Source organism: Methyloceanibacter superfactus (assembly GCF_001723305.1).
GTDB classification, from domain to species: Bacteria; Pseudomonadota; Alphaproteobacteria; order Rhizobiales; family Methyloligellaceae; genus Methyloceanibacter; species Methyloceanibacter superfactus.
In genome coordinates this window covers 1-56,446 of the sequence record NZ_LPWF01000034.1, presented here as the reverse complement: position 1 = coordinate 56,446, position 56,446 = coordinate 1, and the positions used below count along the sequence as shown (strand labels likewise).

55 protein-coding genes and 3 pseudogenes (1 of these 58 cut by a window edge) are annotated in these 56,446 nt (G+C 64.2%); 40 read left to right on the top strand and 18 right to left on the bottom strand.

The features are described 5' to 3' along the window. From nuoG to AUC69_RS13670, 32 genes and pseudogenes are all read left to right on the top strand, one after another. Positions 1-1,469: the 3' portion of an NADH-quinone oxidoreductase subunit NuoG gene (gene nuoG, locus AUC69_RS13810; RefSeq protein WP_069442671.1), read on the top strand. Its footprint begins 634 nt before the window's first position; 1,469 of the gene's 2,103 nt are visible here — the last part of the coding sequence; the start codon falls outside the window, past its left edge; it ends in the stop codon at positions 1,467-1,469. Continuing rightward, positions 1,462-2,484, top strand: coding sequence for an NADH-quinone oxidoreductase subunit NuoH (gene nuoH / locus AUC69_RS13805; protein ID WP_069442670.1), 1,023 nt, complete (start codon positions 1,462-1,464; stop codon positions 2,482-2,484). Before nuoG ends, nuoH begins: the two co-directional genes overlap by 8 nt. A 12-nt stretch (positions 2,485-2,496) precedes the next feature. Further along, entirely contained in the window at positions 2,497-2,988 is a 492-nt protein-coding gene (gene nuoI / locus AUC69_RS13800) for an NADH-quinone oxidoreductase subunit NuoI (protein ID WP_083239462.1), read from the top strand. A 97-nt stretch (positions 2,989-3,085) separates the two neighbouring features. Further along, positions 3,086-3,697: an NADH-quinone oxidoreductase subunit J gene (locus tag AUC69_RS13795; RefSeq protein ID WP_069442669.1), complete on the top strand. Its 612-nt coding sequence runs from the start codon at positions 3,086-3,088 to the stop codon at positions 3,695-3,697. Further along, entirely contained in the window at positions 3,694-4,002 is a 309-nt protein-coding gene (nuoK, locus tag AUC69_RS13790) for an NADH-quinone oxidoreductase subunit NuoK (RefSeq protein WP_069442668.1), read from the top strand. Before AUC69_RS13795 ends, nuoK begins: the two co-directional genes overlap by 4 nt. Before the next feature lie 13 nt (positions 4,003-4,015). After that, positions 4,016-5,941, top strand: coding sequence for an NADH-quinone oxidoreductase subunit L (gene nuoL, locus AUC69_RS13785; protein ID WP_069442667.1), 1,926 nt, complete (start codon positions 4,016-4,018; stop codon positions 5,939-5,941). Beyond that, positions 5,938-7,452 (top strand): NADH-quinone oxidoreductase subunit M, encoded by a 1,515-nt coding sequence (locus AUC69_RS13780; protein ID WP_069442666.1) that lies wholly within the window; start codon positions 5,938-5,940, stop codon positions 7,450-7,452. The genes nuoL and AUC69_RS13780 overlap by 4 nt, the downstream gene beginning before the upstream one ends. Before the next feature lie 12 nt (positions 7,453-7,464). Beyond that, the gene (gene nuoN / locus AUC69_RS13775) at positions 7,465-8,892 is read left to right on the top strand and encodes an NADH-quinone oxidoreductase subunit NuoN (protein ID WP_069442665.1); all 1,428 of its coding nucleotides are present in this window, start codon (positions 7,465-7,467) and stop codon (positions 8,890-8,892) included. Positions 8,893-8,921: 29 nt separating this feature from the next. Further along, positions 8,922-9,665 carry a biotin--[acetyl-CoA-carboxylase] ligase gene (locus AUC69_RS13770; RefSeq protein ID WP_158008125.1) on the top strand — a complete coding sequence of 248 codons (744 nt, stop codon included), beginning with the start codon at positions 8,922-8,924 and terminating at the stop codon, positions 9,663-9,665. A 53-nt stretch (positions 9,666-9,718) separates the two neighbouring features. After that, on the top strand, positions 9,719-11,368 hold the full coding sequence (locus AUC69_RS13765; protein WP_342018606.1) for a ribonuclease J: 1,650 nt from the start codon (positions 9,719-9,721) through the stop codon (positions 11,366-11,368). 110 nt (positions 11,369-11,478) lie between these two features. Continuing rightward, entirely contained in the window at positions 11,479-11,877 is a 399-nt protein-coding gene (gene mce, locus AUC69_RS13760; RefSeq protein ID WP_069442663.1) for a methylmalonyl-CoA epimerase, read from the top strand. 3 nt (positions 11,878-11,880) lie between these two features. Further along, positions 11,881-12,159, top strand: coding sequence for a DUF1467 family protein (locus AUC69_RS13755; protein WP_069442662.1), 279 nt, complete (start codon positions 11,881-11,883; stop codon positions 12,157-12,159). A gap of 678 nt (positions 12,160-12,837) precedes the next feature. Beyond that, positions 12,838-14,186 (top strand): annotated as a pseudogene (gene proS / locus AUC69_RS13750) (proline--tRNA ligase). Beyond that, positions 14,183-15,448, top strand: coding sequence for a lipoprotein-releasing ABC transporter permease subunit (locus tag AUC69_RS13745; protein ID WP_069442661.1), 1,266 nt, complete (start codon positions 14,183-14,185; stop codon positions 15,446-15,448). The pseudogene proS and the gene AUC69_RS13745 overlap by 4 nt, the downstream one beginning before the upstream one ends. 54 nt (positions 15,449-15,502) lie before the next feature. Next, positions 15,503-16,177, top strand: a complete 675-nt coding sequence (locus tag AUC69_RS13740) for an ABC transporter ATP-binding protein (protein ID WP_069442660.1) — start codon at positions 15,503-15,505, stop codon at positions 16,175-16,177. Positions 16,178-16,333: 156 nt separating this feature from the next. Continuing rightward, entirely contained in the window at positions 16,334-19,801 is a 3,468-nt protein-coding gene (dnaE, locus tag AUC69_RS13735; protein WP_083239467.1) for a DNA polymerase III subunit alpha, read from the top strand. Between the two features lie 200 nt (positions 19,802-20,001). Next, the gene (gene rpsB / locus AUC69_RS13730) at positions 20,002-20,733 is read left to right on the top strand and encodes a 30S ribosomal protein S2 (protein ID WP_069442659.1); all 732 of its coding nucleotides are present in this window, start codon (positions 20,002-20,004) and stop codon (positions 20,731-20,733) included. Further along, positions 20,730-20,864 carry a hypothetical protein gene (locus tag AUC69_RS19115; protein WP_280136655.1) on the top strand — a complete coding sequence of 45 codons (135 nt, stop codon included), beginning with the start codon at positions 20,730-20,732 and terminating at the stop codon, positions 20,862-20,864. The genes rpsB and AUC69_RS19115 overlap by 4 nt, the downstream gene beginning before the upstream one ends. Positions 20,865-20,908: 44 nt before the next feature. Continuing rightward, the gene (gene tsf / locus AUC69_RS13725) at positions 20,909-21,838 is read left to right on the top strand and encodes a translation elongation factor Ts (protein ID WP_069442658.1); all 930 of its coding nucleotides are present in this window, start codon (positions 20,909-20,911) and stop codon (positions 21,836-21,838) included. A 78-nt stretch (positions 21,839-21,916) separates the two neighbouring features. Continuing rightward, positions 21,917-22,663, top strand: coding sequence for a UMP kinase (gene pyrH / locus AUC69_RS13720; protein WP_069442657.1), 747 nt, complete (start codon positions 21,917-21,919; stop codon positions 22,661-22,663). A gap of 91 nt (positions 22,664-22,754) precedes the next feature. Beyond that, positions 22,755-23,312 carry a ribosome recycling factor gene (gene frr, locus AUC69_RS13715; protein WP_069442656.1) on the top strand — a complete coding sequence of 186 codons (558 nt, stop codon included), beginning with the start codon at positions 22,755-22,757 and terminating at the stop codon, positions 23,310-23,312. Between the two features lie 73 nt (positions 23,313-23,385). Further along, positions 23,386-24,117, top strand: coding sequence for an isoprenyl transferase (locus AUC69_RS13710; RefSeq protein ID WP_069442655.1), 732 nt, complete (start codon positions 23,386-23,388; stop codon positions 24,115-24,117). Next, the gene (locus AUC69_RS16620; protein ID WP_193427423.1) at positions 24,114-24,626 is read left to right on the top strand and encodes a hypothetical protein; all 513 of its coding nucleotides are present in this window, start codon (positions 24,114-24,116) and stop codon (positions 24,624-24,626) included. Before AUC69_RS13710 ends, AUC69_RS16620 begins: the two co-directional genes overlap by 4 nt. Next, complete coding sequence (locus AUC69_RS19825; protein WP_425283552.1) at positions 24,518-24,766, top strand: phosphatidate cytidylyltransferase; 249 nt, start codon at positions 24,518-24,520, stop codon at positions 24,764-24,766. Before AUC69_RS16620 ends, AUC69_RS19825 begins: the two co-directional genes overlap by 109 nt. Beyond that, complete coding sequence (locus AUC69_RS19445; RefSeq protein WP_425283551.1) at positions 24,667-24,975, top strand: phosphatidate cytidylyltransferase; 309 nt, start codon at positions 24,667-24,669, stop codon at positions 24,973-24,975. The genes AUC69_RS19825 and AUC69_RS19445 overlap by 100 nt, the downstream gene beginning before the upstream one ends. 13 nt (positions 24,976-24,988) lie before the next feature. After that, positions 24,989-26,202, top strand: a pseudogene (gene dxr, locus AUC69_RS13700) (1-deoxy-D-xylulose-5-phosphate reductoisomerase). A gap of 49 nt (positions 26,203-26,251) precedes the next feature. After that, positions 26,252-27,397: an RIP metalloprotease RseP gene (gene rseP, locus AUC69_RS13695; protein WP_069442654.1), complete on the top strand. Its 1,146-nt coding sequence runs from the start codon at positions 26,252-26,254 to the stop codon at positions 27,395-27,397. 194 nt (positions 27,398-27,591) lie between these two features. Further along, a complete protein-coding gene (bamA, locus tag AUC69_RS13690; protein ID WP_342018603.1) occupies positions 27,592-29,946 on the top strand; it encodes an outer membrane protein assembly factor BamA in 2,355 nt (784 codons plus the stop codon). A 31-nt stretch (positions 29,947-29,977) separates the two neighbouring features. Continuing rightward, positions 29,978-31,042 carry a UDP-3-O-(3-hydroxymyristoyl)glucosamine N-acyltransferase gene (lpxD, locus tag AUC69_RS13685; RefSeq protein WP_244500269.1) on the top strand — a complete coding sequence of 355 codons (1,065 nt, stop codon included), beginning with the start codon at positions 29,978-29,980 and terminating at the stop codon, positions 31,040-31,042. Positions 31,043-31,097: 55 nt separating this feature from the next. Next, positions 31,098-31,565 carry a 3-hydroxyacyl-ACP dehydratase FabZ gene (gene fabZ / locus AUC69_RS13680; protein ID WP_069442652.1) on the top strand — a complete coding sequence of 156 codons (468 nt, stop codon included), beginning with the start codon at positions 31,098-31,100 and terminating at the stop codon, positions 31,563-31,565. A gap of 11 nt (positions 31,566-31,576) precedes the next feature. Further along, positions 31,577-32,380 carry an acyl-ACP--UDP-N-acetylglucosamine O-acyltransferase gene (gene lpxA / locus AUC69_RS13675; RefSeq protein WP_069442651.1) on the top strand — a complete coding sequence of 268 codons (804 nt, stop codon included), beginning with the start codon at positions 31,577-31,579 and terminating at the stop codon, positions 32,378-32,380. 16 nt (positions 32,381-32,396) lie between these two features. Continuing rightward, positions 32,397-33,263 (top strand): LpxI family protein, encoded by an 867-nt coding sequence (locus AUC69_RS13670; RefSeq protein ID WP_069442708.1) that lies wholly within the window; start codon positions 32,397-32,399, stop codon positions 33,261-33,263. A gap of 37 nt (positions 33,264-33,300) precedes the next feature. On the opposite strand, the gene gltA is transcribed toward AUC69_RS13670, so the two are convergent. Together gltA and gltX are read right to left on the bottom strand one after the other, a co-directional pair. Further along, entirely contained in the window at positions 33,301-34,617 is a 1,317-nt protein-coding gene (gltA, locus tag AUC69_RS13665) for a citrate synthase (RefSeq protein ID WP_069442650.1), read from the bottom strand. Between the two features lie 154 nt (positions 34,618-34,771). Continuing rightward, positions 34,772-36,205: a glutamate--tRNA ligase gene (gene gltX / locus AUC69_RS13660; protein ID WP_069442649.1), complete on the bottom strand. Its 1,434-nt coding sequence runs from the start codon at positions 36,203-36,205 to the stop codon at positions 34,772-34,774. Between the two features lie 95 nt (positions 36,206-36,300). Between gltX and AUC69_RS13655 the strand changes: the two genes are divergently transcribed. Together AUC69_RS13655 and AUC69_RS13650 are read left to right on the top strand one after the other, a co-directional pair. Further along, positions 36,301-36,543 carry a hypothetical protein gene (locus tag AUC69_RS13655; RefSeq protein ID WP_069442648.1) on the top strand — a complete coding sequence of 81 codons (243 nt, stop codon included), beginning with the start codon at positions 36,301-36,303 and terminating at the stop codon, positions 36,541-36,543. Beyond that, positions 36,536-38,125 (top strand): ComEC/Rec2 family competence protein, encoded by a 1,590-nt coding sequence (locus AUC69_RS13650; protein WP_069442647.1) that lies wholly within the window; start codon positions 36,536-36,538, stop codon positions 38,123-38,125. Before AUC69_RS13655 ends, AUC69_RS13650 begins: the two co-directional genes overlap by 8 nt. On the opposite strand, the gene AUC69_RS13645 is transcribed toward AUC69_RS13650, so the two are convergent. The 10 genes from AUC69_RS13645 to AUC69_RS13600 all read right to left on the bottom strand — a co-directional run bounded on the left by AUC69_RS13645 (position 38,122) and on the right by AUC69_RS13600 (position 47,633). Beyond that, positions 38,122-38,322, bottom strand: coding sequence for a hypothetical protein (locus AUC69_RS13645; RefSeq protein WP_069442646.1), 201 nt, complete (start codon positions 38,320-38,322; stop codon positions 38,122-38,124). The two genes, AUC69_RS13650 and AUC69_RS13645, sit on opposite strands and share 4 nt — an antisense overlap. Positions 38,323-38,496: 174 nt before the next feature. Further along, complete coding sequence (lexA, locus tag AUC69_RS13640) at positions 38,497-39,198, bottom strand: transcriptional repressor LexA (protein ID WP_069442645.1); 702 nt, start codon at positions 39,196-39,198, stop codon at positions 38,497-38,499. Positions 39,199-39,382: 184 nt separating this feature from the next. Then, the gene (locus AUC69_RS13635; RefSeq protein WP_069442644.1) at positions 39,383-40,579 is read right to left on the bottom strand and encodes a molybdopterin molybdotransferase MoeA; all 1,197 of its coding nucleotides are present in this window, start codon (positions 40,577-40,579) and stop codon (positions 39,383-39,385) included. 4 nt (positions 40,580-40,583) lie between these two features. Further along, positions 40,584-41,063 carry a cyclic pyranopterin monophosphate synthase MoaC gene (gene moaC / locus AUC69_RS13630; RefSeq protein WP_069442643.1) on the bottom strand — a complete coding sequence of 160 codons (480 nt, stop codon included), beginning with the start codon at positions 41,061-41,063 and terminating at the stop codon, positions 40,584-40,586. Beyond that, positions 41,060-41,878, bottom strand: a complete 819-nt coding sequence (gene trpC / locus AUC69_RS13625) for an indole-3-glycerol phosphate synthase TrpC (RefSeq protein ID WP_069442642.1) — start codon at positions 41,876-41,878, stop codon at positions 41,060-41,062. The genes moaC and trpC overlap by 4 nt, the downstream gene beginning before the upstream one ends. Before the next feature lie 2 nt (positions 41,879-41,880). Continuing rightward, on the bottom strand, positions 41,881-42,948 hold the full coding sequence (gene trpD / locus AUC69_RS13620; protein WP_193427422.1) for an anthranilate phosphoribosyltransferase: 1,068 nt from the start codon (positions 42,946-42,948) through the stop codon (positions 41,881-41,883). After that, positions 42,938-43,558, bottom strand: coding sequence for an anthranilate synthase component II (locus AUC69_RS13615; protein WP_069442641.1), 621 nt, complete (start codon positions 43,556-43,558; stop codon positions 42,938-42,940). Before AUC69_RS13615 ends, trpD begins: the two co-directional genes overlap by 11 nt. A gap of 71 nt (positions 43,559-43,629) precedes the next feature. Next, the gene (locus AUC69_RS13610; RefSeq protein ID WP_069442640.1) at positions 43,630-44,151 is read right to left on the bottom strand and encodes a SixA phosphatase family protein; all 522 of its coding nucleotides are present in this window, start codon (positions 44,149-44,151) and stop codon (positions 43,630-43,632) included. A gap of 18 nt (positions 44,152-44,169) precedes the next feature. After that, complete coding sequence (gene trpE / locus AUC69_RS13605; RefSeq protein WP_069442639.1) at positions 44,170-45,735, bottom strand: anthranilate synthase component I; 1,566 nt, start codon at positions 45,733-45,735, stop codon at positions 44,170-44,172. Continuing rightward, positions 45,732-47,633, bottom strand: coding sequence for a peptidylprolyl isomerase (locus AUC69_RS13600; RefSeq protein WP_069442638.1), 1,902 nt, complete (start codon positions 47,631-47,633; stop codon positions 45,732-45,734). The genes trpE and AUC69_RS13600 overlap by 4 nt, the downstream gene beginning before the upstream one ends. A gap of 194 nt (positions 47,634-47,827) precedes the next feature. Here AUC69_RS13600 and tpiA point away from each other — a divergent pair, with 194 nt between their 5' ends. The 5 genes from tpiA (at position 47,828) to AUC69_RS13575 (ending at position 52,019) form a co-directional block, all read left to right on the top strand. Beyond that, positions 47,828-48,601 carry a triose-phosphate isomerase gene (gene tpiA / locus AUC69_RS13595; protein WP_069442637.1) on the top strand — a complete coding sequence of 258 codons (774 nt, stop codon included), beginning with the start codon at positions 47,828-47,830 and terminating at the stop codon, positions 48,599-48,601. Positions 48,602-48,702: 101 nt separating this feature from the next. Next, entirely contained in the window at positions 48,703-49,392 is a 690-nt protein-coding gene (locus AUC69_RS13590) for a hypothetical protein (protein ID WP_069442636.1), read from the top strand. Beyond that, positions 49,389-49,751: a preprotein translocase subunit SecG gene (secG, locus tag AUC69_RS13585; RefSeq protein ID WP_069442635.1), complete on the top strand. Its 363-nt coding sequence runs from the start codon at positions 49,389-49,391 to the stop codon at positions 49,749-49,751. Before AUC69_RS13590 ends, secG begins: the two co-directional genes overlap by 4 nt. 87 nt (positions 49,752-49,838) lie before the next feature. Beyond that, a complete protein-coding gene (locus AUC69_RS13580; RefSeq protein WP_069442634.1) occupies positions 49,839-51,467 on the top strand; it encodes a CTP synthase in 1,629 nt (542 codons plus the stop codon). 6 nt (positions 51,468-51,473) lie between these two features. Beyond that, positions 51,474-52,019: a GFA family protein gene (locus AUC69_RS13575; RefSeq protein ID WP_083239456.1), complete on the top strand. Its 546-nt coding sequence runs from the start codon at positions 51,474-51,476 to the stop codon at positions 52,017-52,019. Here AUC69_RS13575 and AUC69_RS13570 read toward each other — a convergent pair. After that, positions 51,919-52,688: pseudogene (locus tag AUC69_RS13570) on the bottom strand (aquaporin). The gene AUC69_RS13575 and the pseudogene AUC69_RS13570 sit on opposite strands and share 101 nt — an antisense overlap. Before the next feature lie 131 nt (positions 52,689-52,819). Here AUC69_RS13570 and kdsA point away from each other — a divergent pair. Next, the gene (gene kdsA / locus AUC69_RS13565) at positions 52,820-53,668 is read left to right on the top strand and encodes a 3-deoxy-8-phosphooctulonate synthase (RefSeq protein WP_425283546.1); all 849 of its coding nucleotides are present in this window, start codon (positions 52,820-52,822) and stop codon (positions 53,666-53,668) included. A 23-nt stretch (positions 53,669-53,691) separates the two neighbouring features. Here kdsA and AUC69_RS13560 read toward each other — a convergent pair whose 3' ends face one another. The 5 genes from AUC69_RS13560 to queE form a co-directional block, all read right to left on the bottom strand. Further along, positions 53,692-54,444: a hypothetical protein gene (locus AUC69_RS13560; protein ID WP_069442631.1), complete on the bottom strand. Its 753-nt coding sequence runs from the start codon at positions 54,442-54,444 to the stop codon at positions 53,692-53,694. Further along, entirely contained in the window at positions 54,441-54,584 is a 144-nt protein-coding gene (locus AUC69_RS17560; RefSeq protein ID WP_158008124.1) for a hypothetical protein, read from the bottom strand. Before AUC69_RS17560 ends, AUC69_RS13560 begins: the two co-directional genes overlap by 4 nt. A gap of 89 nt (positions 54,585-54,673) precedes the next feature. Beyond that, a complete protein-coding gene (queF, locus tag AUC69_RS13555; RefSeq protein WP_069442630.1) occupies positions 54,674-55,135 on the bottom strand; it encodes a preQ(1) synthase in 462 nt (153 codons plus the stop codon). 4 nt (positions 55,136-55,139) lie between these two features. After that, positions 55,140-55,520 carry a 6-pyruvoyl trahydropterin synthase family protein gene (locus tag AUC69_RS13550; protein ID WP_069442629.1) on the bottom strand — a complete coding sequence of 127 codons (381 nt, stop codon included), beginning with the start codon at positions 55,518-55,520 and terminating at the stop codon, positions 55,140-55,142. Between the two features lie 59 nt (positions 55,521-55,579). Next, positions 55,580-56,215 (bottom strand): 7-carboxy-7-deazaguanine synthase, encoded by a 636-nt coding sequence (queE, locus tag AUC69_RS13545; RefSeq protein ID WP_069442628.1) that lies wholly within the window; start codon positions 56,213-56,215, stop codon positions 55,580-55,582. Between the last annotated feature and the right edge of the window lie 231 nt (positions 56,216-56,446).

Sequence of the window (56,446 nt, the reverse complement as noted above, 5' to 3'; positions counted from 1 at the left end):
AGCCTTATGCCTTCGTGGCGCGCCCCTGGGAGCTGACCAAGACGCCGTCCATCGACGTTATGGACGCGCTCGGTTCATCGATCCGCGTCGATGCCCGTGGGCGCGAGGTGCTGCGGATCCTGCCGCGCATCTATGAAGCCGTGAACGAGGAGTGGATTTCCGATAAGGCGCGCCATGTCTGGGACGGACTGCGCACGCAACGCCTCGACCGGCCCTATATACGTCGCGACGGTAAGCTCGAACCCGCTACGTGGGACGAAGCGTTCGGCGTTATCGCCGAGAGGCTGAAAGCCTTGACGGCACGAAGGTCGGCCGCCATCGCCGGGGATCTCGCCGCCGCGGAGGAGATGTTCGCCCTGAAGCTGCTCGCCGAGCAGCTCGGTTCGCCGAATATCGACTGCCGCCAGGACGGCGCCAAGCTCGACCCCGCCCTTGGGCGTGCGACTTATCTCTTCAACACAACTGTTGCCGGTATCGACGGCGCCGACGCGGTTCTCCTCGTCGGGACCGATCCAAGGGTCGAAGCGCCGGTCCTCAACGCACGCATTCGCCGGCGTTGGCGGCAGGCCGAGGAGCGTCTGCCGATCGGCCTGATCGGCACTGAAGCCGATCTCACCTATGGCTACGATTATCTCGGCGCCGGCCCCGAAACGCTGGCCAAAATCGCCGACGGTTCACATCCGTTCCTCAAGCGGCTCGAGGGCGTGGAGCGTCCCATGGTCATCGTCGGCCAGGCGGCTCTGGCACGGCCCGACGGTGCCGCCGTGCTTGCGCTTGCCGCCAAGGCCGCCATGAAGATCGGCGCGGTCAAGCAGGACTGGAACGGCTTCAACGTGCTGCACAGCGCGGCCGGCCGTGTTGCGGGGCTCGATCTCGGCTTGGTCCCGGGCAAGAGCGGTCGCGACGTGGAAGCGATCCTCGATGCCGCCGGCAAAGGGCACATTGAGGTCTCTATCTCCTCGCGCCGAGATCGACATGGAGCGGCTGGGGCGATGCTTCGTCATCTATCAGGCAGCCATGGCGACGCTGGTGCGCACCGCGCCGACGTGATCCTTCCCGGTGCCGCCTATACGGAGAAGGACGGGACCTATGTGAACACGGAAGGTCGCGCACAGATGACCAGCCGTGCCATCTTCCCGCCCGGCGAAGCGCGTGAGGACTGGAAGATCCTGCGAGCGCTATCGGCCGTTCTTGGCCAGCCATTACCCTTCGATAGCCTCCAGGCCCTCCGGGCCCAGATGTACGCGGCGTGCCCCAACCTGGCGCTGCTCGATCTCGTCGAGCCCGCCGACAGCGGCGCAATCGAAAAACTGGCCGCGCAGACCGCCAAGCCCGGCAAGGAGCGCTTCGGCCTCACCGTGGACGACTACTACCTGTCGAATCCGGTGGCGCGTGCCTCGTCCATCATGGCTGCCTTGAGCGCGATGCACGCCGGCGGCAGCGAGAAAGCGACCGGCACGGATGGCTGAGTTCTGGACCAATTACGGGCTGCCGACCTTCCTCATCGTGGCGCATAGCGTGGCGTTGATCGTCATCCTTTTGGTCGTCATCGCATTCACCCTCTATGCCGACCGGAAGGTCTGGGCCGCGGTCCAGATGCGGCGCGGACCCAACGTCGTGGGACCGTTCGGTCTCTGGCAGTCCTTCGCCGATCTGCTGAAGTTCGTGTTCAAAGAGGTCATCATTCCGGCCGGATCCAACAAGGGCCTTTTCCTGATGGCGCCTGTGGTCACCGCGGGGCTGGCCATCTCCGCCTGGGCCGTCATGCCGGTCGACAAAGGCTGGGCCGTCGCCGACATCCATGTGGGCGTGCTCTACATCTTCGCCATCTCGAGCCTCCAGGTCTACGGCGTGATCATGGCGGGTTGGGCCTCCAACTCGAAATACGCCTTTCTCGCTTGCCTCCGCTCAGCCGCGCAGATGGTCTCCTACGAGGTCTCCATCGGCTTCGTCATCATCACCGTGCTGCTGTGCGCCGGCTCGCTCAACCTCACGGACATCGTCATGTCCCAGGACCGGGGCCTCGGCCTGTTCGGCTGGTACTGGCTGCCGCTCCTGCCGATGTTCGTCATCTTCTTCATCTCGATGCTGGCCGAGACCAACCGGCCGCCCTTCGACCTCCTGGAGGCGGAGTCGGAGCTCGTGGCGGGCTTCATGGTCGAGTATTCCTCGACCCCCTATATGCTCTTCATGTTGGGGGAGTATGTCGCCATCCTCCTGCTTTGCAGCCTGGGAACCGTGCTCTTCCTGGGCGGCTGGCTGCCGCCTGTCCCGGTGGCGCCCTTCACCTGGATACCAGGCGTGCTATGGTTCGTCCTGAAAGTTGGCTTCCTGTTCTTCCTTGTCTCCATGGTCAAGGCCATGGTGCCGCGTTATCGCTACGATCAGCTGATGCGGCTCGGCTGGAAGGTGTTTCTGCCCTTGTCCCTTGCCGCCGTCGTGGTCGTGGCCGCGGTGCTGCGGCTTTGGCAATACGGTTTCTAGAGGAGTGAACGCGTGACACGCGTTGCCCAAGCCGCGAAGTCGCTTTTGCTGATGGAGTTTCTGTCGGCCTTCTGGCTTGCCATGAAATATTTCGTGGCGCCGAAGGCGACCCTGAACTACCCGTTCGAGAAGGGACCGCTGTCACCCCGTTTCCGTGGCGAGCATGCGCTCAGGCGCTATCCGAATGGCGAGGAGCGTTGCATCGCCTGCAAGCTCTGCGAGGCCGTCTGTCCGGCGCAAGCCATCACCATCGAGGCCGGCCCCCGGCGCAACGACGGGACCCGCCGCACCACCCGCTACGACATCGACATGGTGAAATGTATCTACTGCGGCTTCTGCCAGGAGGCCTGCCCCGTCGACGCGATTGTGGAAGGGCCGAATTTCGAGTTCGCCACCGAAACGCGCGAAGAGCTTTATTACGACAAGGAGCGGCTGCTGGCGAACGGCGACCGCTGGGAGCGCGAGTTGGCGAAGAATATTGCGCTCGACGCGCCATATCGGTGAGGGGCTACTGGGTGTTTTGGGGCGACTGTATTCACGCGTGCCTGGCCGGTGAGCCGGGCCTCCGTTATCGAGATCTAGTCAGCACGAAGAAGGCTGCATGATGCTGTCCGCGCTGTTCTTCTATCTCTTCGCCATCATGTGCGTGGGCGCGGGCTTCATGGTCATCGCGGCCAAGAATCCCGTGCATGCGGTGCTCTACCTGATCCTTGCCTTCTTCAATGCGGCAGGCTTGTTCGTCCTGCTCGGGGCCGAATTCCTGGCCATGATCTTGGTTGTCGTCTATGTGGGAGCGGTGCTCGTGCTCTTCTTGTTCGTGGTGATGATGCTCGACGTCGACTTCGCCGAGCTCCGCGCGGGCTTCCTCAAATATCTGCCGGTCGGCGCGGTGGTCGGCCTTCTGCTCCTGGTGGAGCTCATCTTTGTCGTCGGCGCGTGGCTAACGGCGCCCGAGCTCGTCAGCGACGTCCCCACACCGCCCGCGGCCGAAGTGAGCAACACCCAGGCGCTCGGCGAAATCCTCTATACCCGTTACGTCTATCTGTTCGAGGGCGCCGGTCTCATTCTGCTCGTCGCGATGATCGGCGCCATCGTGCTCACCCTGCATCACAAGAGCGACGTGCGCCGGCAGTCCATCGCCGCGCAGGTCGGCCGCACGCGCGAGATGTCGGTCGAGGTTGTCGAGGTCGAGACGGGGAGGGGCCTCAAATGACGATCGGCCTATCCCACTATCTCACCGTTGCCGCGATCCTGTTCACCATCGGCATCTTCGGCATCTTTCTCAACCGCAAGAACGTCATCGTCATTCTGATGTCGATCGAACTGATGTTGCTTGCGGTCAATATCAACTTCGTCGCCTTCTCCTCGTTTCATGGCGATCTCGTCGGCCAGGTCTTCACCCTGATCGTGCTCACCGTGGCGGCGGCTGAAGCGGCGATCGGCTTGGCCATCATCGTCGTCTACTTCCGCAATCGCGGCACGATCGACGTCGCCGAAATCGATCTTCTGAAAGGCTGACGGCAGACCTCCGATGTATCAGGCGATCGTCTTCCTGCCCCTGCTGGGCGCCATCTTCGCCGGCTTCTTCGGCCGCCTTGTGGGCGCGCGCGCCTGCGAGGTGGTGACGACGACGCTGCTGTTCGTCGCCGCCTTCCTGTCCTGGCTCGCCTTCTATCAGGTCGCCATCGACGGGCAGGACGTTCGTATCGAGCTATTGAGCTGGATCCACTCGGGCGAGCTGAAGACGTTTTGGTCTTTGCGCATCGACACCCTGACCGCCGTCATGCTGGTGGTCGTGACGACGGTTTCGAGCGTCGTGCATCTCTACTCCGTCGGCTACATGGACGAGGATCCGCACAAGGAGCGCTTCTTCGCTTATCTGTCGCTGTTCACCTTCGCCATGCTGGCGTTGGTGACGGCCGACGATCTCGTGCAGCTCTTCTTCGGATGGGAAGGCGTGGGGCTCGCCTCGTATCTTTTGATCGGCTTCTGGTATCAGAAGCCCGCCGCCAACGCCGCCGCCATCAAGGCCTTCATCGTCAACCGGGTGGGTGATTTCGGCTTCGCCCTCGGCATCTTCGCCATCTTCGTCGTGTTCGGCGCCGTACAATACGACACGATCTTCGCCGCGGCTCCCGACCAGGTGGGCAAGACCATGGCCTTCCTCGGCTACCAGGTCCCCATCCTGGAGCTGGTCTGCTTCCTGCTGTTCATGGGCGCCATGGGCAAGTCGGCGCAGTTCCTGCTGCACACCTGGCTTCCTGACGCCATGGAAGGCCCGACCCCGGTGTCAGCCTTGATCCATGCCGCCACCATGGTGACGGCCGGCGTGTACATGGTAGCGCGGCTGTCCCCGCTCTTCGAGCTCGCCCCTTACGCGCTCGCCTTCGTCGCCATCATCGGCGGCACCAGCGCCTTCTTCGCCGCGACAGCGGCGGTCGTGCAGACCGACATCAAGCGCGTCATCGCCTATTCGACCTGCTCGCAGCTCGGCTACATGTTCGCAGCCGAAGGCGTCGGCGCGTTCGGCGCGGGCATGTTCCACCTCTTCACCCATGCCTGCTTCAAGGCGCTGCTGTTTCTATGCGCCGGCGCCGTCATCCATACGCTCGCCGACAATCAGGACATGCGCCGCATGGGCGGCTTGCGCAAAGTCATCCCCTTCACCTGGGTCATGATGTTGATCGGCTCGCTCGCCTTGACCGGCTTTCCCCTCACCTCGGGCTTCTTCTCCAAGGACTTCATCATCGAGACGACCTACGGCGACCACACCGCGGTCGGTCTTTACGCCTATCTGACGACGCTGATCGCCGCATTCCTCACCGCCCTCTACACCTGGCGCATGATGTTCATGACCTTCGAGGGGAACTTCAAGGGCGGTAGAAAAGTCCTCGACCATGCCCATGAGCCGCCCTGGACCATGGGCGTACCGCTGGTCATCCTCGCGCTCGGCGCGCTGTTCACCGGCATCGGCTTCCAGCATCTCTTCATCGGCACCGACCAGATCGGCTTCTGGCGCGACTCTCTCGTCACCCACGAAGTTGCCCATCACGAGTTGCCGTTATGGCTGACCCTATCGCCGACAATCGCCATGACGGCCGGCTTCCTCATCGCTTGGTATTTCTACATGTGGCAGCCGCTCTATCCGTTCGGGCTGCTCAAGCGCTTCCCCGCCGTCAACCGGTTCTTCCTCCATGCCTGGTATTTCGATGCACTCTACGACTTCCTTTTCGTGCGGCCGGCCAAGCGGCTCGGCTACTTCTTGTGGAAGTTCGGTGACGGCAAGATCATCGACGGCCTCGGGCCCGATGGCGTATCGGCGCGAGTGGTCGACATCACCAACCGCGTGGTCCGGTTGCAGACCGGCTATATCTATCACTACGCCTTCATCATGCTGATCGGCGTGGCGCTGTTCCTCACCTATTTCATCTTCTCGGGTGGGGGGATCGCGCCATGAGCTATAGCTGGCCGATCCTCTCCACGGTGACGTTCCTGCCGCTGCTTGGCGCGCTGCTGATCCTGGCCTTGCGCGGCAACGACGAAAGCACGTTCCGCAACGCGCGGTACATCGCTCTGTGGACGACGCTGATCACCTTCGCCATCTCGCTGCTCTTGTGGCGCGATTTCGACATGGCCACCGCGCAATTTCAGTTCGTCGAGCTTCGGCCGTGGCTCGGGCCCATCACTTTCCACATGGGCATCGACGGCATCTCAATGCCCTTCGTGGTGCTCACCACGCTGCTGATGCCCATCACCGTGCTGTCGACCTTCGGCGCGATCAAGACGCGCGTGAAGGAATTCATGATCGCCTTCCTCGTGCTTGAGACCTTGATGCTCGGGGTGTTCTGCTCGCTCGACCTCGTCATGTTCTATCTGTTCTTCGAGGGCGGGCTGATCCCGATGTTTCTCATCATCGGCATTTGGGGCGGACAGCGGCGCGTCTATGCCAGCTTCAAATTCTTCCTCTACACGCTTGCCGGCTCGGTCCTGATGCTGCTCGCCATCATGGCGATCTACTGGGAGGCCGGCACCACCAATATCCCGGCCTTGCTGACCCACGACTTCCCGCCCGAGATGCAGACCTGGCTGTGGTTTGCCTTCCTTGCTTCCTTCGCGGTGAAGCTGCCCATGTGGCCGGTGCATACCTGGCTGCCCGACGCCCATGTGGAAGCGCCGACCGCCGGCTCGGTGATCCTGGCCGGCATTCTCCTGAAGCTCGGCGGCTACGGCTTCTTGCGCTTCTCCATCCCCATGTTCCCGCTTGCCTCGGCCGAGTTCGCGCCGCTCATCTTTGCGCTCTCGGTCATCGCTATCATCTACACCTCGCTGGTGGCCCTGGCACAGGAGGATATGAAGAAGCTGATCGCCTATTCGTCCATCGCCCATATGGCTTTCGTGACCATCGGTATCTTCACCATCACCATGCAAGGCCTACAGGGCGGCATCTTCCTGATGCTCTCCCACGGCATCGTCTCCGCCGCGCTCTTCCTGTGTGTCGGCGTGCTTTACGACCGCATGCACACCCACGAGATCGCGGTATTCAGCGGCCTCGTGAATCGCATGCCGCTTTATGCCTTCTGCTTCATGCTGTTCACGCTCGCCAATGTCGGCTTGCCCGGCACGAGCGGTTTCATCGGCGAGTTCCTGAGCCTCATGGGCGCGTTCGAGGTCAACACCTGGGTCGCGGCGCTGGCGACCACCGGCATCATCCTGTCGGCGGGCTACGCGTTATGGCTCTACCGCCGCGTCGTCTTCGGCGTGCTGGATAAGCCGGGGCTGCGCAACATCAAGGACCTGTCCTGGCGCGAGGTCGCCGTAATGGTGCCGTTGATCGTCATCACCATCTTCTTCGGCTTCTACCCCAATCCGGTTCTCGACGTGTCGGCCGTGTCCGTCGAGGCGTTGATGTCCAATTTCAAAGCGAGCCTTGCCGCTGCCGAACAGGCGCGGTTTGCGCTCGTGCCTTAGAGGGATTAGCGCGTGGTCCAGTCGCTCAATCTCGTCGTGATAGTCCCCGAGCTGGTCCTCGCGATTGGGGCCATGGCGCTATTGATGCTCGGCGTCGCCACGCGCCAAGAGCGCGGCGAACTCGTGCTATGGCTCGCCGTCGGCGTTCTCGTCATGTCGGGCATCTTCGTCGCCGCGGGCGAGGGGACGGAGCTCCTGTTCAACGGCAGCTTTATCGTCGATCCTTATGCGCGGATGCTAAAGCTCCTCACCCTGACGGGGCGCGGCGTGGCGCTGATCATGTCGATCGACTATTGGCGTGACTCGGGCGGGCTGAAATTCGAATTTCCCATTCTCGTGCTGTTCGCCGCCACCGGCATGCTGATGATGATCTCGGCCTATGATCTCATCGCGCTCTATATTGGTCTCGAGCTGCAGAGCCTGGCGCTCTATGTGATCGCCGCCTTCAAGCGCGATTCCGCGCTCTCCTCGGAAGCCGGACTAAAATATTTCGTCCTCGGCGCGCTGTCCTCCGGCATGCTCCTCTATGGCGCGTCACTGGTCTACGGCTTCACCGGCTCGACCGAGTTCAACCAGATCGCCGCCTCGGTGCAGCCGTCCGACCCCAATCTCGGCCTGATCTTCGGGCTAGTGTTTGTGTTGGCGGGCTTGGCTTTCAAGATCTCCGCCGTGCCTTTCCATATGTGGACGCCGGACGCTATGAGGCGCGCCACCCCTGTCACCGCCTTCTTCGCCGCGGCGCCCAAGCTCGCCGCCATGGCGCTTCTGGTCCGGGTCGTCATTTCGGCCTTCCCCGCCATCACCATGGAGTGGCAGCAGATCGTCGTGTTCCTCGCCATTGCCTCCATGGCGCTCGGCTCGTTCGCCGCCATCGGCCAGCGCAACATCAAACGCCTGATGGCCTATAGCTCGATCGGACATATGGGCTATGCGCTGGTCGGCCTCGCCGCCGGCACGGCCGAAGGCGTGCAGGGGGTTATCATCTACCTGGCCATCTATCTGGTGATGACGCTTGGCATGTTCGCCTGCATTCTCGCCATGCGGCGCGACGGCAAGATGGTGGAGCAGATCGACCAGCTTTCCGGACTTTCCCGCACCAAGCCGCTGATGGCGCTCGCCATGGCGGTCCTGTTGTTCTCTCTGGCCGGAATCCCACCCCTTGCGGGTTTCTTCGCCAAGTTCTACGTGTTCCTAGCTGCCATCGAGTCTGGTCTCTACGTGCTCGCCGTGATCGGCGTGCTCTTGAGTGTGGTGGGGGCCTTCTACTATCTGCGCATCGTCAAGATCATGTATTTCGACGATCCCGTGGAACGCTTCGAGCCCATGCCGGCAACTCTCGCCACCATTCTCGGCGTCAGCGGCGTGTTCACTCTGCTCTATTTCGTCTATCCGGCTCCGTTGGTAGCAGCCGCGGAAATAGCCGCCAAGTCATTGTTTTAATGAGCTATATAGCATCTCCATCACCTAAGATGCCGGCCGGTTACCGGCTGGCGAAGCTGGACTCCGTCGATTCCACCAATGCCGAGGCGAGGCGCCGCGCGGACCGGGGGGAACCCGGGCCGTTGTGGATCTGGTCGTCGCGCCAATCCAAGGGACGCGGCCGCGCCGGCCGTGAATGGACCTCTCAATTCGGCAATCTGTTCGCGAGCCTCCTGATCAGGCTCAATTGTCCACTGCCGACCGCAAGCCAGCTTGCCTTGGTCGCCGGCATCGTCGCCTACGAAACCGTGGCCAAGCTCATCGCCTATGAGGCCGCTCGGAGCTTTTGCTCAAATGGCCGAACGACGTTCTCCTCGCCGAGGAGAAGGTCGCCGGCATGCTGCTCGAGAACGTGCCCGGGGCCAAACCCAACAGCTCGGTCGGTCGTGATCGGCACCGGCATCAACCTCGCCAATCACCCCGAGAACTTGCCGCAGCCCGCGGTCAGCCTGGCTGAGTACGGCTTGTCCGTGACGCCAGGCGAAGCGCTTCAAGTGCTCGCCGCAACAACCCACGAATGGCTCATGCGCTGGGGCGAGGGCGCGACATTTCCTACCATTCGCCGCGCCTGGCTCGACCGGGCCGGGCCGGTGGGACGGCCCATGCGCGTGAAACTCAACGGGGTCGAGACGGAAGGCACCTATGCCGGGCTAGACTCCGACGGCGCACTCCGGCTCCGGACGAGCGAAGGCGAAGCCCGCGTGACCGCTGGCGACGTCTTCTTCGCCAACTGACAAGGCAACCGAGCCCAGTGTCCCGAAAATCCGATCGTAAAGGAGACGAACTCGTGTTCGTGCCGCTAGGCGGCGTCGGCGAGATCGGCATGAATCTGTATCTCTACGGCTATGGCCGCCGGGGCGCCTTTCAGTGGCTCATCGTCGACATGGGCGTGACCTTCGGCAGCGAGTTCGAGCCCGGCATCGACGTCATCCTCCCCGACATCCGATTTCTCGAGGAGGAGCGCCACAACGTCGCCGGCCTCCTGCTCACCCATGCGCACGAGGATCACTACGGCGCCGTGGCCGATCTTTGGCCGCTCCTCGGCGACGTGACCGTCTACGCCACCCCCTTCACCGCCGAGATGCTCAAGTCGAAGCTCGGCGAGATGGGCATCGCGGAGAACTTTCCCCTCGAAGTCGTCGACATGGGAAGCCGGCGGACCATTGGCGCGTTCGATGTCGAACTGATCAGCATGTCCCACTCGATCCCCGAGCCATCGGCCATCGCCATCCGGACGCCGCTCGGCGCGGTGCTGCATACGGGAGACTGGAAGCTAGACGCCAATCCGCTGACCAGCGCTCCGACCGATGAGAGGCGCTTGCGCGAGATTGGCCGGGAAGGGCTGGCGGCGCTGATCTGCGATTCCACCAACGCCATCCGCGAGGGCGTGTCCCCGTCGGAAGCCGACGTTGCCGTGACCCTGAACAAGCTCATCGCCGAGGCGCCACAACGTGTGGCGGTTACAACCTTCGCGTCCAACGTGGCTCGGCTCGGCTCGGTGGCAAAGGCCGCGCAGGCCGCGTGCCGCGAACTCGTCGTCGTCGGCCGCGCCATGTATCGCGTCATCGAGGCGGCGCAGGCCACCGGCTATCTCGATCCGGATCTCTACTTCCATGAGGAGACGGCATTCGCCAAGCTGCCGCCGCGCAATGTTGTGGCGCTGTGCACCGGCAGCCAAGGCGAGACCCGCGCCGCCCTTTCGCGTATCGCCTCGGGCGAGCATCCTCATGTCAAGCTCGATGCCGGCGATTGGGTGATCTTCTCTTCGCGCACCATCCCGGGCAACGAGAAGGCCGTGGGACGCGTGCAGAACGCGTTGTCGGACAACAAGATCGAGATCCTGACCGATCAGGATGCGCTCGTCCACGTCTCGGGCCATCCGCGTAAAGGTGAGCTCGAGCAGTTATATGATTGGCTGAAGCCTGAGATTGCCGTGCCCATGCATGGCGAGGGCCGGCATCTCGAGGCGCATGCCGAACTGGCCGAGGCGCTCGGCGTCAAGCAAGTGATCCGGGCGCGCAACGGCACCGTGGTTCACCTGCTCCCGCAGCCCGCCGCCATTGTCGGCGAGGTGCCCACCGGGCGCCTCTATCGCGACGGTGCCATCCTCACGCACTCCGACGACGGCCAAGTGCGTGAGCGCCGCAAGTTGAGTTTCGCCGGCATCGTCTCGGTGTCGCTGGTGCTGACGACCAAAGGCGAGCTTGTGGCCGATCCGGAAGTGGCGCTGAGCGGCCTCCCGGCCGCCGATACATTCGGCACGCCGTTCGAGAACATCGTCCGGGACGCGGCCATCGGCACGGTGAAGAGCATTCCGCGTCCGCGCCGCAAGGATCCGGCGGTCGTGAGCGAGGCGGTCCGCCGCGGCGTCCGTGCCGCCGTCAATCAAGCCTGGGGCAAGAAGCCCCTGTGTTCCGTGCTCCTGACGGTGCTATAGGCCTCAATTGGCACGCAGCGCGGGACCGCGCTAGAAGCTGATCACCTAGCGCCGAGCGTGCTAGCGCCCTAAATTCAAGATCTCGTGTCACGAAGCCGGAGCGAAGTTTGATGATAGGCCGTTTGAACCATGTCGCCATTGTCGTCCCCGATCTGAAGGCGGCGACAGATGTTTATCGGAGCACCCTCGGCGCCAAGGTCTCGGCGGAAGAGGATCAGCCCGAGCATGGCGTGACCACGGTGTTCATCGAGCTGCCCAACACCAAGATCGAGTTGCTTGGGGTTTACGGCGACAACTCGCCGATCGCGGGGTTCCTCGAGCGAAATCCCAATGGCGGCATCCATCACCTCTGCTATGAGGTGCCGAACATCGAGGAAGCGCGCGACCGGATGGTGAAGCGAGGCGCCCGCGTACTTGGTGAGCCTAAGATCGGCGCTCACGGCAAGCCGGTGATCTTCCTCCATCCGAAAGACTTCTGCGGCACGCTCGTGGAACTCGAAGAGGCCTAAGCCATGAGCCTTGCCTTCGCGCTGGCCATCTATTTCGTGATCTGGTGGATCGTGCTGTTCGCCATGCTGCCGTTCGGCGTGCGGACTGCCGAGGAGGCGGGCGAGGAGGCATCTCCGGGTTTCGCCGAGAGCGCGCCGCAGCGGCCACGCATGTTGCCGAAGGTGATCGCTACGACGCTGGTATCGGCCGTCATTTTCGCCGGCGTCTACGCTATCCTCGTGCACCACGTGATCCGGCTCGACGATATCCCGTTCTTCCCACGCTACGAAAAGGTGAAGTAGCGCTCCGCGCGCGCACCGGAATCCAAGACAAAAAAAAAGCAAGGTCGAACCCGACCTTGCTTCAGTATCGTGACTCCTTGTCTTTCCGGCCTATTCAGACTGAAAAGCGGCGGCGCCCATGTATTTCCATGATTAGCGCGCCTGGAGTACTTCCTCCCAAGACTTGGACCTTGTCCAATCTCAACGCAAAACTCCGAGATCGTCGCCGGTCCCGAGCGCTCCCACGTTGTGGCGGGACACTAGCCCAGGCGCGCCAAATTGTCACCATGATTGTGACCGGTCGCCGCAGATTTATGCTTGCGGGAGACAGGGTCGACCAGACCTAAGAGAAGCCAAGACATTCCGGGTCGCTATCCAGTGGTTCCGGCGAGAAATTCTGCCTAAGCGGCGAGCAACATTTGCCGGGAACGAGAAGGGGCGGACAATGCTTGCGCTACCTCTCGTTGTACCCGGCAATGCTTCGTGCTCGGATAGTGGCAATCGGGCCCTCACGGAGGAGAATCGCTGCGGGATCACATCGCTCCGGGATTTCTGGTCGGGGCTGATTGCTTAGCCTTGCGAAACTGGCTATTAGCCGCGCCAAGGGGCCCGGCGGGGGAGCTTCCGGCTTTCGCGCTAAGAATGGCTCATTGCAACGGGCGGGCTCTGAGCCCGCTGCCAACGCCGTTAGGGCTCACGATGCGCCTCAGCCGCTATTTTCTGCCACTGTTGCGCGACGATCCGAAGGAGCGGAGATCGTCTCCCACCGCCTGATGCTGCGGGCGGGCCTTACGCGCCAATCGAGCGCGGGCATCTATTCCTGGCTCCCCCTCGGCCACCGCGTGTTGCAAAAGATCGAGCAGATTGTCCGGGAGGAGCAGGACAGGGCCGGCGCCATCGAATTGCTCATGCCGACCATTCAGCCAGCCGAGCTGTGGCGGGAGAGCGGCCGCTACGAGGCCTATGGCAAGGAGATGCTGCGCATCAAGGACCGCCACGAGCGCGACATGCTCTACGGCCCGACCAACGAGGAAATGATCACCGAGATCTTCCGCGCGGGTGCCAAGTCCTACAAGGACGTGCCCCGCATCCTCTACCATATCCAATGGAAATTTCGCGACGAGGTCAGGCCGCGCTTCGGCGTGATGCGCGGGCGCGAGTTCCTCATGAAGGATTCCTACTCCTTCGACCTCGACAAAGAGGGCGCCGTCAAATCCTACAACAAGATGTTCGTCTCCTATTTGCGCACCTTCGCGCGCATGGGGCTTCGCGCGGTACCGATGCGCGCCGAGACGGGGCCGATCGGCGGCGATCTCTCCCACGAATTCATCATCCTCGCCGAGACCGGCGAGTCCCAGGTGTACTGCCATAAGGATCTGATCCAGATGCCGGTACCGCCACAGGACGTGGACTATCAGTCCGATCTAACCCCTTACGTCCGTCAGCGAACCGAGCTTTATGCGGCGACCGAGGACGTCCACGATCCGAAGCGCTTCGCCCAAGAGGTGCCCGCGGACATGCAGCTTTCCGCGCGCGGCATCGAGGTCGGACAGGTTTTCTATTTCGGCACGAAGTACTCCGAGGCCATGGGCGCCAAGGTTCAAGGGCCGGGCGGCGAGCTCATCGCAGTCGAGATGGGCTCTTACGGCATCGGCGTCTCGCGGCTTGTGGGCGCCATCATCGAGGCGTCCCATGACGACGCCGGCATCATCTGGCCGCAAGCCGTGGCGCCGTTCGATGTCGGTCTCATCAACCTCAAAGTCGGCGATGCCGATACCGACGCGGCTTGCGAGAATTTCTACGGTCAGCTGAAAGCGGCCGGCCTCGACATTCTCTACGACGACCGCGACGACCGGGCAGGGGCTAAATTCGCCGCCATGGACCTAATTGGCCTCCCTTGGCAGATCATCGTCGGGCCAAAGAGCCTCAAAGCGGGAGAGGTCGAGCTGAAAGAGCGCGCCACCGGCGACCGCCATAGTCTCACCTTCGATGCAGCATTGAATCGCCTGATCGCGGCAGCGGAACAAGCGAGGAAGGAAGCGGCATGAGCAAGGCGACGAGCACGCGGCCCTTCGCACCATTCGAATGGATGGTGGCGCTCCGCTATTTGCGGGCGCGGCGGAAGGAGGGCTTCATTTCGGTGATCGCCGGCTTCTCCTTCATCGGCATCACCCTGGGCGTCGCCACGCTCATCATCGTCATGGCGGTCATGAACGGCTTCCGCCAGGAGCTGTTCGACAAGATGCTGGGCCTCAACGGCCACGTGGTCGTGCATAGCCTCGGCTCTTTCACCGATTACGACGACGTGGCGAAGCGCATCCGCGAGGTCGACGGCGTCAAATATGCCTTGCCGCTGATCGAGGGCCAGGTGCTGATCTCCACGCCTTACACCTCGAGCGGAGCTCTGGTGCGAGGTTTGCGCGAGAAGGACCTCAAGAGCCTCAAGGCCATTTCCAACAACATCCGGTTCGGCACGCTGGATGGATTCGACGACCAGCCGGGGCTCGCGCTGGGTAGCCGCATGGCCAACGATCTCAACGTCAAGGTGGGCGACGAGGTCTCCATCCTCACGCCGCGCGGCCCGTCGACGGCGCTGGGCACGGCGCCGCGGGTCAAGCGCTACCCGGTCGTCGCCATCTTCGAGATCGGCATGTCCGAATACGACGCCAGCATCCTGTTCATGCCGCTCAAAGAGGCGCAGCGCTATTTCAGCGTTCCCGACAGCGTCACCGTGTTGGAGGTCGTGCTCAATTCGCCCGACGAGGTCGGCGAGCTGGCACCGAAGATCATCACGGCCGGCGGTCCGACGATCTATGTGAGCGACTGGCGCCAGCGGAACGCCACGTTCTTCACCGCGCTTCAGGTCGAGCGCAACGTGATGTTCCTCATTTTGGCGCTTATCGTTCTAGTGGCGGCCCTCAACATCATCTCCGGGCTGATCATGTTGGTGAAGGACAAGGGCCGCGACATCGCCATCCTGCGCACCATGGGCGCCACGCGCGGCGCGGTCATGCGCATCTTCTTCATCACCGGTGCCAGCATCGGCATCGTCGGCACCTTGGCCGGCTTCGGGCTCGGGGTGCTCGTGTGTCTCAATATCGAGCGCTTGCGCGAGTTCATCGGCTGGCTCACCTCCACCGAGCTGTTCGCGCCGGAGCTTTACTATCTTTCGCAATTGCCGGCCGACATGGACACCGGCGAGACCACCACGGTCGTCGTCATGGCACTCGTCTTGTCAGTGCTTGCCACGGTCTATCCATCCTGGCGGGCTTCGCGTCTCGATCCCGTCGAAGCGCTGCGCTACGAATAGGGGAGACCGGTGGACAATCCTGAACGAACCCCAGCGCTGCGCCTTGAACGCTTGATGCGGAGCTTCACGCAAGGCGACCGCCATATCGACGTTCTGAAGGACGCCGCCGCGGCCTTCTATCCCGGCGAGACCGTGGCGCTTCTCGGCCCCTCGGGCGCGGGAAAATCGACCTTGCTGCAAATCGCCGGCCTGCTCGAGAAGCCGGATTCAGGCGCCGTGATCATCGACGGTATCGACTGCGAGGCCCTGAACGATAGTGAGCGAACCCGGATGCGCCGGATGGAAGTGGGATTCGTCTACCAGTTCCATCACCTGTTGCCGGAGTTCACGGCGCTGGAAAACATCACGCTGCCCCAGCTCATCCTTGGCCGGACCAGTGCCGAAGCCGAGACACGCGCGAAGCATCTCCTGGACACGCTCGGCCTCAAGGATCGCGGGGATCATCGCCCGGCGGAGCTTTCCGGCGGCGAGCAGCAGCGCGTGGCGATCGCCCGCGCCGTGGCCAACCAGCCAAAGGTTCTGCTTGCCGACGAGCCCACGGGCAATCTCGACCCGCACACCGCCGAACGCGTGTTCGAGGAGCTCCTGCGGCTGGTAAACGAGGAGGGCGTCGCGGCGGTGGTGGCGACCCACAATCTCGAGCTTGCGGCCCGTATGGACCGCGTTTTGCGCCTGACCGATGGTCATCTCGTCGAGGAAGAGGTGGCCGTGGTGGAAGTCGACAGCTAGTCCTTCTTGCAAGAAGAACGGAAAGGGAACATTATCGTTCCCCGCACGCACTCGCACCAGCGCGAGTCCGTGAATAGCCTGGATATGTCCGAGAGGCCCGTCGCGCTGCTTGAGCGAATCCGGAAGGGTAGAGCCTGAAGCCGGAAGATGGAGACCATGACCGAGCGCCCCCAACCCTTCGTGCATCTGCGGATGCATTCGGCCTATTCGCTGCTCGAAGGGGCGCTCACCATCCAGCGGCTGGTGTCGCTCGCCAAGGCCGACGGGGCGCCCGCCCTGGCGCTGACCGATTCCAACAATCTCTTCGGCGCGCTCGAATTCTCCGAAGCCATGGCCGGGGCGGGCATCCAGCCGATCATTGGCTGCACGCTTGCGCTCACCTTCGCCGGCGAGCGCGACCCTAGCCCGGGCGCGACCTCAGGGGGCCAAAGGGCCGACGGCCGGGTCGTGCTGCTGGCCAAGGATGAGACCGGCTACGCCAATCTCATGCGCCTCTCGACGGCGTCCTATTTCACCGCTGCCGAGGCCGGCGACCCGCTCATCACCATCGCCGAGCTCGAAAGCCATGCCGACGGCCTGATCGCACTCACCGGCGGTCCCGAGGGGGTCATCGACCTGGCCTTCGCCGAGGACAATCCCGAGCTTGCCCGCACCCGTCTGGAGACGCTCCACGCGCTCTTCGGCGACCGTCTCTATGTGGAGATTCAGCGCCACGGCCTGCCGCAGGAGAGGGCGGTCGAGCCTCATTTGGTCCAGCTCGCCTACGATCTGGAGCTACCGATTGTCGCCACCAACGAGCCGTTCTTCGCCGCGACGGACGACTTCGAAGCCCATGACGCGCTCATTTGCATCGCGCAAGGAAGCTATGTGGCGGTGGACGAGCGGCGGCGCTTGAGTCCGGAGCACTACTTCAAGTCCGCCGAGGAGATGCGGACCTTATTCGCCGATTTGCCCGAGGCGCTGGCGAACACGGTCGAGATCGCTCAGCGTTGCGCTATCGTCCCAAGGAGCGCGACCCGATCCTGCCGCCCTTCCTCACCGGCGGCGAGGCCACGAGCGCCCTGGGCGGAGACCGAAGCCGCCGAGCTGAGACGGCAAGCCGAGGCGGGCTTGAAGGCGCGTATCGCGGAAGCTGGCACTGCCCCGGGCGAGGACGCCGCCTCCTACGCCAAGCGTCTCGCCTTCGAGCTCGATGTCATCACCGGCATGAACTATCAGGGCTACTTCTTGATCGTTGCCGACTTCATCAAATGGACCAAGGCGCAGGGGATTCCGGTGGGGCCTGGGCGTGGCTCCGGCGCGGGCTCCCTGGTCGCCTACGCGCTCACCATCACCGATCTCGATCCCATCCGCTTCGGCCTGCTGTTCGAGCGCTTCTTGAACCCCGAGCGCGTGTCCATGCCCGACTTCGACATCGACTTCTGTCAGGACCGGCGCGACGAAGTCATCGCCTATGTACGCGAGCGCTATGGCGCCGACCGCGTCGCCCACATCATCACCTTCGGTAAGCTGCAGGCGCGTGCCGTGCTGCGCGACGTCGGCCGGGTGCTACAAATGCCCTATGGCCAGGTGGATCGGCTGTGCAAGCTCGTGCCCATGAATCCGGCGAACCCCGTGACCTTGCCACAAGCCATCGCCGGCGAGCCGCGTCTGCAAGAGGAGCGCGACAAGGAGCCCGTGGTCGCCAAGCTGCTCGACATCGGTCAGCGGCTCGAAGGGCTCTACCGCCACGCCTCGACCCACGCCGCCGGCGTCGTCATCGCCGACCGGCCGCTGATCGACCTGGTGCCACTCTACCGTGACGCCCGCGCCCAACTTCCGGCCACCCAATTCAACATGAAATGGGCGGAAGCCGCAGGCCTCGTAAAGTTTGACTTCCTCGGTCTCAAGACCCTGACCGTCATCGATACGGCGCGCCAGCTCATCCGGCGCGACGGGCCGGACATCGATCCTGCCAAGATCCCGCTCGACGACGTGGCCTCCTACGAGTTGATGCAGCGGGGCGACACGGTCGGCGTGTTCCAGCTCGAAGGTCAGGGCATGCGCGATGCCCTGCGCAAGCTGAAGCCCGACCGTTTCGAGGACATCATCGCCATCGTCGCGCTCTACCGGCCGGGGCCGATGGACAACATCGACACTTATGTGAACCGGAAACACGGGCGCGAGGAGATCGAGAGTCTTCATCCCTCGATCGAGCCGATCCTGGCGGAGACCTACGGCGTCATCATCTACCAGGAACAGGTGATGCAGATCGCCCAGGTGCTGTCCGGCTACTCGCTCGGCGAGGCGGACCTGTTGCGCCGTGCCATGGGCAAGAAGATCAAGAAGGAGATGGACGCGCAGCGAAAGCGCTTCGTCGACGGCGCCGTGAAGAACGGCGTGGCCAAGGCCGCGCCGAATACATCTTTCGAGCTGGTGGCGAAGTTCGCCGGTTACGGCTTCAACAAATCGCACGCCGCCGCCTACGCGCTCATCGCCTACCAGACCGCCTACATTAAGGCCAACTACCCGGCCGAGTTCGTGGCCGCCTCCATGACGCTCGACATGGGCAATGCGGACAAGCTCAACAGCTTCGCGCAAGAGGCCGCGCGCCTCGGTATCCCCCTTGAGCCGCCTTCGCTCAATCGCTCCGAGGTCGGTTTCATCCCGAACAACGGCGCGATCCGTTATTCCTTGGCGGCGCTGAAGAATGTCGGTCGCCAGGCGGTCGATCATATTTGCGCCAAGCGGGAGGAGGGAGGTCCGTTCAGGGACGTCTCGGACTTCGCCCGCCGCATCAACCCGCGCCTCGTGAACAAGCGCGCCTTGGAGATGCTGGCCGCCGCCGGCGCCTTCGACGAGCTCGGCGTCGACCGGGCCACCGCGCATGCCAATGTCGACCTGATGGTTGCAGCCGGCAACCGGGCACAAGAGACGCGCGCCGAAGGCAGGAGGATCTGTTCTCCGGGCGCCCGGCACGACCCGCCGCCCATCGAGCTGCGCGTAACCAAGCCTTGGGTGTTCACCGACAAGCTCTCGAAGGAATTCGAGGCCGTGGGCTTCTTCCTCACGGGCCATCCGCTCGACGACTACAAGGAGGCCTTGGCAAGCCTCGGCGCCGAGACCTGGGCGGAGTTTGCCGCCAAGGCGCAAACGCGCCGGGTGGTGGGCACGCTGGCCGGCACGGTTCTGTCCGCCCGCGAGCGCAAGGGCAAGACCGGCAACCCCTATGCCTTTGTGGCCTTCTCCGATTCCACGGGCCAGTTCGAGGCGGTGGTATTCTCCGAGGCGCTTCTGGCCTCGCGGGCCTTGCTGGAGCCGGGAAAAGCCGTGCTCCTCGAGGTTGAAGCGGAGGCCGACGGCGAGACCGTGCGCGTCAGGGTGCAGCGGATCTCCTCCCTGGACAAGGCCGCGGAGGCCCGCCACGCGGGCATGCGAGTCTACGTGGAGGATACGAGAGCCCTGGCGCCGCTCGCCGAGCGGTTGGGGACCAAAAGTGGCGACGGGCAGTTCCAACTGGTGCTCCGCCTCGATGAACTGGCCAAGGAGGTCGAATTCGAGCTGCCGCAAGGGATCGATACGACCCCACGCCAGCGGAGCGAGCTAAAGCTGGTCGAGGGCGTGGCCTCCATCAGCGCCCTCTAGGAAGCCTTGCGAAATTAGCGCTTTTTCTGAGTTTTCCGCCCTTGCCAAGGGGCGGACCCACCCCTATAACCCGCTCCATCTCACACGCGGGACGCTAAGCGTCACACAGGCCCTATAACCTGTGCGCTCGCTCCGGTGATTGGCTCCGGCCAGTCTCTTGTCCCGCGGCGGCAAAACCGGAAAAAGGAGTTCGCAGTCCAATGGCACTGCCCGATATCACTATGCGCCAGCTGCTCGAGGCTGGTGTTCACTTTGGTCACCAGACTCACCGCTGGAACCCGAAGATGGCTCCCTATATCTACGGGTCGCGCAACAACATCCACATCATCGATCTGACGCAGACGGTGCCGCTTCTGCACCAGGCCCTGGTCACCGTGTCCGACGTGGTGGCCAAAGGCGGCCGCGTGCTCTTTGTCGGCACCAAGCGCCAGGCCGCCGAGCCCATCGCCGATGCGGCCCGCTCCTGCGCGCAGTACTTCATCAACCACCGTTGGCTCGGTGGCACGCTGACCAACTGGCGGACCATCTCCCACTCCATCAAGCGCCTGAAGTCGCTGGAGGAGCTGTTCGAGGGCGATCATCGCGGCCTCACCAAGAAGGAGCTGCTGCAGCTCACCCGCGAGAAGGACAAGCTCGAGCGCGCCCTCGGCGGCATCAAGGACATGGGCGCACCGCCGGATCTGATGTTCGTGATCGACACCAACAAGGAGTCGATCGCCATCGCCGAGGCCCGCAAGCTCAACATGCCGGTCGTGGCCATTGTAGATTCCAACTGCGATCCGGACGGCATCAGCCATCCCATCCCGGGCAATGACGACGCCGGCCGCGCCATCACCTTCTATTGCGATCTCATCGCTCGCGCCGCGATCGATGGCATCGAGCGGGCGCAAGGCGGTGGGGCGTCGATCTGGGCGCCGCCGCCGAGCCGATGATGGAGCCCGGCCTGGAAGCCGATGCGGCCTCCGACCCGGCCGCGGCGGAAAAGAAGCCCACCAAGGCCAAGAAGGCTGCAAAGAAGGCAGACGCCGAGGCTGACACGCCGGCGGCAAAGGAAGACGCATAGCCAGACGTCTCGGTCGAGCATCGGGACGCGAAGAAGAGGATTGCATGGCGACGATAACCGCAACCATGGTCAAAGAGCTGCGCGAGAAGACTGGCGCGGGCATGATGGACTGCAAGGCCGCCCTCAACGAAACCAGCGGTGACATGGAAGCTGCGGTCGACTGGCTGCGGGCGAAGGGTCTCTCCAAGGCCGCCAAGAAGGCTGGCCGCGTCGCGGCCGAAGGCCTCATCGGGCTTGCCGCGGAGGGTAACGAGGCCGCTCTGGTCGAGGTCAACTCCGAGACCGACTTCGTCGCCCGCAACCCCGCCTTCCAGCAGATGGTGACCACGATCGCCGGCGCCGCACTCGGCGCGAAAGGCAATGTGGAGGCCCTCGGCGACGCGCCCTACGGCAAGACCAAGGCGTCCGTGGCCGACACGCTGAAGGAGATGGTCGGGTCCATCGGTGAAAACATGACGCTTCGCCGCACGGCCCATCTCGCCGCCGGCAAGGGCGTGATCGCCAGTTACATCCACAACCAGGCAGCACCTGGCCTCGGCAAGATCGGGGTGATCGTCGCCATCGAGTCTACTGGCGATGCCGACACGCTTCAGAATTTCGGCAAGCAGGTGGCCATGCACATCGCCGCGGCGAACCCGCAAGCCGTCGACACCGACAGCCTCGACAAGGACTTCGTCGAACGGGAGCGCGCCGTACTGACGGAGCAAGCGAAGGAATCCGGCAAGCCCGCCGAGGTCATCGACAAGATGGTCGAGGGGCGTTTGCGGAAGTTCTACGAGGAAGTCGTGCTGCTTCAGCAGCCCTTCGTCCACGACCCCGACAACACGGTGGCCAAGGCGCTCGAAGCCGCGGCCAAGGACGCTGGCGCGCCGATCAAGATCACCGGCTTCTACCGGTTTGCCTTGGGCGAGGGGATAGAACGTGGCGAGAGCGACTTCGCTGCCGAGGTTGCCGCCGCCGCATCGGGCTCCTAAGGTCTTGGCGCGGCGACTCGATGGATTTACCGCCGCATCTGGGCTCAGGGTTCCCCGCCGCCACCGGAGTTTGAGCTGATGGCCAAGCCTCCCGCGACCGCCAAGCCGCGCTACCAGCGCGTCCTCGTCAAGCTATCCGGCGAGGCGTTGGCGGGAGCCAAGGGCTACGGCATCGATCTCGGCGTCATCGACCCGATCGCCAAGGACATCGCCAAGCCGCGGCCATGGGGGTGGAAATTTGCCTCGGTGGTTGGCGGCGGCAATATCTACCGGGGCCTGATGGCGGCTGAAGGCGGCATGGACCGGGCCCGCGCCGACTATATGGGCATGCTGGCAACGGTCATGAACGCACTCGCGCTCCAGACCGCCATCGAGCGGGCAGGTCCCACGGCACGCGTGCTGTCGGCCATTCCGATGCCGACCGTGTGCGAGCCCTATATCCGCGACAAGGCCCTCGATCATTTGGCGAAGGGCAGGGTGGTGATTTTTGCCGGCGGCACCGGGAACCCGTTCTTCACCACAGACACGGCGGCCGCGCTTCGTGCCGCCGAGATGGATTGCCAGGCCCTCTTCAAGGCCACCCAGGTCGATGGCGTCTACAGCGCCGACCCGGCCAAGGACCCGAACGCGACGCGTTACGACCGCCTGACCTATGGGGATGTGCTAAAGCAGGATCTGAAGATCATGGACGGCGCGGCGATCGCCCTTGCCCGGGACAGCCGGATTCCCATAATCGTGTTCTCCATCAAGGGCCAAACCGGTTTGGCGCTTGAGTTGCAAGGGAAGGGTTCCTCGACCACCATAGACGGCGGAGAGGGAATTTGAGGAGCGCATCGGCTCCGGGAAACGCCCAATAGAGCTTTGCCGAGCCGGGCTTGATCGAAAGCACGGCATTAGCGCGAGCAGGGAAGGCAGAATGTCTGATTTCGACCTAAACGAGATTGAGCGGCGCATGCGCGGTGCCCTGAGCGCGCTGAAGCACGAGTTCAGCGGCTTACGGACCGGCCGTGCCAGCGCCAGCCTGCTCGATCCCATCATGGTGATGGCCTACGGCAATCCCATGCCGCTCAATCAGGTTGCCACCGTCAACGTGCCGGAGCCGCGGCTGATTACGGTGCAGGTGTGGGACAAGAGCCAGGTGAACGCCGTCGACAAGGCGATCCGCGAGTCCGATCTCGGCCTCAACCCGGTGATGGAGGGGCAGCTTCTGCGCCTGCCTATCCCGGAGCTGAACGAGGAAAGGCGGCAGGAGCTCGCCAAGGTCGCGCATAAATACGCCGAACAGGCTCGCGTCGCCGTGCGTAACGTGCGCCGCGACGGCATGGAGCATTTGAAGCGTGCCGAGAAGGATGGTGACATGGGTAAGGACGAGCACCATTCGCTGGCGACCAAGGTGCAAGACCTGACCGACAAAATCATCAAGGAAGTCGACGAGTCCCTTGCCACCAAGGAAGCCGAGATCATGCAGGTTTGATCGGGCCGCCTGGACGACACGTCCTTAGCCTCGAATCGGAGACGCCGACCGTGACGCTTGCGATGGATCCTAAATGGGGCGATGCCGACAGGCCGGCCGCGCGCATGTCGCCATCATCATGGATGGCAATGGACGCTGGGCGGCTGAGCGCGGGCTGCCGCGAGCCGAGGGTCACCGCCAGGGCGTCGAGAGCGTGCGGCGCGCCGTCGAGGCCGCCATGGAGCTCGGCGTTACCCATCTCACCCTGTTCAGCTTCTCGTCGGAGAATTGGTCGCGTCCGAAGCAGGAGATCAACGACCTGTTCGGGCTTCTTCGGCGTTTCGTCCGGCGCGACCTGGCCGAACTGCATAAGAACGGCGTGAAGATTTGTGTGATTGGCGCGCGGGGCGGTCTCGAGGACGATATCTTGCGGATGCTCGATGACGCCGTCGAGCTGACCAAAGACAATGCCGCACTCACCCTCACCATCGCCTTCAACTATGGCGCACGCGACGAAATCGCTCGCGCGGCGCAGCGCGTCGCCGAGGATGTGAAAGCCGGACTTGTCGCCGCCGAGGACATCACGCCCGAGCGGTTCGGCACCTATCTTGACACCGCCGACTTGCCCGACCCGGATCTTCTCATCCGCACCAGCGGTGAGCTGCGCCTCTCGAACTTTCTCCTCTGGCAACTCGCCTATAGCGAATTCGTCTTTGTCGACGTGTACTGGCCCGATTTCACCAAGGAGCTGTTCGAAGCCGCCATCGCCGAGTATCAGCGGCGAAACCGTCGCTTCGGCGGAACCTCGGCGAGATCCACCGCGTGACGCCAAGAGAAACGCCCTCGGGAACCGAGCCGAAGACAGCAGAGGTCCGCAAACTGCCGGAACTCATGCTTCGTGTTCTTTCCGCCGTCGTCCTCGCGGCCATCGCGCTTGGCGCGGTCATCGCCAGCCCCTGGAGTTTCCTCGGTCTCGTGGTCGTCGGCGGCGGACTTCTCACATGGGAGTGGGGCTCGCTCACGCGGGGCAATGGTTTCGACGGAACCGCTCTGATCGGCGCTGTCTGCGTCACAGCAGTTGCGATCTTCATAGCCCTCAGCCGGCCCGAGCTCGCGCTTCTGATCTTCGGCGCCACCGCCGTGACCATCTACTTCGGCGGCACGTCCAAGCCCCGCGCCACCTGGCGCTCGCAGGTCTCGCTTATGTCGCCTTTCCGGCCGCGGCGCTGGTCTGGCTGCGCAGCGACCCGAATCTCGGACTTACCGCCGTGCTCTTCCTGCTGGCCGTCGCCTGGACCACGGACACGGCCTCCTATGTGGGTGGCCGCTTGCTAGGCGGTCCCAAGCTTGCACCGCGCATCTCTCCGAAAAAGACCTGGAGCGGATTCCTCGTCGGCACGATGCGCCGGGGCTGGTCGGCTATGGTTTCGCGGCCTATCTGGGCAACACCTCCGCGCTCGTCTTGGCTCTTGTGAGCATCGGCCTGGCACTGGCCTGCCAAATCGGGGACTTGATCGAAAGCGCCATCAAACGGCACTTTGGAGCCAAGGATATGAGCCAGCTCATCCCAGGCCATGGGGGGCTGTTCGACCGCATCGACAGCCTCTTGCTGGCATCGGTCGTGGCGGCCCTCATCGCCGCGCGCGATCTGGCCGCGCCCGGCGCCGGCCTTCTCATTTGGTAGAGGCGTCTTGACCCTGTCTGCTTCAGCAAGATCCCCGCAACCCACGCCACGCACCACGGCGCAGCCGCGGCGAATTTCGGTCCTCGGCGCCACCGGCTCGATCGGCGAGAGCACGCTCGACCTCGTCGGTCGCGATCCGGACAGCTACGAGGTGGTCGCTCTCACCGGCTGCCGGAACGTGACGCGGCTGGCCGAGATGGCGATCGAGCACCGCGCCGAAGTTGCGGTGATCGCCGACGAGACCTGCCACGCGAACTTGAAAGCCGCGCTCGCCGGGACCGGCATCGAGACGGCGGCCGGAGAGGGCGCTCTGCTCGAGGCGCTTGCCGGCCCAGCCGATTGGGTAATGGCGGCGATCGTCGGTGCCGCCGGCCTCAAGCCGACACTGCGCGCCGTGCGCCAAGGCACATCGACGGCCCTCGCTAACAAGGAATGTCTCGTCTCCGCCGGCGCCATCTTCATGGCCGAGGTGGCGAAGTACGGCACGACGCTGCTGCCGGTGGATTCGGAGCACTCGGCGGCGCTGCAGGCCATGACCGGCACGGCGCCGGAGCGCATCGAACGGGTCTGTCTGACTGCATCCGGCGGCCCGTTCCGCACGTGGACCCTTAAACAGATGGCGGATGCCGGGCCCGAGCAGGCGCTCAATCATCCGAACTGGTCCATGGGACCGAAGGTCACGATCGATTCCGCCTCGCTCATGAACAAGGGGATGGAGCTTCTCGAGGCGCATCATCTCTTTGCGCTTTCTCCCGACAAGCTCGACGTGCTCGTCCATCCGCAATCCATCGTCCACTGCCTCGTCTATATGAGCGACGGCGCCGTGCTGGCGCAGCTCAGCTGCCCCGACATGCGGACGCCCATCGCCTACAGCCTCGCCTGGCCCGAGCGCATGCACGTTCCCAACCAGCGCCTCGATTTGGCGGAGATCGGCGCCTTGACCTTCGAAGCGCCGGATCTCGAGCGTTTCCCCGCATTGCGCCTGGCCAAGGAAGTCCTCGCGGCCGGCGGCAGCGCCGGCACGGTGTTCACGCCGCCAATGAGGTCGCCGTGGAAGCGTTTCTCGCCAAGCGTCTCGGCTTCCTGGCCATCGCCGGGCTGGTCGAGTCGACGCTTCTGGCCTGCGGCGATTTGATCGGCCTCGCGCCCCAAGACGCCGACGACGTGCTCGAGATCGATGAGGAAGCCCGGTCGCGTGCGCGGGGCTGGCTCGCACGGTTTGCATAAGCCCCCATGGGGGCTAGATAACGCCCCAAAGTTAAGGTAGGCCTCACTTATGGATACGATAAATCTGCTGACTGGCCTCGGCGACACACTCCTCCACTACCTCATTCCCTTCCTTTTCGTGCTGACCATCGTGGTTTTCATCCACGAGCTCGGGCACTTCTTGGTGGCCCGGTGGTGCGGCGTTGCGGTGAAAGTGTTCTCGATCGGCTTTGGGCCCGAGATCTTCGGATTCTATGACCGCAAAGGCACGCGCTGGCGGGTCTCTTGGATCCCGCTCGGCGGCTACGTGAAGTTTATCGACGACGAGAATGTCGCCAGTGCGTCGGGGCGCAAGGCCTTCGAGGCGCTTCCCGAGGCGGAGCGCAAGCGCAGCTTCCAAGGCAAGACGCTGGCGCAACGCGCAGCCATTGTCGCGGCAGGACCCATCGCGAATTTCGTCCTCGCAATTCTCATCTTTACGGCCATTTTCAGCGTCTTCGGCGAGAGAATTACCGCCGCTAAGGTCGATGCGATCACCCCGGGGAGCGCCGCCGAGCGCGCCGGCTTCCAGCCGGGCGACCGCGTCATCAGCATCGACGGGACCGCGATCGACAATTTCACGGCGATGCAGCGCATCGTGGCCATGAGCCCCGAGCAAAGCCTGCATTTCGTCGTTGACCGCGACGGGAAGAACGTGGAGCTCGACGCCTCGCCCGAACGCAAGGAAATCACCGACCGATTCGGCAACACCATGCGGATTGGCCTGCTCGGGATTCAGCGCAGCGCCTCACCCGACGATTGGACATTGGAGCGCCACAACCCGGCCACAGCTTTCGTCATGGCGGTCAAGGAATGCTATTTCGTGGTCTCCCGATCCCTTGGCTATCTGTACGACGTGGTAACGGGGAGGGAGGCCGCCGATCAACTGGGCGGCCCGATCCGTATTGCCCAAGTATCGGGTCAAGTGGCAACCGCCGGATTTGTTGCGCTTCTCAACCTCGCAGCCATCATCTCGGTAAGTATTGGCCTAATAAATCTGTTCCCGATACCGATGCTCGATGGCGGACATCTTCTGTTTTACGGTATCGAGGCACTAAGAGGCAGGCCGCTCAGCGAATCCACTCAAGAGATCGGTTTCCGCATTGGCCTAGCCTTCGTTCTCATGCTAATGATCTTCGCGACCTGGAATGACCTGATTCACTTGAAGTTTCTCTGATCGGGGGTTGCAGGACGGGGCTACTAGCGGGGACCGCGAGGTCCCCGTCGTCGTGAAAAAAGGCTACCAAAAATCGGCCACAAACGAGTGGCCAGTTGAGGCCTAGGGCGATTTGCCCACGGGGTCGGCTTGAGGGGAAGACACCAGTAATGGTGCGGTGGACGTTGGAAAGAGGGCTGCTCGCAGCTCTCCTAGTGCTTAGTAGCGTCCCGCTTTCGCTGGGTCTCAGCGCGAGCTTTGGCGACCTATCCGCAGTTGCCCAAAGCGCCGTCATCCGTTCGATCGTGGTCGAGGGTAATCGGCGGGTGGAGCCGGAAACGGTCCGCTCCTATCTGACCTTCTCATCCGGCGATACGTACAATCCCGCCGAAATCGATCAGTCCCTGAAAACCCTGTTCGCCACAGGCCTGTTCCAAGACGTGCGGATCAGGCGGCAGGGCGGCACCATCATCGTCATCGTGGTGGAAAATCCCATCGTGAATCGGGTCGCCTTCGAGGGGAACCGGGAGATCGAGGACGCCACCCTTGCCTCCGAGGTCCAACTTAAGCCGCGCGCCGTTTACACCCGAGCGCGTGTCCAGGCGGACGTCCAGCGCATCCTCAACCTCTACCGCCGCCAGGGCCTTTACGCGGCCCAGGTCGACCCGAAGATTATCAATCTCGACAACAACAGAATTGACGTCGTCTTCGAGATCAATGAAGGCCCGACCACGAAAGTCCGCGCCATCAATTTCATCGGCAATCAGGCCTTCAGCGATTCGCAGCTCCGCTTCGTCATCACCACGACGCGGACGAACTTCTTGAGCTTCCTCAAGAACACCAACATCTACGATCCAGACCGGCTGAATCTCGACCGCGAGTTGTTGCGCCAGTTCTACCTCAAGAACGGCTACGCCGATGTCCGCATCGTCTCGGCAACCGCCGACCTCGACCGCGACGGCCGCGGCTTCTTCATCACCTTCACCATCGAGGAAGGGGAGCGCTACCGCTTCGGCTATGTCGACATCGAAAGCGCGCTGCCCTCGCTGAACATCGAGGCCCTGCGCGGCGGGATCCTGACAAAGCCAGGGCGTCGCTATAATGCGGAGAAGGTCGAGAAGACGGTCGAAGCCTTGACCGTGCTGGTCTCCGAGCAGGGCTACGCCTTTGGCCAAGTTCGCCCGCGCTTCGAGCGCGACCAGGCAACCCACACCATGAATATCGTCTACGTCATCGATGAGGGCCCACGGGTCTATATCGAGCGTATCAACATCGTGGGCAACTTCCGAACCGAGGACGGCGTGATCCGGCGCCAATTCCGACTCGCCGAGGGCGATGCGTATAATCGCCTGCTCGTTGAGGCGGCCCGCAAGCGATTGAGAGCGCTTGGTTTCTTCAAGTCGGTGGATATTGAAACCGAGCCCGGGAGCGCCCCCGATAGGGTCATTCTCGTGGTCAACGTGGTGGAGCAGCCAACCGGCGAACTGTCCTTCGGTGTGGGTTACTCCACGCAGGAAGGCGTCATTGGCGACGTCAGCATCACCGAGCGCAACCTTATGGGTAAGGGCCAGTATGTCCGCCTCGGCTTCTCGGGAAGCCTCGACCGCGCTCAGGTCGATTTCAGTTTCACCGAGCCGAACTTCCTCGACCGCAACATGGCGGCCGGCTTCGACCTCTTCTATAAGGACGTCAACCTGCAGGATGCCGCGTCCTTCAACCAAAGAGACGCCGGCGGCAATCTTCGCGTGGGCTTCCCCATTGCGGACAACACCCAAATGGGTTTGCGCTACAGGTTCAATCAGCAAGAGATCTACGACGTGTCCAACAACGCCTCGCTGGCCGTTAAGCAAGCTGCTGACGAAGGCGCTGTGAACGTCTCCAGCGTCGGCTATACGGTCGCCTACGATACCCGCAACCTGCCCCAGTCGCCTAGCAGCGGCATCTTCGCCTCCTTCTCCCAGGACTTTGCCGGCGTTGGCGGCGACGTGAACTACATTCGCTCGGTCGTGGACACGCGCGGTTATTACCCCATCACCAACAAGATCACGCTCGTCGGCCGCGTGCAGGGCGGCGCGATCGAAGGTTGGGGTGGCGACGACCTTCGCCTAAGCGATCTCTTCTTCAAGGGCGGCGAAACGATCCGCGGCTTCGAGCGGGCCGGTTATGGACCACGCGATGCCTGCGAAAATCCGACAACCGGCAAGCGTTTGTCGAGAAACACCTGTCAGCGCGACGCTCTCGGCGGCAAGTATTTCTGGGCAACGACCGCGGAGCTCCGTTTCCCCTTGCCCATGGTCCCCGATAACCTTGGTATGCAGGGCGCCATCTTCGTCGACGCCGGTTCGCTTTGGGAGCCGAGCCAGTCGGCAATCGATGCCGTCTACCCGGCGCCGCCCAAGGGTGAGGGGAGCTTCATTTTCGATAGCTCCGACATCCGCCTATCCACCGGCTTCAGCATTATTTGGCAGTCCCCGCTTGGCCCGCTCAGGGCCGATATCGCCGATGCACTGCTCAAGGCAGACTTCGACAAGACCGAACTTTTCCGCTTCGGCGCCTCAACAAACTTCTAAAAGAAGCCAGTTCGGTTTATGGCTTCGCGCCATGGTTCATGCTGCGAAGCCGGCCGCTGGAGATTTGATGGAACATCCGGGATTCTTTGAGCGCGCCGGCCCGTTCTCATTGCGCGCCCTCGCCGAGGCCACCGGCTCCGAGTTGATTGGCGCTGCCGATGCCGAGGTCGAGGATATTCGCCCTCTCGACGCGGCAAGGCGGGGCCATCTATCCTTTCTGGACAACCCGAAATACTTGCCGCTGCTTGCCAACACCCGGGCCAGCGCCTGCCTGGTGGCCCCCAAATTCGCCGACAAAGTGCCGGACGGCACGGATCGCCTCGTGACCCCGACCCTTATCGGGGCTTCGCCAAGGCCCCGCTGTTTTATCCAGATGCCCTCAAACCGAAGGCCGCCCACGGAACGGGGGGTGCCGGCAATATCCATCCGAGCGCCATCCTCGAGCGGACGCACGGTGGAAGCCGCCGCCGTTATCGGCCCGGAAGCCCGGATCGGCCGCGGCACGACCATCGCGGCGGGGACCGTCATCGGCTATCGCGTGCATGTCGGGCGTGACTGCTATATAGGGCCAAATGCAACGATCACCCACACGCTGGTGGGCAATCGCGTCACAATTCACGGAGGTACGGCCATCGGTCAGGACGGGTTCGGGTTCGCCATGGGCTCGGCCGGTCACCTCAAAGTGCCTCAAATTGGCCGGGTCATTATTCAGGACGATGTCGAAATCGGCGCCAACTCGACCATCGACCGCGGAGCGCTGCGGGACACCATCGTCGGGGAAGGCACGAAAATTGATAATCTCGTGCAAATCGGGCACAACGTCGTAATCGGAAGGCATTGCATAATTGTGTCGCAAACCGGTATTTCAGGCAGTTCGGAGCTTGGCGATTTCGTTGCGCTTGGCGGCCAGGTAGGTGTTGTCGGCCACGTAAAGATCGGCGCTGGCGCCCAGATCGCCGGGAGCAGTAATGTGCGGGGCCATGTGCCGCCGGGCGCACGTTGGGGTGGGACCCCGGCCAAGCCCATTCGGTTGTGGTTCAGAGAGTTGACGGTGCTGCGGCAGTTGGCCGAGCGTAAGGATGTGAAACTTGATTAGGGCCAAAGCGGGGAGGGCGAGCAGCCATGAACCCGCATCGAAGGAGCCGGTCCGTATGAATGAGAGCGGGGTAAATGCGAAGCTCGATACGGCGGAGATCGTCGATATCATGAAGCTTCTGCCGCATCGCTATCCCTTCCTCCTCGTCGACCGCATCGTCGAGATGGATGGGGATCGCTCTGCCGTGGGCATCAAGAACGTGACCGCCAACGAGCCGTATTTCCAGGGGCATTTTCCCGGCAATCCCGTGATGCCCGGCGTCCTCCTCATCGAGGGCATGGCGCAAACCGCGGGCGCCCTGTGCATGCGCTTTCTCGATGAGTTCAAGGAGCCGCCGCTCGTCTATTTCATGGCGATCGACAAGGCGCGGTTTCGCCGGCCGGTGGTTCCGGGAGACACCGTGCATTATCACGTTCAAAAGATGCGCAGCCGCGGACGCGTATGGCGATTCCGCGCCCAGGCACGCGTTGAAGAAAACCTCGTCGCCGAGGCGGAGGTCAGCGCCGTGATCATCGAGAACTAGCCCGGCACGGCATGACTAATATCCATCCGACCGCCGTGGTCGATCCAAGCGCGCAACTTGGAACGAATGTTCAGATCGGCCCCTTTTGTGTCATCGGCCCCCATGTGGTGCTCGGTGACGGCGTGGTCGCGCACTCGCATGCCGTCATCGCCGGCCACACCACGCTCGGTCCCGGCTGCAAGGTGTTTTCCTTCGCCTCCATCGGCCAAGCACCACAGGACGCAAAATTCCATGACGAACCGAGCACGCTCACCGTTGGCGCCGGGACCGTCATTCGCGAGAACGTCACCATCAACCCCGGCACCGAAGGCGGCTTGATGCACGCGCGTGGCGACAACTGTCTGCTGATGATCGCCTCTCATATCGCCCATGATTGCCAACTCGGCGACAACGTGACGCTCGTCAACGGCGCGACGCTCGGCGGCCATGTGTCAATCGGCGACGGCGCCATCATTGGCGGCCTCTCGGCCATCCACCAATTCGTGCGCATCGGGGCTTATTCCTTCGTCGGCGGGATGTCCGGCGTCGCCGCTGACCTCATTCCGTTCGGTATGGCGCTCGGCAACCGCGCCAATCTGAACGGCCTCAACATTGTCGGGATGAAGCGCAAGGGTTTCCCACGCGAGCAGATTCACGAGGTCCGCCAAGCCTATCGCATGCTGTTCTCGAGCGAGGGCACGCTGAAGGAGCGACTCAAAGACACCGAAGCCATGTTCTCAAAGAATCCGCTCGCCAAGCAGATCATCGACTTCATCAAGAGCGAGTCAGACCGGTCATTCTGCGTACCGAACAATGCCGCAACGCCGAGCCGCTGACGATGCGGCCCCGACCGTGCCCGAACTAACCAAACTTTCCGGCCCGTTGGGCATCATCGCCGGGCAGGGACCGCTACCCCGCGTTCTCGCCGAGCTTGCTATCGCCCATGGTGTGCCTGTCCACGTCGTGGCGATCCGGGGCGAGGCGCACGAGGAAGTCGAAGGCTTTTCCCACACCTGGATCAAATGGGGCGAAATCGGCAAGCTGTTCGCAGCCCTCGAGAGCCATGCTTGCAAGGATCTCGTGATTATCGGCGGCGTGAACCGTCCCGACTTCGGCAATGTCCGGCTCGATATCGGCGCCATCAAGACATTGCCGTTCCTGCTGAGCTTGGCCAAAGGCGGCGACGACCATGTGTTGTCGCGCGTCGTACGCTTCTTCGAGGAGAAGGGCTATCATGTGCATGGCGCAGGCGATGTGGCGCCGGAGCTCTTGGCCCAGGAAGGCAAGCTCACCACTAAGGCGCCATCCGCTGAAGATGCGAGCGACATCGAAGCCGCGTTCAAGGTCGTGCGCGCCCTCGGACGTCTCGATGTCGGGCAGTGCGCCGTCGTCGCGCGGGGCCGGGTGCTGGCGGTGGAAGCGGCCGAAGGCACCGATGGTATGCTGGAGCGCTGCGCCGAGCTGCGCAAAGTCGGCCGCACCTGGGGCACACGCCCGGCAGGCGTCCTGGTCAAGGCGCCGAAGCCTGGACAGGAAGAGCGCGTCGACATGCCGACGATCGGTCCGAAGACGGTACGTTTGGCGGCGGCGGCCGGCCTCTCCGGCATCGCCATGGCTGCAGGCCACGTGCTGATGGCCGAGCGCGACGCCACGATCAAGGCCGCGAACGAGAGCAAGCTGTTCTTATTCGGAGAGCGCTGGGACCCCGCCGCCGATTAGCTCTATTGCCGGACGGCCCCCCGGAAGAGAACCGCCTCTAGCGGGCCTCAACCGGCACGTAGGCACGCTCGGGGGCGCCGGTATACAGCTGACGCGGCCGGCCGATGCGCTGCGAAGGATCCTCGATCATTTCCATCCACTGCGCGATCCAACCCACCGTGCGGGCAATGGCGAACAGCACCGTGAACATGTCGGTCGGGAAGCCGAGAGCCTTGAGCGTGATCCCCGAGTAGAAGTCGATATTCGGATACAGCTTCTTCTGGACGAAATAGTCGTCGGAGAGCGCGATGCGCTCCAGCTCCATCGCCACCTTCAGGATCGGATCGTCGTGGTGCCCAACCGCGTCGAGCACCTCATGGCAGGTCTTCTGCATGATCTTCGCCCGCGGATCGTAGTTCTTGTAGACGCGATGACCAAAGCCCATGAGCCGGAACGAATCGTTCTTGTCTTTGGCGCGCTTGATGTATTCGGGGATGCGGTCGACCGAGCCGATTTCCTCCAGCATCGTCAGCGCGGCCTCGTTGGCGCCGCCATGCGCCGGGCCCCACAGACAGGCGATGCCCGCCGAGATACAGGCAAAGGGATTGGCGCCCGACGATCCCGCAAGCCGGACGGTCGACGTCGAGGCGTTCTGCTCATGGTCGGCGTGGAGAATGAAAATGCGCCGCATCGCCCGCGCCAGCACCGGATCGACCTGATATTCCTCGCACGGGACGGCAAAACACATCCTGAGGAAGTTCGCCGAGTAATCGAGATCGTTCTTAGGATACACGAAGGGCTGACCGACCGAATATTTGTAAGCCATGGCTGCGATCGTCGGCATCTTGGCGATCATGCGGATGCTTGCCATCTCGCGCTGCCGCGGATCCTTGATGTCGATGGAGTCGTGATAGAAGGCCGATAGCGCGCCAACGACACCGACCATGACGGCCATGGGATGCGCGTCACGGCGGAAGCCGGTGTAGAACCGGTTCATCTGTTCGTGCACCATCGTGTGCTTGGTGATGCGCTCCTTGAGGCCCTCGTACTGCTCGGCCTTCGGCAGTTCCCCGTAGAGCAGCAGATACGCCGTCTCGAGGAACGTGCAGTTCTCGGCCAACTGATCGATGGGATAGCCGCGATAGAGGAGAATGCCCTTATCGCCGTCGATATAGGTGATCTTTGACTCGCAGCTCGCCGTCGAGGTGAAGCCCGGGTCATAGGTGAAGCAGCCGCTGTCCTGATACAGCGTGTTGATGTCGATGACATCCGGACCGATCGTGCCACGCCGGATCGGCAAATCGTGCCGCGCGCCCCTTACGGTGAGGGACGCCTCATCGGTCTCGTTGGCCCGATATTCCTCTGCGACGCTCATGTCCAAGCCTCCTGCCCCCCTAGGGGGAATCTGATCGAAACGCGCCAAGACCTATCACTTCGGGCAGCGCTCCTGATCTGTAACACACGTTTATTGCATTGCCGCATAATCGCGTTGAATCTACCGCAGCGCAACATTGAAGCATGCTCAAATGTTAAGCATGTCCTAGCCCAACCTGGTCGCCGATCCGGCCCAAAGCTTCATCGCGACCCAGAACCTCAAGCACGTCGAAGATGCCTGGCGAGGTCGCGCGGCCGGTCAACGCAGCGCGCAGCGGCTGGGCCACCTTGCCGAGCTTCCGGCCTGTCGCCTCGGCGAAACCCCGTACACAAGCCTCCAGCGCCTGGGGCGTCCACGACTCGACCCCCTGGAGCGCGGGAAGGAGCGCCGCTAGCGTTTCACGGCCCTGGGCGTCGAGCTGCTTCAGGGCCCCGTCGTCCAGGGTGAGCGGCCGCGTGGCGAACAGGAACGCGGCGCTGTCGAGAAGCTCGATCAGGGTCTTGGCCCGTTCCTTTAAACCCGGCATGGCGCGCTCGAGTTTCTGCCAGCCGTCAGCGCCGATTTGCGCGGCGAGCGACCCGCCCTCGGGGAGGTCGGGGATCAGCGCCTTGAGATGCTCGATGAGCTCGGCATCGGGCGTGGCCCGCAGGTAATGTCCGTTCAGGTTCTCGAGCTTGGCGAAGTCGAAACGCGCGGCGGAACGGCCGATGGCATCGAGATCGAACCAGGAGATCATCTCCTCGGTCGACATGATCTCGGCATCGCCGTGACTCCAGCCGAGCCGGACGAGATAGTTGCGTAAAGCCGCGGGCAAATAGCCCATCGCGCGGTAAGCCTCGGCGCCGAGCGCCCCATGCCGCTTCGACAGCTTGGCGCCGTCGGGCCCGTGGATCAGCGGCACATGGGCATAGATCGGCGTCTCCCAGCCGAGAGCCTTGAAGATCTGCGTCTGGCGCGCCGCGTTGGTGAGGTGGTCGTCACCGCGGATGACATGGGTGATGCCCATGTCATGATCGTCGACCACCACCGAGAGCATGTAGGTCGGCGAGCCGTCGCTCCGCAGAAGAATGAGGTCGTCGAGATCCTTGTTGGCGAAGACCACGCGACCCTGCACACGATCCTCGATAACGGTCTCGCCCTCGCGCGGCGCCTTGAAGCGGATCGCCGGCGTCATGCCCGCCGGCGCGTCGCTGTGGTCGCGGTCGCGCCAGGTGCCGTCATACCCGGGTGCGCGGCCTTCCGCTCGTGCACGTTCGCGCATGGCCTGCAATTCTTCCGGCGTCGCGTAGCACCGGTAGGCGTGGCCGGCGGCAAGCAATTGCTCGGCGATCTCCCGGTGCCGCTCGGCACGAGACAGCTGATAGACCGGCTCACCGTCCCAATCGATCCCGAGCCAACGCAAGCCGTCGAGAATCGCGAGGATCGCGCCCTCGGTCGAGCGCGCTTGATCGGTATCCTCGATGCGGAGCAGCATCTTGCCGCCCTTGGCTTTGGCGTAGAGCCAGTTGAACAGCGCCGTCCGGGCCCCGCCGATATGCAGGTAACCGGTCGGCGACGGCGCAAAGCGGGTGATCACAGTCTCGCTCATCGGTGGATTTTGAGGACTCTGGGGTGGGCTAGGGATAATGGCTGGCGGTGGTGTAGCATAAGGATCAGGTGCGGGGTAAGGGCAGGGGCGGTCCCATGCCGGACCGGGACGAAGACACGTGGGGCGGCATTGACGGCCCCTTCAGGCGCGATCGAAAAGGCTTCGTCGCCTCGGCTTTGTCCTGCGCCGCGCGCGCCTTGGAGACCGAGTCCGACCGCTGGTTTCTGTGGCTCCCCGTCCTCTTCGCCACCGGCATCCTCACCTATTTCGCCCTTTACAACGAACCCGGCCCGCGCATTGCGGCGACGCTCGTCTTAGGCGCAGCGGCGTGTGGCTAGCCTGCGGCATGCCCCACTCGGTTTCGCCCTGGGTGCGGCATGCCTTGCCTTCGCCCTCGGCTTCACCACGGCGAAGCTCCGTACCCATATGGTCGCCGCGCCGATCCTCGCCGAGGAATTGCGCTTCGTCCCGGTTACCGGCTTCGTGGAGGAGTTCGAGCGCCGCGCCGGCCGGCGAGCCAGGCTCACGTTGCGCGTGATCTCGCTCGGCGATTTGGATGCCGCCGCGATGCCTTTTCGAATTCGCGTCAGCACGACCGCGAAGGTTGGACCCCATACCGGCGAAGCCGTCTCACTGCGAGTGACCTTGAACCCGCCGCCGGAGCCGGTCGAGCCCGGCGGCTTCGATTTCGGACGCAAGGCTTGGTTCGCCCGGCTGGGCGCCGCGGGCTATGCCACCAGCAAGATCGAACGCATCAGCGACGCCCGCGCACCGCCTTGGGATCTGGCGATCTGGGCCGCGATCGATTCTTTGCGCGCTGACGTCGGAAACCGCATCACCGCGAGCCTTCCAGGCGAAACCGGCGGCATCGCCGTGGCGCTCATCACCGGCGACCGTGGCGGCATTCCGCAAGCCGTGACCACCGCCATGCGCGACTCCGGCCTTGCCCATGTGCTGGCGATCTCCGGGCTGCATATGGTGATCATGGCCGGCACGGTGTTCTGGCTCGCGCGCGCCCTGCTCGCCCTCATACCCGGTCTCGCTCTGCGCTTCCCCATCAAGAAATGGGCGGCCGCTACGGCCCTCCTGGCCGCGGCTTTCTACCTCGCTCTATCGGGTGCCGCCGTACCCACCGTACGCGCGTGGATCATGATGAGCATCTTTCTCATCGCTGTGATCCTCGACCGCCCGGCCATCACCATGCGCAACGTGGCGCTATCGGCGCTGGCCATCCTTATCGTGGCGCCAGAATCGCTCTTCGATCCCAGCTTCGAGATGTCCTTCGCCGCCGTGATCGGACTCGTGGCGCTTTACGAGTGGCTGTCTCAGCGCACAGGCAACCGGTTGTTCGATGTGAACCCCATATGGCGGGGCGTTCGCTGGAGCGGGGCCTTGGTGTTCGGTGCGGCCGTCACCACGTTTGTCGCCGGCACCGCCGTCGCACCGTTCGCCGTCTACCACTTTCACCGCATGACGCATTTTGGCCTGGTCGCCAACATGATTGCCGCGCCGTTGGTCAGCCTCCTGATCATGCCCATGGCGCTGCTTGCACTCATCGCCATGCCTTTCGGTCTCGAGGTCTGGCCGCTTTACGCCATGGGATTCGGCATCGAGCTCATGATCGGGGCCGCTAGGGAGGTGGCCTCATGGCCGAGCGCCGTTTCCATCCTGCCGCGCATGTCGGGCACGGCGCTGGCGCTCATGGTACTCGGCGGGTTGTGGCTCTGCCTTTGGCGCACGCGCATGCGTGCGGCGGGCCTCATTGTCGTTGCGCTGGGCATCGCCATCGCGCCGGCCGGCAAGCGCCCCGATGTTCTCATCGAGCGCGACGGAGCCGTTGCCGCCCTCCGCTCGGGCAGCGGCGACTGGTCTTCCCGCCGGCGACCGCGGCAGGCTACAGCGCGGAGAATTGGCTTTTAGCCGATGGCGACGACCGGGACGTCGACGAGGCAGCCGCCGGCGCCACGGCCTTCCAGTGCGATCCCCTCGGTTGCATCGGCAGGGTCAAGGGAAAGACGGTGGCGCTTGTGCGCCATCCCGGCGCGCTGGAGGAGGATTGCCGCACCGCCGATGTCGTCATCGCCCCCTTTAACGTCCAGCAAGAGGTACGCGCGCACGCGTCATCGTCGACCGCCGCATGTTGAAAGCATAAGGTGCGCACGCGCTCTATATCGAAGGACTCTCGATCCGCACCGAGACGGTCGCGCAACGCCGCGGACACAGACCCTGGACGCCCGGCGCAGGCACCACGCCCGATCTGCGGCAATCCCGATGAGTAAGACGACGAGAGACTAGTAGCGCCGCAAGAGGCCGATCAACCGGCCTTGGACGCGCACACGGTCGGGACCGAAGATTCGCGTCTCGTAGGCCGGGTTGGCAGCCTCGAGCGCAATCGAATCGCCCCGGCGCCGCAGACGCTTCAGCGTGGCTTCCTCTTCGTCCACCAAGGCCACGACGATGTCGCCGTTGGAGGCATCCTCGCATTTCCTGACGATGATGGTGTCGCCTTCGAGGATACCGGCGTCGATCATCGAGTCGCCTTTGACCTCGAGCGCGTAGTGCTCACCCTTGGACAGGAGATCCGGTGGCACCTCGATGGTCGCAAGCCGTGTCTGGATGGCCTCGATGGGAACGCCGGCGGCGATACGGCCCATGACGGGCACGGCAACGCTTTGCGGCGCGCTCTCGCCCTCGGCCGTCTGGGGGACGCGTCCCAAGCTGCCCTCGATCACGCTCGGCGAAAAACCGCGTGACCGGCCGGCAAGGGCCTGGGGCATCGATTCGGGAAGTCTGATAATTTCCATGGCGCGGGCCCGGTGGGGCAGGCGGCGGACGAAGCCGCGCTCCTCGAGCGCCGTGATCAGCCGATGAATGCCGGATTTCGACTTGAGGTCCAACGCCTCCTTCATCTCATCGAAAGAGGGCGGTACGCCGGACTCTTTCAACCGCTCATGGATGAACATGAGAAGCTCTTTTTGCTTCGATGTGAGCATCTGGTCCCCTCTGAGCGCCGTGTCGGGCCTTCACCAGCCCCGAACGCTATCCGCGCCGCCTGTACAAAACATGAACAGTATAGATGTTCTATTTGTGTTCCGCAAGCTCAATGGCCACAAAATCCGGTAGCCGCCAAACTCCGCAGGCTGTTTGCTCGCGCGATTCGGGTTTCCGCTGTGTTAACTAGTCCGAGAACGGAATGATTTTCACCGCGGCGCCTTGGGGCAGGGCCGGCGCGTTCGGCGTGCGCAGGATGAGACAGTCGGCGCGGGTGAAGGCCGCCACCAGGGACGAATCCTGCGAGGGCAGGGGCCGCACCACCCGCGTCCCGTCATCGCTCCAGACCGACATGGCCCGCAGATAGTTCTGGCGGTCGCCATTGGCGGGAAGCGCCGCTCCCAGCACCGCCTCGGGCTCAGGCTGGCCGGCCTCGGCAAGTCCAAGCATCCTGTGCAGCATCGGCACCAGGAACACTTGGGCACAGATCAGCGCCGAGACCGGGTTGCCCGGCAAGCCGAGAAGGCGCTGGGCGCCGAGCCGGCCGAACAACACCGGCTTCCCCGGCCGCATGGCCACCTTGGCGAAATCGAGCTTGAGCCCTTCGTCGCGCAGCGCGTTCGCCACGAGATCGCGCTCGCCGACCGAGGCGCCGCCGATGGTCACCAGGATGTCCGGCGCCGGCGCCCGTGTGGGCCAGCGTGACGATGCTCGCCGGTCGTCCTTGGCAATGCCAGATTGACGGCCTCGCCCCCATGCGCCTGCACCGAGCCCCGCGAGCCCATATCCCACCGAGGAGACGATCTGATCGGGGCCGAGCTCGGAGCCCGGCGGCACGACCTCATCGCCGGTGGCGAGAATGGCCACGGTGGGCTTCCGGGTCACCGGCAGCTCGGCATGGTTGGCGGAGGCCCAGCAGCGCCCGAGGCCCGAGCTTCGTGCGCGCGTGAGCAGCACTTGACCGTCTTCGAAATCCTGCCCGCGCGGGCGGATGTGGCGGCCCGACGCCGCCTCTTTCACCACGACCCGGCCGTCACGCTCTTCGGCATTCTCCTGGATGGCGATGGTGTCGGCGCCGTCCGGCACCGGTGCGCCGGTAAAGATGCGCACCGCCTGCCCCTGTCCCAGCGTACCGGAAAATCTGGCGCCGGCCGCGGCTTCGCCGATCAGGTCCAGCGTCGCGGGGAGCACGGCCACATCGGCGGCGCGGACCGCGTAGCCGTCCATGGCCGAGGCATCGAAGGGCGGCTGGGTCAGCGTCGCGGCAACGTCCTCGGCCAGCACGCGCTCATAGGCATCCGCAATGGAGACCTGCTCGGCCTCGAGCGGAGCAAGTCCGGTCAGCACGCGGGCGAGGGCCTCATCGACGGAAAGAAGCGCCATCGGTTTACGGTGCGCGGAAATGGCCGGAGCGGCCGCCGGTCTTCTCGATGAGGCGGATGCCGGAGAAGATCATGGCGCGGTCGACCGCCTTGCACATGTCATAGATGGTGAGACAAGCGACGGACACCGCCGTCAGCGCCTCCATTTCCACGCCGGTCTTGCCCTCGACCTTCGCGGTGGCTTCGACCGTGATCCCGGACGGATCGCGCGACGGCGTGAAGTCGAGCACGACTTGCGTCAAGGGCAGGGGATGGCAAAGCGGGATCAGCTCATGGGTCCGCTTGGCCGCCATGATGCCGGCGATGCGGGCGGTCGCCAACACGTCGCCTTTCGGAGCCTTGCCGTCGAGAATGAGGTCGAGGGTTTCCGGCGCCATTGCGACGAAGCCTTCGGCGACGGCCGTGCGCGAGGTTACGGATTTGGCCGAGACGTCGACCATACGCGCCTCACCCTTGTCGTTGAGGTGGGACAGGCGCGTGCTCATTGCGCCGCCTCCGACGATGTGCTGTCACCGAACAGCAGCGCGCGTGTCGCCGCCGCCACGTCGGCCTGCCGCATCAGGCTCTCGCCGACGAGGAAGTTGTTCACGCCGGAGCCAGCGAGCCGGATCAGGTCCGCATGGGTGAAGATGCCGCTCTCGGCCACCACCATGCGATCGGCGGGCACACGCGGCGCCAAGCGCTCGGTGGTCGCGAGCGTCGTATCGAATGTCTTTAGGTCACGGTTGTTGATGCCGATGAGCTTGGTGCCCAGGTGGAGCGCCCGATCGAGCTCGGCCTCGTCATGCACCTCGGCCAGCACGTCGATGCCGCAGGCCCGCGCGGCGTATTCCAGGTCGCGCGCCGTGGCGTCATCGACCGCCGCCATGATGATGAGAATGCAGTCGGCACCGAGCGCCCGCGCCTCGAACACCTGGTAGGCATCGATCATGAAGTCCTTGCGCAAGACAGGCAGACTGCAGACGTCCCGCGCCGCCATCAGATGTTCCGGCCGCCCCTGAAACGAGGGTGTGTCCGTGAGCACCGAGAGGCACGCCGCGCCGCCTTCCTCATAGGCGCGGGCAAGCGCCGCCGGGTCGAAGTCGGCCCGGATCAGGCCTTTGGACGGACTTGCCTTCTTGACCTCGGCGATGAGCGCCAGGACGCCATCGGCAATGCGGGACCGCAACGCCTTGTAGAAGGGCCTGACCGGCGGGGCATCCTCCGCACGGGCGCGAATTTCCGCCTCGGGGACCGCCGCCTTGGCGGCCGCCACCTCGTCGCGCTTATAAGCAAGGATGTTGTCGAGCACTTGCGCCATGCTCAGACCTTATCATGGCTGAGCTTAACGAGCGCTTCGAGCACGCCGAGAGCCTTGCCGCTATCGATGGAGGCCGCCGCGAGCGCCACCCCGTCGCGCAAGGTCTTGGCCTTGCCGGCCACGAGCAGCGCCGCCGCGGCGTTCAGAAGCACGATATCCCGCAACGGGCCTTGATTGCCTTGCAGCACCGCCCGGAGATGAGCCGCGTTCTCGGTGGCGTCGCCGCCAACCAGATCCTCGGGCTTCGCGTCAGGGAGCCCCGCATTGCGCGGTGAGATCTTGAAGGTCGAGATCTTGCCTTGGTCGAGCACCGCCACGTGGCTGACATTGGTGGTGGTGAGCTCGTCCAAACCGTCGGCGCCATGCACCACCCAGGCCCGCTCCACCCCGAGCATGGCAAGCACCCGGGCGATGGGCTCGACCCATTTCTCGTCGAACACGCCGACCACTTGATAGGGCGCGGCAGCAGGGTTCGCCAACGGGCCCAGCAGATTGAAGATGGTGCGCGTGCCGAGCTCGGCCCGAACCTTGGCCACGTGACGCATGGCGGCATGATGCGCCGGGGCGAACATGAAACCGAGCCCGCATTCCTTCAGGCAATGCTCGATGACCTTGGGCCCGCACTCGATATTGACGCCGAGCGCGGCAAGCACATCCGCCGAGCCCGAGCGGGAGGAGATCGACCGGTTGCCGTGCTTGGCCACGGGCACGCCGGCGCCCGCGACCACGAAGGCGGTGCAGGTCGAGATATTGTGGGTGCCCTTGGCGTCGCCGCCCGTACCGCATGTGTCGATGGCGCCCTCGGGCGCGTCAACGCGGACCGCCTTCGCCCGCAGCACGCGGGCGGCCCCGGCGATCTCGTCCACCGTCTCGCCGCGCACGCGCATGCCCATCACCAGCGCGCCGATTTGCGCATCGGTGGCGCCGCCGGACATGATCAGCTCGAAGGCCTCGGCGGCTTCGTGTTGGTTCAAGGATTCGCCGGCCGCCACCTTGTTGATGGCGGCACGCAGGCTCGGCGCCGCTGCTTCGGTGTCGGCGGCGCTGGCGGGCGCCGGACTAGAGGGCACCGACCGCTTCTTTTTTTGAGGTTCCGCGGCGCGCGCGCTCGACGCGGGCGAGATCCAGGAAATTGGCCAGCAACTGGTGGCCGTGCTCTGAGGCAATGCTCTCGGGATGGAACTGAACGCCATGCACGGGATAGCGCTTGTGCTGCAGGCCCATGATAATGCCGTCGGCGGTCTCCGCGGTGATCTCGAGCTCCTCGGGCAGAGTGTCGCGGTCGACCACCAAGGAATGATAGCGCGTGGCGGAAAAGTCCTGGGGCAGGCCGGCGAACAGGCCCTTGCCCGTGTGATGCACTTTGGACAGCTTGCCGTGCATCAGATAAGGCGCCCGCACCACCTTGCCGCCATAGACCTGGCCGATGGCCTGATGACCGAGGCACACGCCGAGGATCGGCACCACCGGTCCGGCACGGGCGATCAGCTCCAGGCAAATGCCGGCACGATCCGGATCGCACGGGCCGGGCGACAGCACGATGGCCTCGGGGCCTTCCGCCAGCACCTCGTCCACGGTGACCTTGTCGTTGCGGTACACCTGCGTGCTCGCGCCCAATTCTCCAAGGAAATGAACGAGATTGTAGGTGAAGCTGTCGTAGTTATCGATCAGGGTCAGCATGGCTTGGTGTTACGCCTCGGGCGGAGTGCCCGTCAAGTTAGCTGGGAGTTACGCCGGACCGTCACAAGACCTCAACCGGCCCGCAACTCTCTAGGCGTGAGGAACAGGTTCAGGCTACCGCTGTTGACGTCGATGCTCGACCACAGCCCGGCCGTGAAGTTGATGACCACGAGCCCGGCGGTCGGATATTTCTCCTGCAGCTTATCCCGCATGTGTTTCGGCCCTGACCCGATCAGGTCGAGCGCCAGCCTCTGAATTTCGGGATTATGGCCGACCATCATGACCCGGCTGGCGCCCGGCTGGATCGCGCGAAGCATATCAAGCATTTCCGCCGGGCTTGCGTGATAGAGCGCGTCCTCATACTCGACCTTCGGCTCGACCTTCAGTTCCGGCAGCACCAACGCCAAGGTGTCGACCGTGCGCCGTGCCGAGGAGCACAGCACGAGTTCGGGGTCGATGCCGCGCTCGGTCATGGCGCGGCCCATGATCGGTGCATCGGCGATACCACGCGAGGCCAGCGGCCGCTCGCGGTCCGGCAGGGAGGGATTCTTCCAGCTCGACTTGGCGTGGCGGAGAAGGCTGAGGGTGAGCATCTGGTCCGCCGCTCCGAACTATTGGCCGCGTTTGGCGCGCGCGGCGAAGCGCACGGCCTCGTCGGCGGCCTTGAACAAAGCGCCGGCCTTGCTCACGCACTCGGCCTGCTCGCGCTCCGGTACGGAATCGGCAACCAGCCCCGCGCCCGCCTGCACATACATGACGCCGTCCTTCACCACCGAGGTCCGCAGCACGATGCAACTGTCCATCTCGCCGTCCGCCGAGAAATAGCCGACGCAGCCCGCATAGATGCCGCGCGCGTCGTCCTCGAGCTCATCGATGATCTCCATGGCGCGCACCTTGGGCGCCCCCGAAACGGTGCCCGCCGGGAAGCCTGCCATGAGCGCATCGACCGCGTCGTGGCTCGCATCGAGCTTCCCCTCGACATTGGACACGATATGCATGACCTGACTGTAATATTCGAGGAAGAAGCTGTCGGTGACGCGCACGCTGCCCACTTCGGCCACGCGCCCCACATCGTTGCGTCCGAGATCGAGCAGCATCAAATGCTCGGCCCGCTCTTTCGTGTCGGCGAGAAGCTCCTCGGCCAGGGCTTTGTCTTGTTCGGGCGTGGCGCCGCGCGGCCGCGTACCGGCGATCGGCCTGATGGTGACCTCGCCCTTGCGCACCCGCACGAGGATCTCCGGGCTCGATCCCACCACGGCGAAATCTCCGAAGTTCAGGTAATAGAGAAACGGCGACGGATTGACCCGGCGCAGCGCCCGATAGAGCGCGAAGGAGGGGAGCTCGAACGGCGCCTCGAAGCGCTGGCTCAGCACCACCTGGAAGATGTCGCCGGCGGAAATATACTCCTTGGCGCGCGCCACCTTGGCCATATAGGCCTCGGGCGTGGTGGTCGCTTTCGGCGCCGGGTGAGGGGCATCTGCATCAAGCTCGCCCACATGCGGCAGAGGCTGGTCGAGTCGCTCCAGGACGACATTGAGACGCTCGGCGGCGCGCGCATAGGCCGCCTTGGCGCTGACGCCAGGCGTGGGCCGCGCGGGCGTCACCACGGTCATTTCGTCTTTGACGCTGTCGAAGATGACGATCAGCGTCGGCCGCACCATGATGCTGTCGGGCAGATCCAGCGGATCGGGCTTGCCGGACGGCAAATCCTCGATCAGCCGCACCGTGTCGTAGCCCATATAGCCGAAGATGCCGGCCGCCATGGGCGGCAGCTCATGGGGCAAGGCGATCGCCGACTCTGCTAGCAGCGCGCGCAACGACGCGAGCGCCGGCGACGGCGATGGCTCGAAGCCGTCCGGATCGGACAAGGGCGCGCGGTTGATCTCGGCCCTGTTGCCCTCGGCGCGCCAGATGACGTCGGGCTCGCAGCCGATGATTGAGTAGCGGCCCCGCGTGGCGCCGCCCTCGACCGATTCCAAGAGAAAGCTGTTCGGCCGCTCATGGGCGACCTTCAGCATCGCCGACACCGGCGTCTCCAGATCGGCGACCAGCCGCGTCCACGCCACCTGCGGCACGCCTTCGTCATACAGGCGCGCGAAGGTCGTGAAGTCCGGCTCGATCGGAGCGGCCCCACCCGTCTGCGGTAACGGCGTGACCGGGGCCGGCGCTGAACTCATGGCTGCTCGCTAGTCCCCACCAGCTTGGCCAGCGCCTGCTGATTGACGCTGACACCGTAGCGGCTTTCCAGCGCGCCGAAATATTCCGCGATCGTGTCTTCGCTCATGAGAAGTCCAAGCTGCGTCTTGAGCCGCTTGGCGGCCCGTTCGTCCAGCGGTTCCGGCGCCACCACGTCGGCCACCTGGAAGACGATCCGACCTTCCTCGACACCCGACGGCGCTGAGCCATAGCCGCCCTTGGGAAGGGTAAAGGCCTGCGCCACCGCTGGCGGCAGCACATTCACCGTGACATCGTCCCGCTTCAAGGGAGAGGTTGGCAACACCTCCACACTGAGTTCCTTGGCGACGTCTTCAAGTGTCTTGCTGCCGCTACTGAGCGCCGTGACGAGATCCTGCGAAAATTTGGCGACTTGCTTCCGGGTCTCCTCGGCCTGCCAGTCCTTCGCAACCTCGTCGCGCACCTGATCGAACGGCTTGAGCTGCTCGGGCGTGACGCCCAGCACCTCGTACCAAACGACACCTTCGTCCCGCGCATCGATCGGATCGTTCTCGATCCCCGTATCCGTGGCGAAGGCGCCGATCAGCACCTCCTTCTGCGCCGGCAGGGTGACAGTGGATCCGTCCGGCTTGCGGCCTTCGCGGTCCACCTGATCGATAAGCTGATAGTCGAGCGACAGCTTGGTGGCGGCTTCTTCGAGCGTGGACCCCGCGGCAAGCTCGTCCTCCACGCGGTCATGCATGTCGAAGATGGCGCCGGAGGCATGGTCCTTGAGGATCTGCTTCTCGATATCGGGCTTAGCCTCTTCGTAGGTCTTGGTCTTGCCCGGCTCGATCGCCGTCACCCTGATGAGCACGACGCTGCCGAGCTTCCCGGCGATCGGCTCGCTGACCGCATTGGCGTCGAGCTTGAAGGCTTCCTCGGCAATCGCGGGGTCGGCCAGCTCGCTGCGCGCGACGCTGCCGAGATCGATGTCGCTCTCGCTCAAGCCCAAGTCTTTCGCCACCTGGACGAAGTCGGTACCCGCCTTGATTTTCTCGGAGGCCGCTTTGGCCGCCTCCATGTCGGGGAGGGCGATCTGCTGCAAATGACGGCGCTCCGGCTCGCCGAGCTTGTCCTTCTGCGCTTCGTAGGCCGCCTTGAGGTCGTCCTCGCTGATAGCGATCTGGTCTTTGACCGTGTCGGGTGTCACCGCCAGGATGCCGAGCTTGCGATATTCCGGCTGCGTGAACTTCGCCGGGTGATTGTCATAGTAGGTCTTGAGTGCTTCCTCGGTGGGCGCGGCGACCGTACCGGCCGCGGCTTCCGACACGAGAACGTAACGCAAGCTGCGCCGCTCCTGGTTAAAGCGGTTCAGCGCATCGACCAGCACTTGCGGGCTGCTCGAAACGTCGCCGACCGTGGTGAGGAGCTGGCGGCGGAGATTCTGCTCCCGCAAGGAGTAGAGATAGGCCGCCTCGTTCATGCCGATGGTGCGCAACGCCTGCTGAAATGCGATCGGGCTGAAATTCCCCTCCGGATCCTGAAAGCTGGGGTCCTTCATGATCTGCGCCAGCAGGGCATCGTCGCTGATGCCGAGGCCGAGATGGTTCGCGTGCGTATCCACGGCCGCGCCGCCGACGAGCCGCTCCAGCGCCCGCGTCTCAAGACCGAGCGCCCTGGCTTCCTGCATGCTGAGGCTGCGGCCGGCCTGTTGGCTCATCGACCGCAACACATCCTGCTGCGCGCGCAAATAGTCCTGCGAGTTGATGTCGGTGTCGCCGACACGGATCAGGGTCTGGCTGCCGTAACCGGTGAAAATGTCGGCGATGCCCCAAATGGCGAAGCTCACCACCAGGAGGCCGACGAGAATGAGGCCGAACGTCCGGCCGGCGCCTTTGCGCAATGTGTCGAGTGCCACGCCTCGAATACCTTCTTTCACTATTTGCCAAAGCCGCGCTGGCGTCCGATGCTAGGACGGTCCAGCGCGGCGCGCGCATCATAGGTAGCAAGGGCCAGCGCGGCAAGCTGCGCTCGACCTGCTAAATAACCAAGAATGCCGGGAAAAAACCGTCAGACGCGGGGGCGTCAGACAAGGCGGGAACGGAGGGGGATTTGACTGCGATCAGGCCGCTCGTCGCGGGCAATTGGAAGATGAACGGCCTCGACAGCGCGTTGGCCGAGCTTGGCGCCTTGCGCCAACGGTTGGCGCAAGCGCCTGTTCCAGAGGCCGAAATCATGGTCTGCCCACCGGCGACGTTGCTTGCGCGCGCGCGCGAGGTCCTTGCCGGCAGCGATATCGAGCTCGGCGCGCAGGATTGTCATCCCTTGGTCTCCGGGGCTCACACAGGCGACATTTCCGCCGAAATGCTGGCCGATGCCGGCGCCACCGCCGTCATCGTTGGCCATTCCGAGCGCCGCATCGACCATGGCGAGCCCGACTCACTCGTCAATGCCAAGGCGCTGGCGGCTTACCGCGCCGGACTCACCGCCATCATCTGCATCGGCGAGACGGAAGCCCAGCACCGTGACGGCGAGACCCTCGACGTGCTCAAGCGCCAATTGCGCGGATCGGTGCCGGAAGAGGCCCGTGCCGCCAATACCGTGATCGCCTACGAGCCGGTCTGGGCCATCGGCTCAGGGCTCACGCCGACGCCGGCCGATGTGGCCGAGGTCCATGGCTTCATCCGTGGGGTTCTCAGCCAATTGCTCGGGCAAAACGAGAGCGGTGCCATGCGGCTCCTATACGGTGGCTCGGTGAAGCCCGCCAACGCGGCCGAACTCCTCTTCGTGCCCGACGTCAACGGCGCCTTGGTCGGCGGCGCAAGCCTCAAGGCCGATGATTTCTACGCCATTATCGAGGTTTACCGGGCCGGAGGCAAAGCGTGACCGCCCCGAAAAACTCTTATGGGGACGGGGCTTGGCAAATCAGGCAATCTTGGCCATTGTGGCGAATTGATCGTGGCAGGGGGGATGGTTTTCCCAGAACCATGACGCCGTCTTCGCGCCTCATAACCGTCGCGCTGCTCGCGGTGTGCGCGGTCACGTTGCTGGCTATCGGCGCTCGCGCCGAGCCGCTCGACCCTGACGCTTGTAGGGCCCTCAAGGCGGAACGCCAGAGTCTACTGACCGGCGAGGTCAAGGCAGCCCTCGCGCGCGGTCCCGACTGGGTCAAAGACCACCTGCACAGCACCGAGGAGATCGAGCAGGTCAGGCAATATCTCCAGGTCGAGGCGAAAGTCGCTTTCCGTTGCCGGACCGACGGCGTGGTGATGCCGAAGCCCAAGCCCGTGCCCTTGCCGGACCGCAAGCCGCCCGTGCCCAAGCTCCAGGTGGCCGAGAGCACGCCGAGCCAGGTCCTTGCCGGCGCCGCGGCGAACTCGCTCCTGCCGCTCCGCAAGCCGTCTCTGTCGACCGCTGCGGCAGCCGAGGCCGGCGCGGACGAGACCGGTGCGGAGGAGACGGAGCTCGAATCGGCCAATGCCGAGGCCGGCCAAGAGTCCGGCGACGCCGAGCCGGATGAAGAGTCGGTCGAAGATTTGGCCGAGGAGGCCCTCGAGCCCGATCCGGGCTCAACTCCCAAGGAAATCACAACATCCCTCGAACCCGATCCAGGCCCTAGCCAAACGGTGGCAGATTCGGATAAGACAGCGCCTCCTAAGACCAAGGCGACACAATGAGTACTGTTCTTCTTCTGATTCACATCATGGTTGCCGTGGCCCTCGTGGGCGTCGTGCTGCTCCAGCGCTCCGAAGGCGGCGCGCTCGGCATCGGCGGTGGCGGTGGCGGCGGCGCTGGCGGCGGCTTCATGACGGGCCGCAGCGCCGGCAACGCGTTGACCAAGGCGACGGCGGTGCTTGCTGCGTGTTTCTTCGCAACGAGCATGACCCTGTCGATCCTAGCCACCCATACCGGCGGCACGCCGTCCATCCTGCCGGCAGGCTCCGAGAACGGTCTCGCGCCGCTTCAAGTTCCCGCCACTCCGGCTCCGGCGATCCCGGCGGCACCTGCGGCACCGCAAGCGCCCCAGTCCGAGTAGCGTTTCTCACAGGAAATCCTGCGGCAAGACGTCTGCGCGTGTTTCGGGGGTACGCCTCGGCGCGGACTCGGTATATGGTCGAGGCCCATGGCGCGGTACGTCTTCATCACCGGCGGCGTGGTTTCCTCACTCGGCAAGGGGCTCGCTTCAGCAGCGCTTGGTGCGCTGCTGCAGGCGCGGGGTTTTAGCGTCCGGCTGTGCAAGCTAGACCCCTATCTCAATGTCGATCCGGGAACCATGAGCCCCTATCAGCACGGCGAGGTGTTCGTCACCGACGACGGCGCCGAGACGATCCTCGATCTCGGTCACTACGAGCGCTTCACCGGACGCCCGGCCCGCCAGGCCGACAACATCACCACCGGGCGCATCTATCAGGAGATCATCGCCAAGGAACGCCGCGGCGACTTTCTCGGCGCCACCGTCCAGGTCATTCCCCACGTCACCGACGCCATCAAGGCCTTCGTCACCACCGGCAACGAGGACGTGGACTTCGTGCTGTGCGAGATCGGCGGCACCGTCGGCGATATCGAGGGCCTGCCGTTCTTCGAGGCCATCCGCCAGCTCGGCAACGAGCTGCCGCGCGGCGACACCGCCTTCATCCATCTGACGCTCGTGCCGTTCATTCCGAGCGCCGGCGAGCTGAAGACAAAGCCGACCCAGCATTCGGTCAAGGAGCTGCGCTCCATCGGCATCCAGCCCGACGTCCTGTTGTGCCGCGCCGACCGTCCGCTGCCGAGCGACGAGCGCCGCAAGATCGCGCTGTTCTGCAATGTCCGCCCCGAGGCGGTCATCCAGGCGCTCGACGTCCAAAGCATCTACGACGTGCCCATCGCCTATCACCGGGAAGGGCTCGACCGCGAGCTGCTCGCGGCTTTCGGCATCACCAATGCGCCGGAGCCCGATCTTCGCATGTGGCAGGAGATCTCCGAGACCGTCGCCGAGCCTGACGGCGAGGTCACCGTGGCCATCGTCGGCAAATATACCGGGCTCAAGGACGCCTACAAATCCTTGAACGAGGCCCTGGTCCATGGCGGCATCGCCAACAAGGTCAAGGTCAATCTCGAATGGATCGAGTCCCAGGTCTTCGAGAGTGAGAACCCGGCCGCCTATCTCGAGGACGTCAACGGCATCCTCGTGCCGGGCGGGTTCGGTGAGCGTGGCGCCGAGGCAAGATCCACGCGGCTCGCTATGCCCGCACCCGCGGACTTCCCTATTTTCGGCATTTGCTTCGGCATGCAGATGGCGGTGGTCGAGGTCGCCCGCGATCTCGCCGGCATCGAGGGCGCCAGCTCCACCGAGTTCGGTCCGACGGAGGAGCCGGTGATCGGCCTCATGACCGAATGGATGCGCGGCGAGGAACTGGAGCGGCGCGAGCAGAACGGCGATCTCGGCGGCACCATGCGTCTCGGCGCCTACGACGCCGTGCTCGCCAAGGGCAGCGAGGTCGCGAAAATTTACGGCGCACGCGTATCTCCGAGCAATCACCGCCACCGCTACGAGGTGAACATGCGTTACCGCAACAAGCTCGAGGCGGCGGGCTTGCGCTTCTCGGGTCTGTCGCCGGACGGGCTGCTGCCGGAGATCGTCGAGATTCCCGAGCATCCCTGGTTCATCGGCGTGCAGTTCCACCCCGAGCTGAAGTCGCGGCCCTTCGCGCCGCATCCGCTGTTCAAGTCCTTCATCGGCGCCGCCGTGGAGCAGAGCCGTCTCGTGTAGTTCGCAATGTCCGACACCATTCACAAAGGCGGATGCGCCTGCGGCCAGGTGCGCTTCGAGGCGAGGGGAGAGCCCTATCGCGTCGGCGTCTGCCACTGCCTGACCTGCCGGAAAGCGCACGGCGCACCGTTCAACTTCTATGCGGTGTATCCGCCCGAAGCCGTGACCGTCACCGGCGAGGTCATCACCTTCACCAGCAGCGAGAATGTGCGGCGCCATGCCTGCGCCAAGTGCGGCGCGCAGATCCATTCGACCTATGGCCGCGACGACGAGTTCTATCTCTACCCCGGATCGTTCGACGAGGTCGGCCTCTTCGCGCCGACCTACGAGCTTTGGACCATCCGGCGCGAGCCTGGCTGCCCGAATTTCCGAGCGTCGTCCGGCGCTATGAGAAGAGCCGGCCCCAATGGAGTCGCACGGAACCCGATTGAGGCCGGCCTACTCGAAAAGCCTAGCGCCGCTTACGTGGCGCCGAAGCGGCAGGCGGCACATCGGATTTTCCACCACCGCGCGCCGGGATCACATCGTCGCCGGCGAGCACGCCTGACTTGAACAGCAAGCCTGCGGCCCCCGCGCCGATGAGCGGCGCGACGACGAACAGCCACATTTGGGCAAGCGCCTGCGGATTGGTCGCCACGCCGACGATGGCCGGCCCAAACGAGCGGGCGGATTGACCGACGTCCCCGTGACATTGATCCCGAGCAAGTGGAGAGCGACGAGCGTCAATCCGATCGCCAGACCTGCCAGTCCGACAGGTGCTCCCTTCTGCGTGACGCCGAGAATGCACACGAGAAACAGAAACGTGCCGGCCACCTCATACACGAACGCGGACGTCACGTTGTACTCGCCGAGATAGCCGGGTCCCCAGCCGTTCTGTCCAAGCGAACCCGTCCAACCGGATGCCTTTCCCGTCAGGATGAGGTACAGCACCGCGGCGCCGGCGATCGCGCCGAGGACTTGCGCCACCACATACATCACGAAATCTCCAGGCGTCATACGCCCTGCCACCAGCACGCCGAAGCTGACGGCCGGATTGATGTGGCAACCCGAGACTTGGCCGATGCCGTAAGCCATCGCCACGATCGTGAGGCCGAACGCCGTGGCGATGCCCAGCACGTCGACTGCGGTGGGGCCGCTACCCATACCCGCGATGACTGCCGTGCCGCAGCCGATAAGCACCAAAGCAAATGTACCGATAAATTCCGCAATCGCTCTTTTCATAGATGTATCTCCCCCCAGAAAAAGCTCGACATCTTGTCAAACTCGCTGCCAAGCCAGCAAGCGGAGTCCTGTCTATCCCCACAGTTGACGCTCAGCCTGGCTGGCCCCATGGTCCGCCCATGAACGAAGCCATGAAACTCGCGCCGAACGCCGCCGTCGCTGTCGGAAACGCCAAGTTCGGCAATGACTTGCCCCTCGCGCTGATGGCCGGTCCGTGCGCCCTGGAAAGCCTGTCTCATGCTCTCGAGACGGCCGCCGCGCTGAAAGAGATCGCCGGCCGGCTGGGGATCGGGCTGGTCTACAAATCGTCCTTCGACAAAGCCAACCGCACGAGCGCCGGCAGCGCCCGGGGCCTCGGCTTGAAGGAGGCGCTGCCCATCTTCGCCGAGATCCGCGCGGTCACGGGGCTTCCCGTCGTCACCGACGTGCATGAACCCGACCAATGCGCCGCCGTGGCCGAAGCAGTGGACGTGCTGCAGATCCCGGCCTTTCTCTGCCGCCAGACCGATCTTCTGCTGGCGGCGGCGCGCACCGGCAAGCCGGTCAACGTGAAGAAGGGGCAATTCCTCGCGCCGTGGGACATGCGCCATGTGGTGGCCAAGGTGGTCGGTGCCGGCAATCCGAATGTGCTCGTTACCGAACGCGGCGTGTCCTTCGGCTACAACACGCTCGTGTCCGACATGCGCGCGCTGCCGATCCTCGCTGAAACCGGCGCCCCAGTCATTTTCGACGCGACCCACTCCGTGCAGCAGCCCGGGGGGCAGGGGGCCACGAGCGGCGGCGAGCGGCGTTTCGTGCCGGTGCTGGCCAGGGCCGCGGTGGCTGTCGGTGTGGCCGGGGTCTTCATCGAGACCCACCAGGACCCCGACAAGGCGCCGTCGGACGGCCCCAACATGGTGCCGCTGAAAGAGCTCGAGCCGCTCCTTGCCGAATTGATTGATATCGATCGTCTCGTGAAGCGCTCCGGCCGCCCTGCTTAATATCGAGCCGCCATTGTCGCCTGTCAGACGGACGCGGGGATAAGTTTCTCCGCAACCTGATCCCACCGCCACAGCGCGTCCTCGGTGAGATGCGTGCCCCCCCACCATCGATCGATCCGGTCATGCTTGGCCCAATCCGCGCCGCCGGCCAGCACGGCCTTGCCGAGCGAGGTAAGGCTGAGCCGGCTCGTGAGATAGGCCTTCGCCAGTTCCGGGTCCGTGTGCTGAAAGGGCGCCGCCTCGAGCCCGGCAACCAGCGGCTCATCGGCGAGCGCCAGCTGATCGAGCATCCGCCAAAAGCTCCAGTCGCCCAGGAACTCTGCGTCTTCCATCTTCTGCGTGGCGACAAAGACCGCGAGCGCCGTGAGGGACTCGCCGGCCTCGATGGTCGCCAGCATCTGCCGCTCGGTCCGCGACAGCCCGTCGGTCCCCGGCAACTCCTCCAGCATGCGAAGGATGGCGGGCCGCAAGAAGGGAAGGGCGGATGTGTCTTCTTCGAGCAGCCCCGCCCAGGCTTCCGGCGTCGGCTGACGCAAGGCCGCCCAGGCGCGCTTGGCGAGATCGAGCTGGGCTTGCGTGACCGGCCTCGCGGTCGCCGCAAGGTCGGAAATCGCTTCAGGCTCCAGGCGCCCGATATAGTCATCCACCTGGACCAGCAGCAGCGTGCCGGCTCTAGCCGGATGATCGGCGAACCAGTCGAGCACCTGAAGCAGCTGGAGCTGATCGTAGAGATCGTGCTCGAACCACAGCACCACGCGGTCGAACTTGGGGCTCATGGCAAGCCCCCGATCGCGCGCCGTGAGCTCGAACTCGATGGCCCCGATCTCACCGCCGCCGGCGCGGCCAGATACTCGATGCGGCCGGCGGTCAGGTCTTCGAGCGTCTCGGTGAGCGGGACGGGGCCTTCATGCAGCACGTCCCGCCAAGGCAGGACCTCGCGCCCGGCAGCGTGCGGCGAAGCAATTCGCCGGCCGCGTCGCCGTTGGTGATGACGAGATCGGTCACTTACCCGCGGCCGCGATAGGGCGCCACACCTTGATCGGGAATCCACACCCCCTCGGGCGGCGTCCCATACTGCCAGAAGACGTCGATGGGAATGCCGCCGCGCGGATACCAATAGCCGCCGATGCGAAGCCAGGCCGGCTCGACCAGATCGACGATCCGCTTGCCGATGGTGATCGTCGCATCCTCGTGGAAGGCGCTCGCATTGCGGAAGCTGGCGAGAAAGAGCTTGAAGGATTTCGATTCCAATAGCCATTTGCCGGGCGCGTAGTCGACCACGAGATGGGCGAAATCCGGTTGGCCCGTAACCGGGCAAAGGCAGGTGAACTCCGGCGCGGTAAAGCGCGCCACATAAGCGGTGCCGGCGTGCGGATTGGGCACGCGCTCGAGCTCCGCCTCGTCGGGCGAATTGGGGACGGGACTCTCGTGCCCCAATTGCTTGAGTCCGGTGATCTTGCGCGTCATTGGTCTACTCCGCCGCGAGCCGCATGGGCGGGCCGTTATAGACGCAACCCTCATGGCAGGAATCGCGGGCGACCACGATCTCGACCAGCCCGGGCAGCCGGTTATGCAGCCGGTCCCACAGCCACATGGCGATGCGCTCCAGGGTCGGGAAGGCGAGCCCCTCCACGTCGTTGAGCATGCGGTGATCGAGCGCGGCGCGCGCGTCCGCCACGGCCGCCTCCAGCTCATCGAAATGCACGATGATGCCGGTCTCTTCGTCCGGCTCGCCGTCCACGGTGATGCGTGCACGGAACGAATGTCCGTGCACCCGCGAATTGGGGTGACCGGGCGGTGCCGACGGCAGAAAGTGCGCGGCCTCGAAAAAGAATTCTTTGTAGATACGCATGGGGGCTGTTTAGGGGATTTCGCCTTGCCGGACCAGGGGTTGGAGCCCGATTCCGGCGCTCAAGGTAAGCCCAGCAGCTTGTGGGTCTGAAGGCTCAAGCGCCATTTCGGGTGCGCCAGGCAATAATCAATGGCGGCGCGGACATTTTCCGGCGCTCCCGACCCGTCATCCAGGGGCTGGAGCAGGAAATGGGTGAAGTCGAGCGTCTGAACCTCGTCGGGCCACAGCCGGTCTTGCGGATAGACGAGCTTCAGCTCATCGCCCGAGCGCTGCCGCAACGGCGCGCCGGCCTTGGGACTCACGCACACCCAGTCGATGGAGGGGAGAACGGGCAGGGTGCCGTTGGTCTCGATGGCGACCTCGAAGCCGACCGTGTGGAGTGCGGCCACCAAGGCCTCGTCCACTTGCAGCATGGGCTCGCCCCCGGTCAGCACCACGAAGGGCGGCGTGCCGGAATTGCCGCGCCAGGCTTCCCGGCAGGCCCGCGCGAGGGCGTCGGCGTCCGCGAACTTGCCGCCACCGGGCCCATCGGTGCCGACGAAATCCGTGTCGCAGAAATTGCACACCGCATCGGCCGCGTCTTGCTCGCGGCCCGACCAGAGATTGCAGCCGGCGAAACGGCAGAACACCGCCGGCCGCCCGGCCTGGGCGCCTTCGCCTTGCAGCGTGTAATAGATCTCCTTAACCGCGTACATGGGCGGGAAATTGGTCCTTTCGGCCGCGGGACGCAAGACATGCGGTCTCAGTGCCGCGATGCACGCACCGCGCTTGCGCTTTGCTCTCCCTCATCTCCCATGAAATCCCCTCGCGATGAGGGGGGTGGCGCGCCGCTTGGCGCAAGATCCTTATAGGTTCCGCGGGTCCCTTGCGGGACCCGCGGCGGGCGCCGTCACGGCGCGCCACATCCGGCGATATCAGGCCCCCTT

What these genes read in the sequence shown, in the direction of transcription:
- AUC69_RS13710 (WP_069442655.1), top strand. Translation starts at nt 23,386, where the DNA reads ATGGGGCGATGCCGACAGGCCGGCCGCGCGCATGTCGCCATCATCATG.
- queF (WP_069442630.1), bottom strand. Translation starts at nt 55,135, where the DNA reads ATGACGCGCAAGATCACCGGACTCAAGCAATTGGGGCACGAGAGTCCC.
- kdsA (WP_425283546.1), top strand. Translation starts at nt 52,820, where the DNA reads ATGAAACTCGCGCCGAACGCCGCCGTCGCTGTCGGAAACGCCAAGTTC.
- AUC69_RS13610 (WP_069442640.1), bottom strand. Translation starts at nt 44,151, where the DNA reads ATGCTCACCCTCAGCCTTCTCCGCCACGCCAAGTCGAGCTGGAAGAAT.
- AUC69_RS13755 (WP_069442662.1), top strand. Translation starts at nt 11,881, where the DNA reads ATGAGCCTTGCCTTCGCGCTGGCCATCTATTTCGTGATCTGGTGGATC.
- AUC69_RS13560 (WP_069442631.1), bottom strand. Translation starts at nt 54,444, where the DNA reads ATGAGCCCCAAGTTCGACCGCGTGGTGCTGTGGTTCGAGCACGATCTC.
- rseP (WP_069442654.1), top strand. Translation starts at nt 26,252, where the DNA reads ATGGATACGATAAATCTGCTGACTGGCCTCGGCGACACACTCCTCCAC.
- moaC (WP_069442643.1), bottom strand. Translation starts at nt 41,063, where the DNA reads ATGAGCACGCGCCTGTCCCACCTCAACGACAAGGGTGAGGCGCGTATG.
- tsf (WP_069442658.1), top strand. Translation starts at nt 20,909, where the DNA reads ATGGCGACGATAACCGCAACCATGGTCAAAGAGCTGCGCGAGAAGACT.
- rpsB (WP_069442659.1), top strand. Translation starts at nt 20,002, where the DNA reads ATGGCACTGCCCGATATCACTATGCGCCAGCTGCTCGAGGCTGGTGTT.
- queE (WP_069442628.1), bottom strand. Translation starts at nt 56,215, where the DNA reads ATGTACGCGGTTAAGGAGATCTATTACACGCTGCAAGGCGAAGGCGCC.
- lexA (WP_069442645.1), bottom strand. Translation starts at nt 39,198, where the DNA reads ATGCTCACATCGAAGCAAAAAGAGCTTCTCATGTTCATCCATGAGCGG.
- dnaE (WP_083239467.1), top strand. Translation starts at nt 16,334, where the DNA reads ATGACCGAGCGCCCCCAACCCTTCGTGCATCTGCGGATGCATTCGGCC.
- AUC69_RS13590 (WP_069442636.1), top strand. Translation starts at nt 48,703, where the DNA reads ATGACGCCGTCTTCGCGCCTCATAACCGTCGCGCTGCTCGCGGTGTGC.
- lpxD (WP_244500269.1), top strand. Translation starts at nt 29,978, where the DNA reads ATGGTTCATGCTGCGAAGCCGGCCGCTGGAGATTTGATGGAACATCCG.
- gltX (WP_069442649.1), bottom strand. Translation starts at nt 36,205, where the DNA reads ATGAGCGAGACTGTGATCACCCGCTTTGCGCCGTCGCCGACCGGTTAC.
- frr (WP_069442656.1), top strand. Translation starts at nt 22,755, where the DNA reads ATGTCTGATTTCGACCTAAACGAGATTGAGCGGCGCATGCGCGGTGCC.
- lpxA (WP_069442651.1), top strand. Translation starts at nt 31,577, where the DNA reads ATGACTAATATCCATCCGACCGCCGTGGTCGATCCAAGCGCGCAACTT.
- trpE (WP_069442639.1), bottom strand. Translation starts at nt 45,735, where the DNA reads ATGAGTTCAGCGCCGGCCCCGGTCACGCCGTTACCGCAGACGGGTGGG.
- AUC69_RS13580 (WP_069442634.1), top strand. Translation starts at nt 49,839, where the DNA reads ATGGCGCGGTACGTCTTCATCACCGGCGGCGTGGTTTCCTCACTCGGC.
- trpC (WP_069442642.1), bottom strand. Translation starts at nt 41,878, where the DNA reads ATGGCGCAAGTGCTCGACAACATCCTTGCTTATAAGCGCGACGAGGTG.
- AUC69_RS13655 (WP_069442648.1), top strand. Translation starts at nt 36,301, where the DNA reads ATGCCGGACCGGGACGAAGACACGTGGGGCGGCATTGACGGCCCCTTC.
- AUC69_RS13575 (WP_083239456.1), top strand. Translation starts at nt 51,474, where the DNA reads ATGTCCGACACCATTCACAAAGGCGGATGCGCCTGCGGCCAGGTGCGC.
- AUC69_RS13795 (WP_069442669.1), top strand. Translation starts at nt 3,086, where the DNA reads ATGATGCTGTCCGCGCTGTTCTTCTATCTCTTCGCCATCATGTGCGTG.
- nuoH (WP_069442670.1), top strand. Translation starts at nt 1,462, where the DNA reads ATGGCTGAGTTCTGGACCAATTACGGGCTGCCGACCTTCCTCATCGTG.
- fabZ (WP_069442652.1), top strand. Translation starts at nt 31,098, where the DNA reads ATGAATGAGAGCGGGGTAAATGCGAAGCTCGATACGGCGGAGATCGTC.
- AUC69_RS13550 (WP_069442629.1), bottom strand. Translation starts at nt 55,520, where the DNA reads ATGCGTATCTACAAAGAATTCTTTTTCGAGGCCGCGCACTTTCTGCCG.
- secG (WP_069442635.1), top strand. Translation starts at nt 49,389, where the DNA reads ATGAGTACTGTTCTTCTTCTGATTCACATCATGGTTGCCGTGGCCCTC.
- nuoK (WP_069442668.1), top strand. Translation starts at nt 3,694, where the DNA reads ATGACGATCGGCCTATCCCACTATCTCACCGTTGCCGCGATCCTGTTC.
- AUC69_RS13745 (WP_069442661.1), top strand. Translation starts at nt 14,183, where the DNA reads ATGAGCAAGGCGACGAGCACGCGGCCCTTCGCACCATTCGAATGGATG.
- nuoL (WP_069442667.1), top strand. Translation starts at nt 4,016, where the DNA reads ATGTATCAGGCGATCGTCTTCCTGCCCCTGCTGGGCGCCATCTTCGCC.
- AUC69_RS19115 (WP_280136655.1), top strand. Translation starts at nt 20,730, where the DNA reads ATGATGGAGCCCGGCCTGGAAGCCGATGCGGCCTCCGACCCGGCCGCG.
- AUC69_RS13780 (WP_069442666.1), top strand. Translation starts at nt 5,938, where the DNA reads ATGAGCTATAGCTGGCCGATCCTCTCCACGGTGACGTTCCTGCCGCTG.
- gltA (WP_069442650.1), bottom strand. Translation starts at nt 34,617, where the DNA reads ATGAGCGTCGCAGAGGAATATCGGGCCAACGAGACCGATGAGGCGTCC.
- AUC69_RS13770 (WP_158008125.1), top strand. Translation starts at nt 8,922, where the DNA reads ATGCCGGCCGGTTACCGGCTGGCGAAGCTGGACTCCGTCGATTCCACC.
- AUC69_RS13740 (WP_069442660.1), top strand. Translation starts at nt 15,503, where the DNA reads ATGCGGAGCTTCACGCAAGGCGACCGCCATATCGACGTTCTGAAGGAC.
- AUC69_RS13635 (WP_069442644.1), bottom strand. Translation starts at nt 40,579, where the DNA reads ATGGCGCTTCTTTCCGTCGATGAGGCCCTCGCCCGCGTGCTGACCGGA.
- AUC69_RS13615 (WP_069442641.1), bottom strand. Translation starts at nt 43,558, where the DNA reads ATGCTGACCCTGATCGATAACTACGACAGCTTCACCTACAATCTCGTT.
- mce (WP_069442663.1), top strand. Translation starts at nt 11,479, where the DNA reads ATGATAGGCCGTTTGAACCATGTCGCCATTGTCGTCCCCGATCTGAAG.
- pyrH (WP_069442657.1), top strand. Translation starts at nt 21,917, where the DNA reads ATGGCCAAGCCTCCCGCGACCGCCAAGCCGCGCTACCAGCGCGTCCTC.